Raw genomic sequence first — 54,236 nt, 5'->3', positions numbered from 1 at the left:
GCGAAGAGCGCGGGAAGCCCGGCGCCGAGCACGAGCGCGATGACGGCCACCTGGGCGGCGGCTTCGAGGAAGAGCATGAACATGTCCGACGTCCTTACGCTGCGGTCTTCTGCGACGAGCGGGCGGGGGCGTCCTGCCAGTCGTCGTTCACGTTGTGGGATCCGATGCTGTCGCGGCGCGACCGCAGGTAGATGGCGAGCGCGACACCCACGAGGATCGCGACCATGAGGATTCCGCCGATCGCCCCGCCCGCGAGGTGACCGACCCACCACATCACCGCGCCCATGAGCGCGGCGGCCGGGAGGGTGATGATCCAGGCGACGACCATCCGCAGGGCCACCCGCCAGCGCACCTGCGCACCTGGCCGTCCGACCCCGGAGCCGAGGATCGATCCGGTCGCGACGTGCGTGGTGCTGAGGGCGAAGCCGAGGTGGCTCGAGGCGAGGATGACGGCGGCGGAGGAGCTCTCGGCGGCCATGCCCTGCGGTGTGTTCAACTCCACGATGCCCTTGCCGACGGTGCGGATGATCCGCCACCCGCCGATGTACGTGCCGAGCGAGATCGCGAGGGCACAGGCGAGCTTCACCCAGAGTGGGACCGACTCGGTGTCGTCCCAGCCGCCGGCAGCGATGAGCGCGAGGGTGATGACGCCCATCGTCTTCTGTGCGTCGTTCGTGCCGTGGGCGAGCGAGACGAGCGACGCGCTGCCGATCTGCCCGATCCGGAAGCCGCGGTGGAGCCGCCCCTGGGCGAGGTTGCCGATGACGCGGAAGACGAGCCAGGTGCCGATCGCAGCCACCGCGCCGGCGAGCAACGGCGACATGAGCGCCGGGAGGATGACCTTGCCGACGACGCCGTCGAGCTTCGAGCCGTCACCGGCCCAGTTCACGCCGTTCAGGCCGAGGCCTGCGAGCGTCGAGCCGATGAGCCCGCCGAAGAGCGCGTGCGACGAGCTCGACGGAAGACCGAGCAGCCAGGTGAGCAGGTTCCAGATGATGCCACCGATGAGCCCGGCGAGCACGATCAGCAGGAGCGCCGAGCCGCCGCCCTCCAGCAGCGCCGGATCGGGAGCTCCCGACGAGTCCTGGATCTTCACGACCGCGTTCGTGACGGTGAGCGCGACTTCGATGCTCAGGAACGCGCCCACGAGGTTCAGCGCCGCCGAGAGGGTGACCGCGACCTTCGGCGGCAGCGCACCGGTGGCGATCGAGGTGGCCATCGCATTCGCCGTGTCGTGGAAGCCGTTGGTGAAGTCGAAGGCGAGCGCCGTGATCACGACGAGCGAGAGCAGGATGATGGGGTCCACGGCGACGAGCTTGCTCCTCGATCGCTGGATCGACAACGGGTGAGCGGGCGGATTCACCCGTTGTTCACGTTCCGTGGAAGCCGACTCCCTCCATGGCGAGCGAGTCGGTCATCGGCCTCCTGGCCCGCTAGGACGTCGGATGATCGGCGTCCTCGACGACCGCGACCTCCACGCCGGCGGCACGCAGTCGATCGAGCACCGCAGGAGGGGCCGAAGCGTCGGTGACGAGGACGTCGACGTCTTCGAGCGCACACACGATGGCCATGGAGCGGAGGGAGAACTTCGACCCTTCCGCGATCAGGATGACGCGCGCCGCCGACGCGATGATCGCCTGCTTGATCGCGGCGTCGCCCAGGTCGAACGCCGTCACGCCGGCCGACGGATCAGCTGCACAGCAGGTCAGGATGGCCGTGTCGAAGCGGAGTGAAGCGATGGTCCGCTCCGCGATGGGCCCCACGATCGTCCCCTCCGCGCCGCGCACGGTTCCACCCGAGAGGACCAGACTGACCGTCTGACTGGACGACAACGCGGCGATGCCCTGCACCGACAGTGGCATCGCTGTCACCCTACGGTGGGCGAGTTCGGCGGCTGCGGCGGCCCCCGTGGTTCCACTGTCGACGACCACCGCTTCACCGTCGTCGATGTAGGCCACAGCTGCAGCTGCAAGCCGCGCCTTCAGTCCTTCGTCATCGACCGCTCGAACGGAGAAGGGCAGCCCCTCCCCATGCAGGGCGGTCCCGACAGCACCACCCCTGACCCGCCGCAACGCACCGACCGCGGCAAGATGCTCGAGGTCGCGTCGGACGGTCATCGCCGACGTGCTCAACTGCTTGGCGAGCTCGTCGACCTGGACGCGGCCGGAGCGACGGAGCTCATCGAGGATCTCGCGGTGCCGGACTTCCATCTGCATGGACATATCGTACCCGATGTGTTCGAATGAACATTGTGAATGTTCAAAACTCGCCTCGTCCGATCACCATCAAGGATGTCGCTCGCCTGGCGGGCGTCTCGCACTCCACCGTTTCGCGAGTGCTCAACGGAGTCGACCTCGTCACACCTGCGACGCGAGCGCGGGTGCTGGAAGCCATCGACTCCTCTGGATGGACCCCTGATGAGACCGCAGCCGCGCTTGCACGCCGCAAGACGCCCAGACCCGGGCCGATGTCCTGAAGCCGCACCACCCGGTTCGACAACGCCCGTCCAAGCCCATTCCGTGTCACCGCACCCGACCGCCCTTCCAGATCGGAACAGCCCCATGACCACGTCCTCTCTCCGGAGCACGCCACCGTCCGCGTCCCTGGACGCCCGACACGCTCGAGTCGCCGTCAGTGTCCTGTTCTTCACGAACGGCGCACTGATCGCCAACATCCTCCCGCGGTACCCGCAGATCAAGGCGGATCTCGACCTGACCAACGCCGCCTTCGGCGCCGCGGTGGCCGCCTACCCTTTGGGTGCGCTCATCGCCGGGCTCAGCGCAGGACTCCTCATCCGCCGCTTCCGCTCCTCCCGTGTCGCCATCGCCGCGACGCTCGTCACTGCCGCCGGACTGCTGCTCACCGGAGTCGCGCCCGGCTGGCTCATCCTCGCCCTCGCCCTCTTCCTGGCCGGCGCCATGGACTCCATCACCGATGTCGCGCAGAACTCGCACGGCCTTCGCGTGCAACGTCTCTACGGACGGTCGATCATCAACTCGTTCCACGCCGTCTGGTCCGTGGGCGCCGTGACCGGAGGCGCGATGGGCGCCGTCGCCGCGCAACTCGAGGTACCCCTGCTGATCCACTTGACCATCTCCGGCGGGCTGTTCGGGATGGCAGCCCTGCTGTCCTACCGCTGGCTCCTGACCGGCGCCGAACCGGACCTCGGCGCCGAGACCATGCTGAACTCGAATGGCGACAGCCGGCCGGAATCGGGCGCCACACCGACGGATGCGCCGAAGGCCCTCGGCCTCGTGGCTCGCTACAGCGTCCTGCTCGCCCTCGTCGCCATCGCCTCCGCCGGGGCCATCGTCGAAGACGCGGGGAGCTCCTGGTCCGCGATCTACCTCTCCGACAGCCTCGGAGCATCCGCCTTCGTCGCCGGTCTCGGGTTCATCTCACTGCAGGGGATGCAATTCGTCGGGCGCGTGTTCGGCGACCGCATGACCGACCGGTTCGGCCAGCGGACGATGGCCCGCGGTGGCGGTGTCCTCGTCCTCGTCGGCATGGGTGCTGCGCTCGCCTTCCCGAGCGTCATCGGCACCATCATCGGCTTCGGTATCGCGGGCTTCGGTGTCGCCACCCTCATCCCCTCGGCCATGCAGAACGCCGATGAGATCCCCGGCTTCCGCCCCGGCAGCGGGCTGACCATCATCGGCTGGCTCCTGCGGCTGGGGTTCCTCCTGTCCCCGCCCCTCGTCGGGGCGATCGCCGACGCCACGGCACTCCGATTCGGACTGATAGTGGTCCCCGCCGCTGGTCTGCTCGTGCTGCTCTTCGCCCGGGTCCTCTCGACGCGTCACCGCTGAGCGCCCAGGACGGTCACCCCCGTCCGGACACCGGCGGACAGCGCGAGTCCTCGCGCCGCAGGATGATGGGTCCATGTGGGATACGACGTCGCGAACGTTCGAGCTGCTGGGGATGCTCCAGCGCAACGGGTTCGTGGCCAGCGAGCGCCTCGCGCGCGACCTCGGGGTGACGACCAGGACCGTGCGTCGAGACGTGGCCCGGCTCCGCGATCTCGGCTACCCGATCGACACGCGCCTGGGCATCGACGGCGGGTACTCGATCGAGACCGGTGCGGTGCTCCCACCGATCTTCCTGTCGACCGAGGAGGCACTCGCGTGCGCGCTCGCGCTTCGGCGGTGGAAGGAGGACGCCGACCAGACCCTCGCCACCAGCTCGCTCGAGAAGGTCGCTGCGTCCCTGCCACCCCGGGTGCGCTGGGTGCTCGACGCGGTGGCGGAGGTCACCGTCGATGCCCCGGTGGACGGTCTGGATCCGATCGATCACCCGGCGGTCGACATCGGTCTCCTCGGCGAGTTGGCGAGGTCGTGTCTGCTCCGACGTCGAGTAGAGTTCCGGTACACCGGGCGAGACGGCGACTCGAGACCGCGCCGGGTCGAGCCGCGCGCCCTGGTCAACACCGTGCGGCGCTGGTACGTCGTGGCCTTCGACATCGACGCCGACGACTGGCGCACGTTCCGCGTCGACCGGATCTCCGACCTCGTGGTGTCCGAGCTGCCGGCCAGGACGCGGGTCCTCCCCGACGCGGACCTCGAGGGTTGGGTCACGCGACGGCTCCAGCTCGGATGGCAACAGGTCAGCGCCACCGTCCGCGTGCACGCCCCGAGCGAAGCGGTGCGGCGGTGGGTCGCTCCGGCCTGGGGATCCGTCCAAGCCGAGTCCCCCGAGGTCACGGTGGTGCGCGCGGGAGCAGACAGCTACGACGCGATCGCCAGATGGCTCCTGCTGATGCAGGCCGACGTCGAAGTCGTCGAACCCGACGAGCTGCGCAACGCGTTCGACCGGGTGGCCGAGCAAGCACACCGAGCCGGCCGGCCCAGCTCGGGCGGGCCGAACCAGCAGGCCGACCCGCCCAGTGCTACCGGAGCGGCCTGAAGAACTCGGACAGATCGTCCATGAGGAGCGCCGGCTCTTCGAGGGCGGCGAAGTGGCCGCCGCGGTCGGTGACGTCGGTCCACCGCGTGATGGTGTTCTCGCGCTCGGCGTAACGGCGGATCCCGACGTCGTGCGCGAACATGATCGCGCCCGTCGGAACGCCGGACGGTTCGCTGACCGCTCCCCACGCCGAATGCTGCGCGTATCCGATGTACGCGGCGGTGCTGGCCGTCCCGGTGAACCAGTACAGCGACACGTTGGTCAGGATGCGATCGAGGTCGATGATCGTCTCCGGGAGCGCCTCGCGGGGCATCGTCCACGCCTGGAACTTGTCGATGATCCACGCCAGCTGGCCGGCCGGTGAGTCGGCGAGCCCCGCCGCGATCGTCTGGGGGCGCGTGGACTGGATCGCGATGTAGCCGAACTCGTCCTGCATGAAGGTCTGAACCCGCCCGAGACGGTCGAGCTCCAGCGGGGCGAAGGCGGCGAGGTCCGCTTCACTTGGAGCTCCCAACGGCATGCCCATCGAGCCGTTGACGTGCACACCGACCACGCGCGTCGGTGCCGCTCTCGCGACCTCGGGCGACACGGCAGCCCCGATGTCCCCGCCCTGCACGCCGTACCGTTCGTAGCCGAGCCGTTCCATGAGCGTCGCCCAGGTCCGTCCGATACGAGCCGCATCCCATCCACCCTCGGCGACCGGGCTCGAGAATCCGAATCCGGGCAGGGAGGGGATGACCACATCGAAAACGTCTGCGGCGTCCCGTCCGTGCGCTTCCGGATCGGTGAGCGGGCCGACGAGGTCCAGGAACTCGACGAACGAGCCCGGCCAGCCGTGCGTCAGCACCAGCGGCAGCGCCCCCTCCACCGACGAGCGGACGTGCAGGAAGTGGATGGTCTGCCCGTCGATCACCGTCGTGAACTGCGGGAACTCGTTCAACGCCGCCTGCTGCGCCCTCCAGTCGAAGGTCTCAGCCCAGTAGGCGACCAGTCTGCGGAGGTAGCCGACCGGAACTCCCGTCGCCCAGTCGTCGCCCGGCAGGGCCGGTGGGAACCGTGTCTCCCTGAGCCGGCGTCCGAGCTCGTCCACCGCACTCGCGGGGATGTCGATTCGAAACGGCTGGATATCGGCGTGCATCACAGGTTCCCTCCATCGCGTGCGGGCTCGAGCGAGCCACGTCACAGGAGCGACGATAGGAACGAACGAGGACACGACCTGTCCTCGGCTGAGATGCACGACGCGACGGACAGCGATGAGTGCGATGCTCGATTCATGCCATGGCCTGTGATCGAACCGCTGGTGTCCGAGCGCCTCACGCTGGAGCCGTTGTCGCTCGACCATGCCCCGTCGATGGTCGACGTCCTCTCCGACCCCTCCCTGTACACGTTCACCGGCGGAGAGCCGCCGACGCTCGACGCACTCTCCACTCGATATGCCGCCCAGATCCGCGGGCCGGCCGACGGCTCGCAAGCCTGGTTCAACTGGATCGCGAGGCGGCACGACACCGGCGCGCTCATCGGGTTCGTCCAGGCCACCGTGACGTCCCAGGGCCAGGACACGCTGGCCGAGATCGCGTGGGTCGTCGATCCAGCCCACCAACGCCAAGGCTTCGCCTCCGAAGCGACGGCCGCCCTGATCGGTTGGCTGCACGCTCGAGGGGTCACCCGGCTCACCGCGCACATCCATCCGGAGCACACTGCGTCTCAGCGGGTGGCACACCGCCAAGACCTCCGTCCGACATCGAGCATCGAGGACGGCGAGGTCCGTTGGGAATCGCCGACTCACGACGATCTCTCCTGAAGCCGAGGGTCCGGTTCGGCGCGCCCGATAGCCTGTCTCCACCGAATCCAGCCCGATCGCTCCCGGAGAATCGACCATGACGCACACGCTCGACGCACAGCTCGACAGCATCTTCGCGGCTCGAGACCGGGCTGACATGGGTCCGACCATCGAAGCGCTGCTGCCCATTTACGACGAGCACCCTCACCACCCGAGAGTCCTCTACGAGCTCGGTGGCGCCTACGACACCGCGGGCGAGGAGGCGAGGGCGCTCGACCTCTACGAGCGGGCCATGGAGAGCGGCCTGGCGGGAGACATTCGTCGCCGTTGCTACCTCCAGTACGGAAGCACCCTCCGCAACCTCGACCGGATCGATGAGTCGCTGGAGGTCTTCGCACGGGCGCGTGCAGAGTTCCCGGGGTCAGTCGCGCTCGGAGCATTCGAAGCCCTCACCCTCCACGCCTCCGGGCGGTCGAACGCCGCGCTGTCGAGCCTCCTCGAACTCCTGGCCGAGCACGTCGACGCGGCTGAGCTCACGCGTTACAAGCCGTCCCTGCGAGGCAACGCCGAGTACCTCCGGTCACTGGACGAGGAGCCCCGGTCCACGACGGAGGACTGACGGCGCCGACGCCCCCAGACCATCGGCCTCACGTCTTCACACCGCCTGGACGATGAGGACAACCCCGAATGCGACGATCAGACCGTTGCCGACGATGGCCGTCCACTTCCGGAACGACGCGCCCGTCCTGCGCCGGAGTCCGGCTCCGAGCGCGACCAGCAGCGCCTGCCAGCCGAAGGATGCGAGCCCGACACCCGCGATGAAGGCGACCGCCGTCGACCCTGACTCCGTGAACTCGGCCAGCCCGGTCAGGATCGCCGCGAAGTACACGAGGGTGGCCGGGTTGATCGCCGTCAGGCCGAGGAAGAGCAGGTAGCGCTGACGCGCGGTGCCCGAGCGCTCAGCGGACCGTTCCCCTGCTGACGGCTTCGCACGGAGGCCCTGCAGGAGACCGTGCGCTCCGAGCGCGATGACGGCGACACCACCGAGGAGCTGCGGCCAGGGAGACCAGCCGCTCACGATGGGACCGGCGAGCGCACCGGCAGCGACGGCGGCCGAGCAGTACGCCACGTCCACCGTCGCCACGGCGACGGCAGCAGGCAGTCCACTGCGCAACCCGCGCGTGATGCCCTCCTGCAGGAGCAGGATCCCGATCGCACCGAGCGGAGCAGCCAGCGCGAGGCCGGCGACGGAACCGGCGAAGAGAGCGAGGAGGACATCCATGCCGACGACTCTGGCGCAGCGCGACGGTAGCGACGGTGCGTTCTGGCAGTGAGACGGCATACTGTGTCGCATGGACGATCTCGACAGTGAAATCATCGACGTGCTCCAGGTGAACGCGAGGATTTCGTTCAGTGAGCTCGGTCGCCAGATCGGCTTGAGCACGAATGCGACGGCGGCCCGTGTGCGTCGCCTGGAGCACAGCGGCGTCATCACCGGGTACCGCGCGATCCTCGGCTCCGATGCCCCGGTCGCCGAGGACGGCCTGGAGGCGTTCATCGACGTCCGACTCGACCCCTCGCGCAAGTCGGAGGAGTTCCTGGAGTGGACCCGTCGGATCCCCGAGATCAGAGACGCGGTGCACGTCACCGGCGCCTACGACTACCTCGTCCACATCCGTGTCGCCGGCACCGCCGCCCTCGACCGCCTCCTCCGCAGCATGAAGAACGACGGAGGGGCGACCCACACGCAGACGCGGCTGGCGCTCCGGTAGACCCGAAACCCGAATCCGTCCTGCCGGCGCAGATACCATCGCATTGACCGTCCAGCGAAGAGGAGGAGCCGTCATGTCCACGGATGAGAAGCGACCGTATGTGCCGTTGCGGGACCTGGTCGGCGATCTGACTGCCGCTCCGCTCCCTGAGGGCACACAGGCCGAGGCGATCTTCATGATGGTGAAGCTGGACGACGGTTCATGGTGCGTCAGGTCGATCGGAGACACCTACAACGCCGCGGAGTTCTTCAAGGAGCTGAACGGCTACACGCACGCCGTCACGATGACGACCGCGCGCGAGTGGGTCGATGACGAGGACGACGCCATTTAACTCAGCGATGCCCCATCTCCCCGCGACAGTTCAGCGAGCGCGCTGGGCGCGGGCCTCCCATTCAGCGTGCGACAGGAACGGCTCGCCTACCGGCCGGACGACGATCCCGGTCCGCGGGTCGACCTGGTCGAACTCCTGATACTTGAGCCTGAGCGTCGTGTAGCCCGCGCGGCGTTCCCGCTGATCTGCTCGCTTGAACGCCGCTTCGACGGCGTAGCTCACGACGATCAGGATGACCGTTGCGGCGAAGGGAACATCCCACGCAGCTCCGACCACCAGCATGATGGAACTGGAAACACCCGCGATGACCAGGAGTATGCAGACGGCCAAGAACGTCCTCGCCCAGATCCAGGCGGAGATCGGCACGACCAATGCATACCGCTTCACGAACGCATCCTCCACCTGTCTTGACCGGAGCCCCGATCGAGCACGGACGGTGTGATCACGCTACCGCGGCCTGTCTCTACACCGGCGCGAGGGGTTCGAGGGCTCCGTCCGGCAGTTCCACGGAGATCGGATCACCTGGCTGCACAACGCCACCGACGAGTACGACGCCCATGACTCCCGTCTTGCGGACGGTGCGCCCCTCTGCGTCCGTACCGACGACCTGCTTGAGCAGGCCCGGTTCGAAGCGGTCGATCTGGACACACGGATTCCGAAGCCCCATCACCTCGACGACGGCATCGGTTCCGAGTCGGAGCACTGCACCCGCGGGGAGGTCGAGGAGGTCCAGCCCCTCGGTGGTGATGTTCTCGCCCAGCTCACCCGGGGTGAGGTCGGCGTCCACCTCCGCGAACAGCTCCTGGTGGATGAGGTGGACCTGCCGGAGGTTGGGCTGCGTGGGATCGCGTCTCACCCGGGATCGATGCTGCACCGTCGCACCGAAATGCGCGTCTCCCTCGACACCCAGCCCGGCGACGAGCGTGATCGCGTCCCGTCGCGGCTTGGAGAAACGGTGCTCATCGTCGCTGCTGACCGAGACGACACGGGCGTTTGTCATCACCCCAGTGTGCACGGGGGAACAGGACCGACGGAAGTCCCTGATACTCATGTCCCGGCGCGCGAGCCGGGACACTCAGCGGTGCAGGATCACCTGGTACAGGTTGTGGTCCTGCCAGGTCCCGGCGATCCGCAGGTACGACGGCGCCATGCCGATGTGCTCGAACCCGGCTTTGCGGAGCACCCGTTGCGAACCGTGGTTGTGCAGCAGGGTGCTCGCCTCGACCCGATGCAGGCCGAGGTCGTCGCGCGCCACCCGGACGATCGCCTGCACGGCGGCCGTCGCGAGGCCCTTACCCGCGTAGTCCACATCCACCCAGTAGCCCAACCCGGCGTTCTGGAACGGGCCGCGGACGATCCCTGACAGGTTGAACCTGCCGACGATGGTCGAGCCGTCGAACAGGCCAAGGGAGTATCCGCTCCCGGCGGCGCTCGACGCGAGCTTGCTGGTGAGGTCCGCCGATTGCCCGGCTTCGGTGAAGAACTCGTCGGATCGAGCCGGCTCCCATGGGGCCAGATGGTCGCGGTTCCGCGCGTACGCCGCAGCGAGCTCCTTCGCATCGCCGAGCTCCAAGGGCCGCATGTCGACGCCGTCGGCGAGGTTGATCACGGTGAACACCCGTCAACGGTAGTCGCCGCCGGGCGCACTCGACCACCCCGATGCGACGTCTGTTTCCCGCCAGCTCAGGGCGACGCGAATGATGAGGCTGAGAGGTGACCACCCCGCTTCCCTGACGTCTGGACACCCGTGCCCCACTCCCATGTCGACATCGACCCAGCCATCCTCTACTTCGGGACACCCGTGGTGCTGCTCAGCACGGTGGACGCCGACGGCCGCCCGAACCTCGCCCCGATGTCGTCGGCCTTCTGGCTCGGCCACACGGCCGTCCTGGGCATGGGGATGCGGTCGCAGACGGCGTCGAACCTGCTCGCGACCGGGGAGGTCGTGATGAATCTGCCGTCGGTCGGCCAGGTCGACGCCGTCGACCGCCTCGCGCTCACGACCGGCCGGAATCCGGTGCCCGCGGCCAAGCAGCAGGTCGGCTACCGGCACGCCTCCGACAAGTTCGCCCTCGCCGGCCTCACCGCGGTGCCCTCGACGACCGTCGCTCCCCCGCGGGTCGCCGAGTGCCCGGTGTCGCTGGAAGGCCGCGTGACCGCTGTCCATCCGCTCAACGAGGATGATCCCGCCGAGGCCGGTTCCGCCTCGGTCTTCGAGGTGACCGTCACGCGGGTGCACGTCCACCCCGGAATGCAGGACGCAACCCACCCGAACCGGATCGATCCGCTTCGGTGGCGGCCCCTGATCATGAGCTTCCAGAAGTTCTTCGGTCTCACCGACCAGGTGCACCCCTCGCGCCTCGCCACGGTCGATGAGGAGTGGTACCGCTGACTGAGACTCAGCGGCTGGCGATGGGGTGGGCCGGGTACTCGCGCAGCACCAGGGCCGTGCTGACGGGACCGAACCGGCCGATGGCGTCGATGATCTGCTCGAGGCGTTCCGGCGAGGGGGCGTGCACGTCGAGGACGAAGCAGTCCTCGCCGGTCACGCGGTAGATCCGGTGGATCTCCGGCAGCTCGTCGAACTGGGTCAGTGACGCCTGGATCTGCGCGTGGGTCGTCCGGAGTCGGACGACGGCGTGTGTCGTGAGCCCGAGCTTCTGCGGAGACACCCGAGCTCCGTAGCCGGTGATGTAGCCGGCGAGTTCGAGCTTGCGGACCCGCGCCGACACCGCCGGCTGGGACAGATGCACGAGCCGGGCGAGGTCGGTCATCGTGGTGCGCCCGTCGACCTGGAGCACGTCGAGGATCGTCTGGTCCGTTCGATCGAAGGAAAGCGAAGCATCGTCCGTCATCTGCTTAGTAAACAACGGATGATGACGCTCCAGCTGCTGACACCGATGGTTCAGCTGGCACGCTGAGGGCAGATCACCCAGCCACGACAAAGGAATCCCATGTCGATCATCACCATGCCCGGGATCGGTGGATCCGACGACGCCCACTGGCAATCCCACTGGGAGCGCGAGACGCCTGCGATCCGACGGTTCGCGCCGGCGTCCTGGGACGAGCCGGATCTCGACGACTGGTCCGCTGCGCTCGACCGGGCGGTGGCGGACGAACCGGCGATCCTGGTGGCCCACAGCCTCTCGTGTCTGCTGGCCGTCCGCTGGGCGGCGGCGAACCCTGCACGAGTCGCCGGGCTGTTCCTCGTCGCCGCCCCCGATCCCGACGGGCGGCGGTTCCCGAGGATCGCCGCTGCGTTCGCCGAGGATCTCGACGTCCGGCCATCCGTACCCGCAGTGCTCGTGACCAGCGACGACGACCCGTACTGTTCGGAGGCACGCGCGGCCGGGTTCGCCGCGACGTGGGGCGTGCCTCGGATCAGCATCGGGCGGCAGGGCCACGTGAACTCCGCCAGTGGACTCGGCGCCTGGCCGGAGGGCCGGCGACTGCTGACCGCGTTCAGCGCGGGGGTCGGGAGTCGCGAGCGGTCAGCAGCGACGTGAGGGCCGCGATCGCCGGTTCGAACCGCGCTCGCGACGGCGTGGCGAACCCGACGACGAGGGCCTCCGGGCGGTCGTGGCTCCGGGTGTAGCGCGCGAGGCGATGGACGCCGACGTGATCGGGTTGGGACTCGAGTCGGGACAGCACCGCTGGGGCGGCATCGCCGAGCGGAATGAGGCCGTGCAGCCCGGCGGCAAGACCGGGGACCTCGAGACCGACGCTGCGCAGCGCCTGCTGGAGGTGGGTGCGACGGCGGGCGTACTCGCGGCGCTGACGGCGGATGTGACGCTCGTACTCGCCGGTCCTGATGAGGTCGGCGAGAGCCAGTTGGTTCAGCATCGGCGCGCCGCCCGTGAGCGCTTCGGACGCATCGACGACCGGACGCACGAGGTCGCGCGGCAACGCGAGCCACCCGAGGCGGAGGTCTGGAGCGAGGGTCTTGCTCACGCTGCCGGCGTAGACCACGCGCTCCGGTGCCGACCGTTGCAACGCGGCGACCGGGCGGCGGTCGAAGCGGAACTCGCCGTCGTAGTCGTCTTCGACGATGAGGCCTCCGTTCGCCATCGCCCAGTCGACGACGAGTCGACGTCGCGCCGGGGCCAACGCCCCACCCAGTGGGAACTGGTGCGACGGCGTCAGCACGACGGCGTCCGTGCGGGCATCGAGCCGACCGAGGTCCGCGCCGTCCTCGTCCACGACGAGGTCGGACACGGTGAACCCCGACGTCGACCATGGGCGTTCGATGCCGAACAGCGACGGGTCCTCGATCGCGACGGACGACGCTCCGCCTGCCGCGAGCGCTGCCGCGACGAGCGTGCTGGCCGTCCGGTAGCCGGCGCAGATCACGATGGCGTCAGCGGTCGTCTCCACCCCGCGAGCGCGGGCGAGGTAGGAGGCGAGTTCGGAACGCAGCGCCATGCTGCCGGCACCATCGGAGTCGACGTCGGTAGCTGTGGCGCCGGCACGCCGGATGGCGGTGAGCCAACGCGCGGTCGGAAAGGACCCCGCCTCAGGTCGCCCCGGCCTGAGGTCGAACTCCGGTCCGGCACTCGCTGCCGTCCGGCCTGCGCTGTGGAGTGGCGCGACGCTGCGCGCGACGAACATGCCCGCGCGGGCTCTGGCCTCGAGAACACCTTCGGCGACGAGGTCGTCGGTGACGGCCACGATCGTGTTGCGAGCCACCCCGAGCTCGAGCGCGAGTTCCCTGGACGATGGCAATCGCATACCGGGTAGGGCCCGGCCATCGGCGATCGCGGCCCGGATGGCATGTTCGACGGCACGGGTCTTCGGCAACGTCGGGTCCAGCTGGAGCATCAGGTCCACTGGACCAGGATATGGGACTCGTTCTGGCCCTCATCAACGGTCCACCGCCGGAATAGGGTCGAACCGTATCTTCTGGAAGGACGTGCTCATGCGGGTGTTCATCGCGGGTGGTTCGGGCGTGCTCGGGCGCGCGCTCATCCCACTGCTCAGGACAGCAGGTCACGAGGTGATCGCGACGACCCGATCACTCTCGAAGTTCGCGCGCGTCGCCGACACCGGGGCGACACCGTTCCTGCTGGACGTCCTCGACCGGACCGCGACGGTGCGGGCATTGGTCGACACCCGGCCGGACGCGATCGTGCACCTCATGACCGATCTGACCGCGGGAGACTCAGGGAGCAACGCACGATTGCGCACCGCGGGCACCCGTCACCTCGTCGACGCGGCCCACGAGGCCGGAACGTCGCGGATGGTCGCGGAGAGCATCTCCTGGGTCCACTCCCCCGGTCGTGATCTCGCGACGGAGTCGGATCCGCTCGATCTGGACGCACCGGAGCCCCGACAGACGACGATCTCCGCGGTGCGTGCCCTCGAGGGCGCCGTGCAGGAGCTCCAGGACGGCGGGGTCCTCCGGTTCGGCCAGCTCTACGGGCCCGGAACCTGGTATTCGACCGCCGGACGCTTCGGTGATGCCGCCCGTGCGGGCGAGCTCCCAGCCACGGAGACCGTCACCTCGTTCGTGCACACCTCCGACGCCGCCGCGGCGCTCCTGCTCGCGCTCGGATGGGGTCGCGGGACGTGGAACATCGTCGACGATGAGCCCGCCAGCGGCCACGATTGGGTGCCGCGGTTCGCCGCTGCAGTCGGCGCGCCGCCGCCGACGTCATCGACCTCAGGCGACATCGGCCGTCCGGTGTCGAACGCCGCCGCCAGAGCGGCAGGTCTCACGTTGCGGTACCCGAGCTGGCGCGAGGGGTTCGTCACGTGAAGCGACGCCGATTCCGTTGCGGATCCTGGCGGCAGGCCGTCGTCACCCTCGCCGGGGTCCTACCGATGAGCGTCGCGTTGAACATCGGCCTCGACCCGCTCACCAGCGACTGGCCCCGCCTGGCCACGGTCGTCGCCAATGCGACCGTCCTCGTCGCGTCCCTCACGTGGGTCCTCCTACCGGCGCTCCATTGGGCGACGGGCGGGTGGGCCGCGCCGCGACCGAATCCGTCAGCCGAGCTCGCGGAGCCTGGACGCGACGTCGCAGACGTTCCGTCGCCGTGATCAGCGGACGCTGCAGGGCCCCGAGGCGGACAGCACGATGACCGGCCCCACTTCGGGCGCGTCGGCGAACTCCCCGAGACGCAGGTAGAACCCATCGTCAGATGTGAACGCCACGGCCCGGGTGGCATCTGACGATCCATCCGCGGCGACCTTCTTCTCCACCTTCCATCCCGCGCGTCCGGCGTACATCGCGGCCGCATCGTCCAACCAGGCGGCACGGTCGAAGTCCGCTACGACGCTGACCGTCAGGATCCCGTTGAACTGCGCGGCGCCACCGGTGCACTGGATGTCGACGTCGTCCTCGACCCCCGTCGACGCGCTATCGGCAGGCAGCGTCGCCTCGAACTCGGCACGGAGCGAGAGCGCCTCCGACTTCGTGCTGTCGTAGTCCGGCCTGATCTGCAACGATCCACAGCCTGCGAGCGCGCAGGCGAGGACGATGCCGATGAGGCCGAGCATTGTCCGACGCATGATGCGATCCCTCCCCGAATGGACCAAGGTCTCCAGCGTAGGTGCCGAGGACGCCCGTCGGGCAGACTGGACCGGTGACCCGACCCGACCCGATCCGAGCCGACACCACCCGAGCAGCCCTCCTCCGCGACCGCATCGTCCAGCAGATCGCTGAGCAGGGCTTCGACGCGCACGGCCTGCACGTGCTCGCCGGTGACGACGAGGCTGGGCATCGCTGGACCGAGGACGTCCGTGAGGACATCCACTCCGCGGCGAAGGGCGTCTGTGTGCTCGCCGCCGGCCTCGCCATCGACGACGGTCTCATCACGATGGACACCACGCTTGGCGCGGTGTTCCCGGAAGTCGACTTCGGCGAGGGCACCGCCGACGTCACCCTCCGGCGCCTGTTGAACATGACGAGCGGCGTCGACCTCCCCTGGTCGCCGACCCTGCTGTCCGACTGGCCGGATCTGGCGCTCGAGTTCCTGAGCAGGCCGTCCCGCGGTCGCGTCTTCCAGTACTCGAACGCCAGCACCTACACGGCGATGCGCGCGCTCGAGACCCGGGTCGGTGACGTCGGCGACTACCTCGAGCAGCGACTCCTCGCTCCACTCGGCATCCACGACGCGCCCTGGGAGCGGTGCCCCCGCGGATTCATCGCATCCGGCGGCGGGCTGCAGCTCCGCACCACGGAACTCGCACGCATCGGACGACTCATCCGCGACCGCGGCCGGTGGGCAGGCGAACAGCTCCTGTCACCGGAGTGGATCGACGCCATGCACACCGACTGGGTGCCCTCCGGAACCGGCGCCGGGTACGAGCAGTATGCGCTCGCCGGATGGGATGGTCCTGGCGCGGCCTGGCGACTCCACGGTGCCTACGGGCAGCTCGTCATCTTCGCCGGCGACGCCGTGGTCACGATCACGGCCGAGGACCACGAAGGGGCCGACCGCATCGCGGCCTCCGTGTCCTCGCTCCTCGCCGACACCACGGGCTGAGCCAGGCTGCGGGCGCGGGTCAGCTTCCGGCGCGGAGCACTTCCGCCGCCGCTTCGACGGTCGAGACGAATGTGGCGCCGACGCTCCGGTGCCCCGACCGGATCTCCTGTTGCGGAGCGTCGGAAAGCACGACCACGTCGATGTCGAGGATGCGACAGACACGCGCCTTGTACGCGATGTCGACGCGGTCCCCTATCCGCGGGCACAAGACGACCGCGCTCGGTGGGAAGCGCTCGTTCGTGAGCATCTCGCCCCAGGACGACGCCGCGATCGTCACCTGCAGATCAGGTGCGTGGGAGCCGAGCCACGACACGGCAGCCGCGCGGGCGCGGTCGTCACTGTCCAGTACGCCGACTGTTCGCATCGATACCTCGTCACTCGTCACCGCATCCGGAGTCACACCCCGATGGTGTCGGCGCCATCCGTAAGATACCAGCGCCGGGACGCGCTTGCCTTCACCCAGTCCTGGCGGGCACGATGGACGGGTACCGCGGTGTCGTGGTGATCGTCGAAGCCCAGGCCGACTTGTCTGCCGATCGATCCCCCGCTCCGCCTCGGAGGCATCGTCCATGACGACTGCTCGCTCATTCCCGCCCTCCATCCTCGGCCCCTTCCGCGCAGCCGCCAGCCGGTATCGCGGTGTCCTCGGCCGGCCCGGGGCGCCGCAGTTCTTCCTCGCTGCGGCCCTCGCCCGGCTCGGCGTCGCCATGACCGGACTCGGGCTGCTCTTCTCGATCCAGCACGCGACGGGGTCGTTCGCGGTCGCAGGTGCGGGGACGGGGGCGTTCGCCCTCGCCGAGGCGGTGGTCGGTCCGCAGATCGCACGACTCGTCGACCGGTGGGGCCAGACGGAGACCGTACCGGTGGCCGTGCTCGTGCACGTCAGTGCAGTCGTCGTCGCGATCACCACCGCAGGACATGCGCCGATCGGCATCACCCTGGCGATCGTCGTCGTCGCGGGCGCCGCGATCCCGCAGCCCGGTGCCCTGTCGGCGGCGCGCTGGTCGCGGCTCCTCCCGGAGCCCGATGCGCTCCGGACCGCCTTCGCCCTCGAGGCGAACGTGAACGACGCGGTGTTCCTGTCGGGACCGATCCTCGCCACCCTGGCGAGCACGCTCCTGGCACCGTGGGCCGGGTCCGTGGTGGCGGCGATCCTCGTGGCTGCCGGCTGTGTCGCACTCTCCCTCCAACGCTCCACCGCACCGATACCGCGACGTCGACCGGAGCGTGGGGCGGACATCCACCGCTCCACCCTCCTCGCCCCTCCGTTCCTCGCGTCGCTCGGGGTGAACCTCGGGCTGGGGTGCTTCTTCGGTGCGGTACCACTCCTCGTCACGGCGGCGGCGACGGCGGAGGGACGACAACCCTTCATCGGACTCGTCCTCGCGCTCTCCAGTGCCGCCAGCATCGTCGCCGGCGCGCTGTACGGTGCGCTGCGATCGACTCCGCGGCCCCGGACCGTGCAGCTGATCGCGTCCGCCGTCCTCACGCTCGCCGTCGTCGTCGGTGCCGTCTGGCCCGCCTTGCCCGGGCTGGCGATCATGCTCCTCGTCGGCGGGACCGCGATCGCACCGCTCCTCGCCTCGTCCTCACAGATCGTGCAGGCGACGGTCGTCCCCCAGGAACTGACGCAGGGGTTCACCTGGATCAACTCGGCTTCCGCCGCGGGTATCGCGGCGAGCGCCGCGCTCACCGGTCGGCTCGTCGCACAGGGAGGCGTCGAGGCCGCGATGCCGGCGCTCATGATGCTCGTGATGATCGCGGTCATGGCTGCAGCGTCGGCGTTCCGGACACGCACGCCCGTCGACTGAACGGCACTCCGAGCGGCGGCCGATGTGACATCGGCGAGATCCACCCGCTATGGTATTGATAACCATTATCAATAGGGAGGGTGTGGTCATGAAGGTCAGGAACTCGTTGAAGTCGCTGAAGAAGATGCCAGGAGCGCAAGTGGTCCGCCGACGCGGTCGCGTCTTCGTCATCAACAAGCTCAACCCGCGCTTCAAGGCGCGTCAGGGTTGAGCGAGGTCGTCGTCGCGTCGATCCGGCGTGGCCGCCGGCATGACGCGGCGATGACCGTCAGTCTTGCCATGCTCGCCGTGGCGACGATCCTCATCGCCGTGGCGATCGGCCCCGTCCCCATCGAACCGCCGACGGTGGTGGCTGTCCTCGCCCGGCACCTCTTCGGAAGCGCACCCGGCCCCTGGCCGGACTCGGTCGATCAGATCGTCTGGATCACGAGAGCGCCGCGGGTGGCGATGGGACTCGTCGCCGGCGCCGTGCTCGCCGTCGCGGGAGTCATGCTGCAGGCCCTCGTCCGCAATGCGCTCGCAGACCCCTACCTGCTCGGACTCAACTCGGGCGCTTCGACGGGTGTGGCCCTCGTCGTGCTCGTCATCGGCGGTGGCGGCGCGCTCCTCGTCGCCGGCGCCGCATTGGCCGGGGCCATCGGTGCGGTGCTGCTGGTCGTCCTGCTCGCCGGGATGGCGAATCGACGCGGGCCCCTGCGCTTGGTCCTCGCCGGACTCGCCGTCGGGTACGCGCTGAACGCCACCACGAGCTTCCTCGTCTTCTCCAGCGACGCACCGGAAGCGGCACGCTCCGTGCTGTTCTGGCTCCTGGGGTCGCTGTCGTCGGTGCAACCGGCCGCCCTCCTCGCCGCAGCGATCTCCGCGGTGATCGGCCTGAGCGCCCTCATCGTCCTCGCGCCCTGGACCGACGCCCTGGCATCAGGCGACGATTCGGCCAGATCGGTCGGACTCGATCCCGAGCGAGCGCGGATCGGACTGATGGTGGGCGTCTCGGCGATGGTCGGCGTGACGGTGGCGGCCGTCGGGGGCGTCGGCTTCATCGGGCTCGTGATCCCCCACCTCGCGCGCCGGCTCGTCGGCGGACGCCACCGGGCCGTGCTCCCCGTCGCCGCCCTGCTCGGCGGCATCGTCCTCGTCACCGCCGACACCATCGCAAGGACGGCGTTCGCTCCGCAGGAGATCCCGGTCGGTGTGATCACCGGGATCCTCGGCGCGCCATTCCTCCTCGCGCTCCTCCGCCAGGGCCACGGTGCCCGGTCCGAGACATGAGCCCCTCCCCTCCCCCATCAGAACGGAAGACACCCGATGACCACACCCCGACTCCGGCGAGCGCTCCTCGCCGCGACCGTCCCCGTGCTCGCGCTCGGCATCCTGAGCGCCTGCACGGCCACCACCGCAGCTGAGCCCTCTGGCGCTCCGAGCGACGCCGGCTTCCCGGTCACCATCGACAACTGCGGTTCGACGATCACCCTGGACGCGCCGGCCCGACGCATCGTGCTCGTGAACGACGACGAGCTCCCCAACCTGGAGGCGCTGAGAGCCGTCGACCGGATCGTCGCCATCACCGCGACCCCACAACCGGGCCTGTACGCGGACGCCACGTACGACGCACTCGACGCCCTGTCGCCGCTCACCACCGAGCAGAACGCGACGGGTGGTTCGGTCGTCTCCCAGGAGAGCATCCTCGGTGCGTCGCCGGATCTGGTCATCGCCCCCGAGAACGCCGTCGACCGTGACGCGTTGGCGGCGAGCGGGATCCCCGTCTACTCCCCCACCGCCTACTGTTCGAACCCCGACCCGGCGCTCAGCAGGACGGCGACCTTCGACCGGGTCTGGGACGAGGTCCGGTCCCTGGGCGGCCTGCTCGGAGCGGGCGAACAGGCCGAGCAGGCCATCGCCGCGGCGAAGGCGACCGTGCAGTCACCTGCTCCCGACGCCGGGACCGCCGCTGCCCTCTACGTCTCGTCCGGCGGCGCCGTGCTGTCGCCGTACGGCGGGCCGAGCATGGTCACCCCGGTCTTCGCGGCCGCGGGCCTCACCAACGTGTACGCGGACTCCGATCAGCGGGTCTTCGACGCCAGCGTGGAGGACATCATCTCCCGCGATCCCGGCACGATCGTGCTGCTGTACTCGAGCGGCGACCCGCAGAGTACGATCGACGCCTTCCTGAGCACGCCGGGTGTCTCCGGGCTGAGCGCCGTCCGTGACGACCGGGTCACAGCACTCCGCTTCCCGTACACGGATCCGCCGAGCGTGCTTTCGGTCCGGGGGCCCGGCGAGCTCGCCCGACTCCTGGACGGCCTGGGATGATCGAAGCCGCGGCGGTGACCGTCCGCTCCGGCGGCCGAACGCTGCTCGACGCCGTCTCCTTCACCGCGCCGACCGGCAGCGTGACCGGGATCGTCGGGCCGAACGGCGGCGGGAAGACGACGCTGCTGCGCGCGATCGTGCGAGCCGTTCCGATCGAGCGTGGTCGGATCACCGTCGACGGGCAGGACGTCGGCACGCGGCGCCGACGGTGGATCGCCCGCAGGGTCGCCGAGGTCGGCCAGCGAGTCGACCCGGACCCGGGGCTGCGCGTCGTCGACGAGGTGTCGTTGGGCGGTCTCGCAGAACACGGCGTACTCCGCGTCGGTGGCACCACCCACGACCAGGAGGTCGCCGCCGCGATCGACACGGTCGGGCTGACCCACCGGGCGTTCGACCGCCTGGCCACCCTGTCCGGAGGAGAGCTCCAGCGGGTCGCCCTCGCCCGAGCCCTCGCGCAGCGTGCACCACACGTCCTGCTCGACGAACCCACGAACCATCTCGACCTCAGACATCGGCTCGAGGTCGTCGCGCTCCTGCGCACGATCGCACCCACCGTCGTGGTCGTGTTGCACGATCTCGACCTCGCGGCTCAGGCCTGCGACCACCTCGTCCTCCTCCACCACGGCCGCGTCGCCGGCGCAGGCCCACCCCGGGACGTCCTGCATCCCGGCCTGATCGACCGGGTCTACGACGTGAGCACCCACCGGCACGAGGACGCGGCCGGCCGGGTGCGCTTCGAATTCTCACTGCCACCGGAACGACACCTCCACCCCGACACCAAGGAGTCCTCATGACCGAATCCATCTCCACCGACGACGCGACGACGCTCGCGACCGCTCGGAGCCTCGCATCGCGCTGGGATGCGCAGCAGACCGGCTACATCAGGCATCGAGCAGAGCGGTTCGACACCATCGCGCGGGTCGTCGCGGCGATCTGCGCGGACTCGCCCGCGCCCCGCATCCTCGATCTCGCGGGCGGGACGGGCTCCCTCGCCGAGCACGTCCTCGCGACCGTCCCGAACGGTCAGGCGGTCGTCGCGGACAAGGACCCCGCGCTCCTCGCCATCGCCGCCGACCTCGCGACCGCTGACCCGCGGCTCTCGATCGCCGAGGTCGACCTGTCCCTGAGCGACTGGATCACGCATCCGCAGATCGGCGACGGACCATTCGACGCCGTGGTCTCGTCGACCGCGCTGCACTGGTTGCAGCCCGCCGAGCTCGTTGAGGTCTACCGGGCGCTGCCCGCACTCATCCGGCCGGGCGGCATCGTCCTGAACGGCGATCACCTCTTGTACGGCGGACACCACGAACCGACCCTGGCCGGGATCGCCCGCGCCGACGACGAAGCGATGCAGCAGGAGACCTTCTCGGGCGACACCGACACGTGGGACGACTGGTGGGACGCGGTTGCGGCCACGCCGCGCTACGCCGACGCGCTCCGCCGACGCGACGAGGTCTGGGGCGAGTCGATCCACCAGGCTCCGCCGAAGGTCACCCTCGGCTTCCACCTCGAGACGCTCCGCAGCGCGGGATTCGCCGAGACCGGGACCGTCTGGCAATACCTCGACGACTACGTGCTCTACGGCATCATGCCGCACTGATCGCCACGCCGGGGCGGGCCGACGTCGCGAAGATGTCTCGCCCAAGCCTCACCGGTGAGGCCCGAGGACTGTCTGCTCAGGATGCGACGTCGACCGGATCCCACGGTAGACGAGGCCACCGACAGCGTTCGACGGATCGCAGTTGCAGAGCCAGGCACGGTCGTCAAGAGTCAACTGCACGTCGGTCCCCGGAGGTAGCGTCGCCGACATGGGTTCTTCTCGCTCGTCCGCCGCTTCCCTCGCCCGCATCGCCCGCGAGGAATTCGGGTGGGACACGTTCCTGCCGGGACAGCGCGAGGCGATCCAGTCGGCCGTCGCAGGCCGGGACACGCTCCTGGTCCTCGCCACCGGCGGCGGGAAGTCGGCCGTCTACCAGGTCGCCGGCGCCCAGCGCGGCGGCGTTACCCTGGTGATCTCGCCGCTGGTCGCCCTGCAGGCCGACCAGATCGCCTCGATCGAGGCGGCACCGGCGGCCCCTCCGGCCGTTGCGCTCAACGCCTCGCTCGGACCGCATGCGATCGCGAAGGCCTGGGACCGCATCGACGAGGACGGGCCCGTCTACGTGCTACTGGCACCGGAGCAGCTCGCGAACGAGGAGACCGTCGCCCGCCTCAGCGCGGCCGGTGTCTCACTCATGGTCGTCGACGAGGCGCACTGCGTCTCCTCCTGGGGAACCGACTTCCGACCCGATTACCTGCGCCTCGCCGACGTCCGTCACGAACTCGGCGACCCGCCGGTCCTCGCCATGACGGCGACCGCCTCCGGCCCCGTCCGCGCTGAGATCATCGAACGCCTGCGCATGCACGATCCGGACGTCCAGGTGCACGGCGTCGACCGCCCGGAGATCCGGCTCGTCGTGCACCGACACGAGAGCGAAGCCGAGAAACGAGCCGCGGTCGTCGGCGAAGCCCGCGCTTGGACCGCGCCCGGACTGGTCTATGTGGCGACGCGACGTGACACGGAGCGCTACGCCGAGGAGATCGCGGCCGAGGGACGCCGGGTGGCCGCATACCACGCCGGTCTGAAGACCTCAGAACGTCGTGCCGTCCACGATCGCTGGCGCGCCGGCGAACTCGACGTCGTCGTCGCGACCTCGGCGTTCGGGATGGGGATCGACCGCGCCGACGTGCGCTTCGTCCTCCACGCCACGACGACCGAGTCGCTCGACGCCTACTACCAGGAGGTGGGCCGCGCGGGGCGTGACGGCGAACCCGCGACCACCGCGCTGCACTACCGGGCGGAGGATCTCGGGCTCCGCCGCTTCTTCACCAAGCGGTCGGTGTCGGAGTCGGCGTTGCGCGCCGTGTGGCGGGCCGTCCGCGCGACCCCGGGCGCGACCGTCGGCGATCTGGCCGAGCAGCTCGATCGGCCGCGGCGCACGGTCGCCCGCCTGGTCAACGACCTCGCGGACGCCGGGCTCGTCGACACCGCCGACGGCGTCCGCGCCATCGACGAGGTCGGTCCGAAGCGCGCGATCGGCGCCGTTCGGGAGACGCTCGAATCACGCGAGCGGATCGCGGAGTCGCGGCTGGCCATGATGCGCGCCTACGCCGAGACCTCCCACTGCCGCCGGCGCGTCCTGCTCGAGTACTTCGGCGTCGAGGCCCCGGAGTGGTGCGGGAACTGCGACGGCTGCGAACGGCACGAAGCGCATCAGGAGCAGGAGCGGGCACAGCAGCACGCCGGGACGGACAGCGCCAGCGACGCCTCGCCGTTGCACGTCGACCAGGCGGTGCACCACGAGGAGTTCGGTCCAGGCACCGTGATGGGCGTCGAGCCCGACCGCGTCACCATCTTCTTCGACGCCGAGGGCTACAAGGTCGTGGCGCTCTCAGCGCTCGAGACCGGCGTCCTCACCGCCCGAGAGCTCGCCTCGGCCTGAGCGCTCGGGCGCCTGCGCACCGCGAACCGGTACTCCCGCGGCGTGCAGGCGACCCCGAAGGTCGTCGACCGTCGTGAACCGGTGCGTGGACATCGACAGGCGTGCTGCTCCGGCGAGCTTCGCTGCCGAGTCATCGGTGAAGAACACGTCCTCGCCCCGCACCTGCAGCGCATCGAGCACGTGCTGGAACGCTCGGACGTCGGGTTTCGCGAAGCCGATGTCCGCCGAGTTGAAGATCGCGTCGAAGTGGTCGGCGATGCCGGACGTCGCCAGCTCCGCAGCGATGGTGTCCGTGCCGTTCGTGAGCACCGCCGTCCTCAGCCCGGCGGCGCGGATCTCATCGGACAGGTCCAGTAGCGCGTCGTCGACCGACCACGTCTGAGCACCCCATTCCTCAGCTGCCGCCTGGTCACCGACGAGGTGTCCGATCCGGCTGACCCATTCGACTCTCGTGATCCGGCCGGTGGTGACCTCGTCGATGAGCGGCGCCGCGAAGGCGATCCCGGCGAGCGCACCGGGCTGCAGCCCGTACCTGACCTCGATGTCGGAAACCGGTGCCGGATCGAAGTGTCGGATCACGCCGTCGAGGTCGAACAGGACGACGCTGATCACGACCCGACCCGTTCCTCGCTACCCGCCGACTCATGTCCAGGGGCGTCGCCGATGACGCGATCGATCCAGTCGCGTCGCGACAGCGTCGGGATCTCGTAACGCGCGAACCAGCCGAGTTCGAGGAGCTCCTCGGGGTCCGCGGTCGCCTCGCTGAGGAGCTCGCAGTCGTAGGCGGTGGTCACGTACCCGACGTGGTCGCCGTTCGGGTAGCGCACCATCATCGGTTCGCCGCCGTACACCCCGACGATCCCGCGGATGCGGACCCGGGCGCCGGTCTCCTCGAGGACCTCGCGGAGCAACGCGTCGGCGGGCTCCTCACCCGGCTCGACACCGCCGCCGATCAGACTCCAGAGGCCGGAGTGGCGATGGCGACCGAGGAGGAACCGGTCCCCGTCCCTGATCACCGCCGTGACCCCGGGGAGCATGAGGAACCCGGTCCCGATGTGGGCGCGGATCGAGGCGACGTAGTCGGACATCGGCATGCGGGGAGTCTACGGAACCGGTCTGACCGGAACGTGTCAGTCGGCGTGCTCCGGCGGCCACACCACGGCGAAGTGCTCGAAGACGATGTCCTCGGACTCCGACCACGCCGCACCCCGGGCCGCGCTGGTCCGCTCCCAGTAGCGTCGGTGTTCGCGCTGCCAGCTCTCGAGCGTGCGGTCGTCCTCACCTTCGGCGAACGCGAACGCGGCGTCTGCACTCGCGAACGGTCCGATGCGCAGCGCGGTGCTGCGGATGATGATCCGCGGGGCCCCGGTACTGTCGCACGCGATCCAGTGCGACCCGATCCGCGGGAGCGGGTCCCCGCGGTGCGCGAACTCCGAGACGAGTTCGGCGGTGGCCCGCTTCCGCCCGGTCAGGACGATGTCGAGCAGTTCGTCGGCCAGCCCGGCCGTGTCGCCGAAGTGCTCGACCGTGTAGTCGGCGTCGTCCAGTCCCGCGCCGCCGCGATGCTCGGCATACGCCTGCCACATCGTCCTCGCGGCATCGACGTCGGGGGCGGCGACCGGGCTGGCGGCGTGTGCGGAGTCCATACATCCGATCGTGCCAGACCATCCGACAGACCCGTCGACCATGGCTCAGCGCAGACGGCCTCCAGTGAACGCGTTCGTCGCGGCGAGGACGGTGTCGACGGGTGTGTCGATCGCCACTTCGCCGACCTGGAAACCGAGCTTGCCGAGCGCGGCGAAGGACCTCGGCGGGAGGGTCGTCGAGACGCCCGGAGACTGCGCGGTCAGACCGGGGACGAGGTGGAAGGTCAGGATCCGCCACTTGCCGCGTGAGCGTACCGAGATGCGCTCGATCGCTCCCCACGGGAGGAAGACCTCTCCTTGCGGGATGCTCCCACGAAGGCCGTCGGCGTCGAGCGTCAGTACCGTGCGAGCCACTGACTGCGCTCCACGGACCGTCGCGAACTGCACCACCGCGAACAGCATGAGCCAGGAGATGACGCTGAAGGACAGTCCGGACAGCATGCCGAGGGCGAATCCGCCGGACGTCGTGGTCAGCACGGCGAGGAGCATCCCGAGCACCGGGATCAGTGCCGCTCCGATCAGGGTGAAGACGAACGCCGGGCGGGTCACCCGCTCCGTACGCACCGGGTCGGAGCCGACGACGAGTGGCGGGAAGGACTGCGGTGCACCGTTCATGAGGACAGTATGCCGCTCACCGCGCGGTGAGGCCCGAGCCGTCCGCATCGGCGACGAACGAGGTGGAACCGTAGTCGTCCCCGACACTGAAGGTGATCTGCGGCGGTCCGGCCGAACGGGCGAACGTGGGGCTGTCGACGTCGGTGTCGGTCGACCGGACGACGTATGCGAGCGCGTCACCCACGGGCAGGCCGACCTGCTCTGCGCCGTCCTGCATCAACGCCCAGACGCGGTCGAGCGCGACGTCCGACCAGGAGAACTGCTCGGCCGCCGATTCGGGTTGGATGCTCGCCGCGCCGTCGTTGGTGACCTGGCCATACCGGTACTCCCACCGGTCGGTCTTCGTGTCCCCCACGGTGAGCGGCGCCTGGACGATGACGAAATCGGCGGCGACCGTGATCGACACCACACGGTCATGACCGATCGCTTCCTGGAGCGCGCGCTGCGCCTCCGCGAGCGCCCCCGGGCGACGGAGGTCGGGTCGGAGGCGTCCGTCCTCGAGGGCAGCGATCGCCTGCGCGACGGACTGGTGGTACGGCACGACCACGATGGCCGCTGCCGCGATGGCGACGATCGCGAACAGGGCGAAGCGGCCGGGACGACCGGCCCGGCCGACGCCGAGCAACGGTCCGCGTCGCCGTCCGTCGACGATGCGCCGGTGCGGCTCGACGGGGAGGAACGGGACGGACGCGCGAGCCGGCACGCGCAACCGTGAACGCTCCGCCGGAGCGAGCTCGCCGGCGTCGATGAAGGCGACCTCGGGGCCGCCGTCGAGCAGGATCGCGACATCGCGCTCGGTGCCCGGCTGGAACATCGGGATGGCGGTCAGCGGGACGACGGTGCGCATCGTGCTCGCGAACGCCGCTCCGTGAAGCGGCTGGACGGTCAGGTCGAGTTCGCACAGCGGCTGGTCGTTGATCTGGGTGCCGGTCTGACGGAGCGCATCGACGCGGGCGACCCCGAGCCGACGAGCGTCCTTGGCCTGCTGGACGGCCTGAGGCGAAGCACCGACGGCGTTACCCACCGACCGGGCCACGAGCGTGAGCACCGAGGTCATGATGAAGACGGGGAGTGCGACACCGGCGACTGCGTAACCGACGTCGGGCGGACCGACGGTGATCACGATGACGCCGCCGAGCAGAGCACCGAGAGCCGCGAAGGCGATCAGACGAAGCATGCTTTCGACCTTATCGAAGCGCTCGATCCCACCACCGCCGGCGGTTCAGCCGGGTCCATCGCTCGCCGCGGCGAGCAACGGCACGATGACGTCGCTGATCGGCGTGGGGATGCCGTGCACGCTCCCCCGCCGCTGGATCACCGCGTTGCGGACGTCCCATTCGAGCGGTTGCCCCTGTTCGCGGTCGGCGAGGATCGACGTCCCACGGTCGACCGGAGCGGCTCGGAACTGGTCGAGGAGCCGTCGAGGTTCGTCGTCAGTCAACCGCGCACCCTCCGCGCGTGCGACAGCCGCGCACTCCTCGAGGTAGCCCAGCATCAAGCGGCCGATGTCGTCGCGCCGGTACATGCCGGATCGGCGTCCGGTCAACGCCATGAGTCCGGCGGCGGCGTTCTGCAGCAGCTTCCGCCAGGCGAGGGTCGTGAAGTCGGTCGAGACCTCGACGGTGCAGCGGGAGCCGCGCAGCACGTCCGCCACCACGGCGGCACCGGGTGCCTCCGGCAGGGACAGGCGCGGCGGGCTCAGCAGGGTGACCGGGCCGCCGGGCTCACGGGTGGCCGGGAACCACACGACCGCGGGGACGACCGTTCCCGCTCGGACGAGTGGCTCCACCATCTCGCGTTGCTCGACGCCGTTCTGCAGGACGCACACGACCGTCTCCGGGCCGCACAACGCGGCGAGCCAGTCCGCAGCGGCAGCCGTCTGGGTCGCCTTGACCGCCAGGAAGACGAGGTCCGCGGTGCCCGGAGACCCCGCCGGATCGGTGTGGACCGGCCCGGGGACCGTCACCGTCTCGTCATCGACCTGGAGCTGGAGTTCCGGCCGCTTCGACCGCCCCGCGATGAACGGCGTCCGTCCCTGCTCGTGGAGCGCGGCGGCGACCACGGTTCCGATCGCGCCAGGCCCGATCACCGCGATGCGGTCGGGCCCACCGGGCGTCACGCCTCGCTCGATCCGGACAGGGCGTCGCGGGTCGCGGCGATGACCGCCTCCGGAAACCGGCGGAGCTGGTCGATGTCCACCCATTCCTCCACAGCGTGCAGTCCGCCACCGGCGGGCCCGCACACGACGGTCGGGATCCCCGCCGCTTGCCACAGCGCCGACTCCATCCAGTAGGGAGCGCCGACCGCCGCCGGCACGGTCTCGCCTTCCGCGTCCCGGGAGAGCTCGGCGGCGAGGACGTCGGCGAACCGCGCAGCCGCCCCGTGCTCGTCGGCCTCCCAGGCCTCGCGCTGATGGGTCAGTTGGGCGCCCGTGCGGAGACCAGGCGTCCTCGCGGCGACCGCGTCGAGCATCGCCTGGACCTCGACGAGGGCAGCCTCAGCGCGTTCACCCGGCAGGGTGCGTCGCTCGATGACGAGGGTCGCGTCGGCGGCGATCGTGAACGGGGCGCTCCCCGCCCGGACCACGGTCGCGGTGAACGAGCCGTACTCGAGCAGCGGGTGCGCGGGTCGTCTGCGGAGCTCGTCGTCGGCCCGCTCCACCTCCTGCAGCAGCGCGCCGAGGGCGCGGATCGCATCGACGGCCAGACCGGGCTGGGACGAGTGCGCGGCCGTCCCCTGCAGCGTGACCTCGACGACCGCGTACCCCCGGTGCGCCGCTATGCGATCCAGCCAGGTGGGCTCGGCAATGAGGCACACGTCCGCCGTCACACCACGATCGGCGAGGTGTCGGAGGACGGCTGCGGCGCCCACGCTCGCGTCCTCTTCATCCGCGACGCCCGTGAAGACGACGGTGCCGGGGTGGTCGGCCGCGGCGAGTCGCTCCGCGGCGACGATCAACCCCGCCAGGCCGGACTTCATGTCGCTGGCGCCGCGTCCGAAGAGCTTGCCGTCCGCGATCCGCGGGTTGAAGGGGTCGGCCATGCCCTCGACCCCGACGGTGTCGAGATGGCCGTTGAACACGACCGTCGGCCCCGGCCGCGATCCCACGTGCACGGCCACGACGCTGACGCGCTCCGCATCCTCCGGCGCGGGAACGAGGTCGACCACGAAGCCGGCGCCCGTGAGTCGTTGCGCGATCACCGCCGCGATCCGGCCCTCCCCGGGAGCCCCTGGGACGAGGCTCGGACTGACGGAGTCGATCGAGATGAGCAGGCGGGCGAGCTCGAGTGCGTCGTCGCCGGGGCTGAGGTCGGACATGCCTCGACGATAGCGGGACGGTTCGTCCCGGAGACGCCTGAAGACCAGAACAGGCGCCCGTCTCCGTGAGGGGACAGACGCCTGAGCGCATCACCGACCGCGACGGGCCGCTGATCAGGACTAGCGGTTCTTGACCCGCGTGACTGCGTCGGTGTTCTCCGAACGCGCATTGCCGGCCTTCTTGTCGGCCTTGGCGGTGCGTTTCTCCTTCAGCGTCTTCGCCGGTGCGGTCTTGCCGCCTTCTTTCCGTGCTGACTTCTCGCCCATGATGGTGCTCCTTTGCGAGTCACGGTGACCCGGTACCGCTGAGGGTACAGCCACATCCTGTCCGCCGGTCCAGCCGCCGCATCCTTGTTAGCATTCGGGGATGACGAACCCGACACAGATCACCGACGTCCCGATCGGCGGCGAGGGCATCCGACTCGGGCAGTTCCTGAAGTTCGCCGGTCTGCTCGACTCCGGCGGAGACGTGAAAGCGGCGATCGCCGACGGCGCGGTGCGGGTCAACGGCGAGATCGATCGCCGACGCGGCCGGCAGTTGCAGCTCGACGACGTCGTCTCCCTCGAGGGGCGCAGCGTCCGCGTCCGCCCCTAGCCCTGTGAGAGGAACCTTGTGAGCCCGAGCATACCCCGACCCATCGCCGTCACCGGATCGACCGGCGTCCTCGGCGGCCTGGTGGCGCACGACCTCGCCGCCCGCGGGATCCCACAACGCCTGCTGGTGCGCACGCCCGCGAACGCACCGCAGCACCCACTCAGCACCGTGCACCGGTTCAGCTACACCGACCAGGCGGCGGCCCGCGCGGCACTCGAGGGCGTCGACACCCTGTTCATGGTGTCGGGGGCCGAGAGCGCCGACCGGGTCGACCAGCACCGGTCGTTCATCGATGCGGCCGCCGCCGCAGGCGTGCAGCACCTGGTGTACACCTCGTTCGCTGCGGCGGCACCGGATGCCGTGTTCACGCTGGCGCACGACCACCATGCGACCGAAGAGCACATCCGATCGTCCGGCATGCGGTGGACGTTCCTGCGCGACGGCTTCTACCTCGACTTCATGGAGGCCCTCGTGGGTGAGGACGGTGTCATCCGCGGGCCGGCCGGGGACGGTCGCGCCTCCTTCGTCGCTCGCGCCGACATCGCAGGGACCGCCGCGGCGATCCTCGTCGACCCGGCGTCCCACGCCGGTCGCACCTACGACCTCACCGGACCGGAGGCGCTCTCGATGGCCGAGGTCGCCGCCACGATCGGTCGCGTCCGCCATCGCGAGGTCACCTTCCACGACGAGACCATCGAGGAGGCCTACGCGTCGCGAGCCTCCTACGGCGCACCCGACTGGGAGGTCGACGCCTGGGTGAGTACGTACACGGCCATCGGCAGTGGTGTGATGGCCGAGGTGAGCTCGTCGATCGAGGACGTCACCGGTGTCCCACCGATGGACCTCGAGACCTACCTGCGGGCGAACGCGGGCTGAGGACTCCTCCTACCGAGGATCATCCGCTCGCGAGGCGGTCACCGCCGCGGTGGAGTTCGCGGGGAAGGTCAGCGTCGCCACCCACCATGCGTCGGCGTCGGGCAGGTGCAGGACGACGATCCCGTCGACCGCCCCCTGGCTCACGCGGTAGCCGAGGATCCGCGGCGGGAAGCCGGGCACCGCCGGGGTGTGCTGCTCCGGTGCCGTGAGCTGGGCGCGCTGGCCGACCCGTTCGCCGTCAGCGCTGGACTCGATCAGGCCGGACAGTTCCAGGAGCTGCCGCTTGCCGTTCCGGCCGGAGGCACTCGCCGAGACGCCACTGAGCGCGAACACGAAGTCGGGCCGCCGGGTGTCGGGACGGAATGCGAGCAGACGCACGCTGTTGCGCACGGCGACGAGCAGCCACCAGGCGAGCAGCAGGGTCAGGAGCGACATCGTGACCGCCCAGAACCACTGCCAGAAGTCGGGTCCGGCCGGCGCCTCCAGCGCCACCTCACCGGTCTGGTCGCGCACCCACACGTCGAGCGTCTCGCCGACCTGGATCGTGTCGCTGCGGATCTCGTCGGACCCGACCGTGCCCGGGACGTCGTACGTCACCGTGACGGTGCGGTACTCCTCCCAGTGCTTGCTGCGGCGGGACCCTTCGAGCACCCGCTCCGTCCCCTCGTCGACCACCTGCCCGGTGGTCGTCGTGTAGCTCGCCGTGAGGTCGGCGGCGAGGTCTTTGACGTTCCCGAACCCGATGAACCCTGCGACGGCCGTGAGGAACACGAGGATGATCACCAGGACGGTGCGCCCTCGCACCGCGCGGTTGAGGTAGGTGCGGTCGATCATGGTCGTGCTCACTGCGGCCTTCCGGTCCTGGCCCGCTCCGGGCCGACACCGACCCTATGAGCGCCCGCACCAGGAGAGCGATGGGGAGTGCTCCCCATCGCCGCCGCCACGGATCACAGGCCGGCGATCACAGGCCGTAGAACCCCAACTCCCAGTCGAGCGCTTCCGTGGGGCTGAGGTCGACGTGCGTCAACTCGGACACGTCGTTTGTCGTGAAGTAGATCGACGTCCCAGGACTCACGAAGACGCTCGCGAAGTCCTCGCCGACGACGTCGAGGTCGACGAAACCGCCCCCGGACAGCGCGGTGCGCTCCATCGTGTCCTTCAGGGTGGTGATGATCGTGCTCGGGTCGAGGTCGTAGACGAGCCCGCCGAGCGTGAGTGTGCTGCTTTCCATCGTGATGTCCTCAATGAGGTCATGGTGCGCGAACGGCAACCGTACGCCATCGAGCGGTGCGAACCCGTCTTACGGCTCCACAGCGACGCGCGTCCGACGGAACTAGGGCAGATGCCCGAGGTAGGCATCGGGCCTCAGCGAGGAACGTGAGTGGTCGAGCACGGACACCAGCACCGTGCGCAGCGGAGGAACCATGTTGATCACGAGTGCGAGCTACAGCCCGTTCGCGTCCGTCGAGACGAGACGCTTCATCGAGCAGGAACTCCAGCGGGACCTCGAGCGGGAGCGTCGCCACCGGGAGCGACGACTCGAGGAGGCCGCGGCCGATGGTGACGAGGGTGGGACCATGGAGTGGTGAGCCTGCCCACCACCAGCCCGACGATGATCGGGCGCGCCTCCGACCTCAGAGCGCTGCAGGCCGTGTTCGACGCCGTCGCCGCCGGCGAGTCACGCAGTGTGGTCCTGAGCGGCGAGGCCGGTATCGGCAAGACGCGCCTGCTCACCGAGTTCACGCGGTCGGTCCGGTCGTCGGCGCTCGTCATCACGGGCCAGTGCGTGGACCTCGGTGACGTCGCCGCACCCTACGCACCGGTCCTCGGCCTCATGAAGGACCTCGTCGGGCAGCGCGGGCGCGACGCGGTGCTGGAGGCCGCGGGCCCGGGCAAGGCCTCCCTCGCGACGCTGCTGCCGACACTCGGTCCCGATGCGGAGGACCAACGGGAGGGCGGCGTCGGGCGGCTCCACGAGACCGTCGCCGTGCTGTTCGAGGCGCTCTCCCGCGACCGGCCGGTCGTGGTCGTCGTCGAAGACGTCCACTGGGCAGACGGCGCGACGCTCAGCCTGCTCGCGTTCCTCGTCCGTGCCCTCACCTGCGATCGCGTGATGATCGTGCTCACCTTCCGGAGCGAGGACGTCTCCCGCGGACACCCGTTGCGCGGGTTCCTCGCCGAGCTCGACCGCACGAGGCGCGTCGAGCGGCACAGCCTCGAACGGTTGAGCCGCAGCGACGTACTCCGCCAGGCGATCGCCATCCGTGGCACGTCGCTCGACACGGTCTCGATCGACAGCGTGTACGCGCGGAGCGAGGGCGTCCCGTTCTTCGTCGAGGAGTTGCTCGGTCTCGACCAGGACCGCGACGGCGAGGGCGACGAGCTCCCGGACACGCTCCGCGAACTGCTGCTCGCGCGCTACGAGCGCCTCGCGCCCGCGACCCAACAGCTGCTGCGCGTGATCTCGGCCGGTGGCGTCTGCGTCGAGCACGCCCTCCTGGAGCGGGTGTTCACGGGCGGCCCCGACGCTCTCGACATCGGCGTGCGGGAGGCGATCGGATCGAACGTCCTCGTCGCGGACGCGACCACGTACGAGTTCCGACACGCACTGGTCCGGGAGGCGATCCACGACGATCTGCTGCCCGGCGAACGGAGCCGGTTCCACGCGGGGTTCGCCGAGGCGCTGGAGGCAGGCGTCGGTGGTGAGCCGGTCGCTGCGGCGGTGTCGCACCACTGGATGCTCGCCCGCGACTTCGGACGGGCCTTCCCCGCGACCGTGCGCGCCATGGAGCAGGCTCACGCTGCATACGCGTACAGCACGGAGTCGCAGCTCGGCGAGCGTCTCCTGGAGATCTGGGACCAGGTCCCCGATGCCGCGGCACTCGTCGGCCGCTCGCGTTCGGAACTCATGCGACGGACGGCGAGCGCCTTGCGGAACGCCGGCTGGATGGACCGGGCGATCGCCATGGTCGACGAGGTGCTCGCGACGCCCGAGGACCGCGACGACCTCGACCAGGCCAAGCTCCTCCGCGACAAGGCGTTCTACCTCGCCAACCTCGGGCGACCGGGCTCGGTGGACCTCCTCGAACAGGCGCTCGACCGGGTCCCGCCGGGCACCCCCGGCGACCTGCGCGGGGTGCTGCTGACGAGTCTCGGCGCGCGGCACATGATCATCGGGCGGCTGGAGCGGGCGATCGAGTACGCCGACGAGGCCGCCCGGGAGGCCGTCCGCACCGGTTCGGCACGGAACGCCTCGGTCGCCGCGAACATCGGTGGGATCGCGCGCATCCACCACGGTGACCTGGAGAGCGGCAGCAGGATGCTCGCGACCGCTGAGACGCTGGCGGACGGCGACGGCAGCGCCCTGCTCCGGTACCGGGTGAACGCGTCCGACATGGCGAACCTGCTCGGCTCGTACGAGGAGGCGCTTGCGTCGGCATTGGAAGGCGTCGCACGGGCGAAGGAGCTGGGTGTCGAGCGCAGCTCGGGTCTCATCCTGTCGTCGAACGCGGTCGACCCGCTGGTGGCGCTCGGGCGCTGGGACGACGCGGAGGAGCGTGTGCATCGGGCACTGGCACTGCAGCCGCCCCTCGCGTTCTCGGTGTACCTCCGCCAGTCGCTGATCCTGCTCACCCTCTGGCGAGGCGACACCGAGAGTGCGGCGACCATGTACCGCCGGTGGCGGAAGGGGATGCTCTCCCTGTCCGGCCTGGAGGTGCAGACGCGGTTCGGTGTCGCCCGCGTCGTGATGCAGGTCGGGCTGGCGGCCGGCGACCTCGGCGGGGCATGGTCGCCGGCGGGGGTCGGCGTGTTCGATGCACCGGACCACCGCCCGATGCCGGCGTACGACCTCCCGGCGCTGGCGGACGCGGCCCGCGTCCTGGCTCGGGTCCGTGTCGCGCTGGCCACCGGCACGCTCGACGTGGCGTCCGGGCCCTTCGCGGGTGTCGACGACGATCAGCTCCGGCAACTGGAGGAACGCTGGCGCGCACTGCTCGCCGAGGAGCGGTTCTGGCCGACCGCACCGCTGTGGAGCGCGCTGGTCGACGCCGAACTCGGCGGGCCGGACGGCACCGGTGACGACGTCGGTGCGTGGGAGGCGGCTCGCGCGATGGCCGAGCGTCCGTTCGCACCGGCCGCGCTCGCGCCCTACACGGCGCTCCGGCTGGCTGAGGCGCGCGTGGCCGCCGGTGATCGCCCCGGCGCACAGGACACGCTCGTCGTCGCGGTCGCCGAGGCGACGACGCTCGGTGCCGGCCTCGTGCTCGACGGTGCGCGGGCGTTGGCGGAGCGAGCGTCGCTGAACCTCGACGGCCGCCCCCGAGCGCGCGGCACGAGCGGCTCCGTCGAGTTGACCGCCCGGGAGCGCCAGGTGCTGCAGCTCATCGCGGAGGGCCTGAGCAACCCACAGATCGGCGAGCGCCTGTTCATCAGCGCGAAGACCGCGAGCGTCCACGTCTCGGCCATCCTGCGGAAGCTCGGAGTGGCGACCCGGACCGAGGCCGCCATGGTCGCCGGAGCGAGCGGGTTGCTCGCGGCGAGCGCCGGACACGCCAACTGACCCTGACGTCCGCCTGGCGGTGAAGTGGGTCCCGGCCGGAATCGAGGGGAAGCCGGCCGGGAACCCCGACAGGGCGAAAGGGTCCTGTCGGGCATCAGCGTAATCACGGAGCCGGGCGTCGCGTGGCCCGTTGCGCTCTGTGGATAGCCGGGCGCTCCAAGCATCTGTACTGATGACCGCATCGTCATCCGGAGCACGCGCGACATCGGTCCGCATCACCGACGAGCCGCACTGGCCGCTATGGTTCTCGGGTGGCGAGAGACGGATCGAGGTCGGCCGGCGGCAGAGCCCGCCGCCGTGGGCAACTCGCCGCAGCGCGTCCCGTCCAGGTCATCTCGATCGCGTTCGGGGCTGCGACCCTCGTCGGCACCCTGCTCCTGATGCTTCCCATCTCGAAGACCGGCCCGGGCGGCGCGAACCTCATCGAGGCGCTGTTCACCGCGACGAGCGCCATCTGCGTCACCGGCCACATCATCGTCGACACCCCGGTGTTCTGGACGCCGTTCGGGCATGCCGTCATCCTCGCGCTCATCCAGATCGGCGGCATCGGGGTGATGTCGTTCGCGACACTTCTCGGTCTACTCGTCGCCCGGCGGCTCGGTCTGCGGACACGGCTCACCGCGGTCAGTGAGACCCACACGTTGGCGATCGGCGACGTGCGCCGGGTCCTGCGCGGCGTCATCCTCATCGCGCTCGGCGTCGAGGCCCTCTGCGCGATCATCCTCGCCCTGCGCTGGATGATCGGTTACAACTGGGCACCGGGCGATGCGATCTGGTACGGGGTGTTCCACGCGGTGTCGGCCTTCAACAACGCCGGCTTCGCCCTGTTCAGCGACAGCATCATGGGGTACGCGACCGACCCGTGGATCTCGCTGACCATCTGCGGGGCGGTCATCCTGGGCGGGCTCGGATTCGGCGTGATCCTGGAACTCCGACGGCGGTTCCGAACGCCCTCGCGGTGGACGCTGAACACGATGACCGTCGTCGTCGGCACCGTGATCCTGCTCGTCCTCGGTTGCGGGTTCATCACCGCGTTGGAGTGGTCGAACCCGGCGACGCTCGGTGCGCTCGCTCCGGCCGACCGGCTGCTGGCGGGGTTCACCGCCGGCGTCCTCCCCCGCACCGCCGGGTTCAACAACCTCGACGTCAGTCAGATGCACCCGGTCACGTGGCTCGTCACCGACATCCTCATGTTCATCGGCGGTGGCCCGGCGAGCACCGCCGGCGGACTCAAGATCACCACCTTCGCGGTGCTGTTCTTCATCATCGTGACCGAGCTGCGCGGCGGTGCGGCGGTGAACATGTTCGGCAAGCGTCTCCCGCGGTCGACGCACCGGGAGGCCATCACCGTCGCGCTCCTGTCCGTCGGCCTCGTCGTCGGCGCAACGGCCGCGATCATGCTGATGACCGACTACAGCCTCGACCGCGTCCTGTTCGAGGTCATCTCCGCCTACGCGACGGTCGGACTCTCCACCGGCATCACCGCCTCTCTCCCGGTCGCCGCGCAGCTGATCCTGGTGGTCCTCATGTTCGTCGGCCGCATCGGCCCCATCGCCCTCGGTTCCGCGCTCGCGCTTCGGACCGAGACCCGTCTGTATGAACTCCCGAAGGAGCGTCCGATCATTGGCTAGACCGTTCAGCAACAAGCGTCAGCGCGGCGTCGAGTCCGTCGTCGTCATCGGCCTCGGACGGTTCGGGCGCGCCCTCGCCACCGAGCTCGTCGAATCGGGCACCGAGGTCCTCGGGATCGACACCGACGAGGACATCGTCCAGTCGCTGAACGGCGTCCTCACCCACGTGGTGCGTGCCGACACCACCCGTGAGGGCGTGTTGGACCAGCTCGGCATCGACGAGTTCGACCGGGTCGTGATCGCCATCGGCACCGACCTGCAGGCGAGCATCCTGACCGCGTCGCTCCTGAAGCGCCGCGGCACCACGAGCATCTGGGCGAAGGCCGTCAGCGAGCAGCACGGGCTCATCCTCGAGCAGATCGGGGTCGAGCACGTCGTCTACCCCGAGTCCGACATGGGGCGTCGCGTGGCGCACCTCGTCCGCGGCGGCGGGATGCTCGACTTCCTCGCGGTGGAGAAGGACTTCGTCATGGCCAAGACGACCGCTCCGGCAGAGGTCGTCGGGCAGACGCTGACCGCCGCGCGCATCCGCGACCGGTTCAGCGTGACCGTCGTCGCCGTCCGGCACGACGACCGGTGGACCTATGCGACCGGCGACACGATCCTCACCGCCGGCCAGCGCCTCCTGGTCCTCGGCCCGACGGACAAGACGGAGCGGTTCGCAGCGCTACCGCGGTAGACCCCGTAGCCGTCGGCGACGAAGGCTCGCACGTGCGGCGTCACCTTCGTCAGATCGATGAGCGCCGGTTCCTCAGCGCGAAGAGGGCGAGCGTCCACGTCTCGGCCATCCTGCTCAAGCTCGCCGTGGCGACCTTGCGATACTGGGCGGATGTCACAGCTGAGCCTGCAACCCATCGAGCGCCCTCGGGACGACGACGCGTTCGTCGAGTTCTTGAGCACTCACGAGTTCCCCTTCCACGTGCGGCCGCGACCGACAGCTGAGGATGCGCGTGCACGCCTGGTGGACGGCGTCGTCGACGGGCCCGGCGCCTTCGGATGTTGGGTCCTCGCAGACGGTGAGGTGGTGGGAGTCGTCACCCTCGAGGACCTGGAGGAGGACACGGCGTTGATCGACCTGCGGCTCGCCGAAGACGCCCGAGGGCGCGGGATCGGAACAGCGGTGCTGCCGGTCATCGTCAACGAGGTGTTCGGGCGGTTCCCGTCGGTCCGCAAGCTCGAAGGGCAGACCCGCGAGGACAACGTCGCCATGCGTCGTGCCTTCCGTCGGGCCGACTGGGTGAAGGAGGCCCACTACCGCGAGGGCTGGCCCGTCGACGGCGGACTGCCACTCGCATCGGTCGCCTACGCGATCCTCCGGAGCGACGTGCAGTCGGGCACGACGACGCCGGTCCCCTGGGACGACGAGCCGTGAGGCGGGCCGGCGCGCGTGTCTCGGCGCGGACCGGGAACCGCCCTTGTGAGGACCGTCCGATCACTCTCGTGCGGTCCGGTCACCCCTGCTCGGGAGGAGACCACCAGGACGAGCCGTCTTCGACGGGCGCGGGCCCAGCCACGGCGGCCAGCGCACGCAAGTACTGATCACCCGTGCGGACGAGGGTGATGGTCCGGAGTCGATAGCCCAACGGGCCGGCGTGCCACGTCGCATCAGATCGAACCTCGAGCAGATACAACCAGCGACGTCTCAGTTCGGCGGGCACACCGACCCACAGGAGGTCGGGTTTGTTCCGGCGTTCGAGCGCGCAGAGGACTCCCTCCGCGAGGAACGACCGCAACATGCCGCGGGTCGAGTCCAGATCGGGCGTCGGCCGACCGGGCGGAGGGTTCACGGGCCACTCGGGTCGAGTTTCGGAGAAGCGGCGTTGGAACGATCGATCGAACCGGACTCTGGCGATCTCGCGGACGCGGATGACCGTGTAGCCGTCGAAGAACCCTCCTGTGGCTATCGGTGCGACGAGCACCCACTTGTGACCGATGGCGACGACGAACCCATCGAGGGTCTCGTCCGGGGCGGACACCCGGTTCAGCTTCACGATCGTGGAGCTCTGCTGGGCGAGACCGAGCCGCTTGAGGATCTTTGAGCGCGTCTGCATGGCTCATTCTCCCGCGAGAAGCCGGGCATCGCCCGTCACGGCAGCAACAGCAGACGCAATTCCCTCCGGGCCGCCTCGTCGACGCCGACTGTTTCGAAGACCCCGTCCGCATCGGCGACGAACGCCCGCACGTGCGGGGTCACCTCGTCGAGGAAGGCGTCGACCTGCTCCGACGTCCACGACGCTTGGCGGTCGTGGGTCGGGCCGCTGTGGGGTGCCGTCCCCGCCACTGTGGAGCCGTCTCCAAAGAGGCGATGGCGAACCGGCAGCTGCTCACCCGCGCCGCAGTTCGGCCTTCACCGGCCGAGATTGACGATGGCCCGCTGATAGGCGTCGAGGTTCGCACGCCGCCCGACGGCGACAGCCTCGACGGCGACGGCGTGGATCTCATCCGGCGTGTAGCGGTAGACGAGTCGGTACCTCGGCTTTCCGGATCCGTCCGGGTCGAAGTAGAGCTTGCGACAATCACCCAGGTCCCCGGTGCCAACTCGCGAGTCGAGCTTCACGCCCGCGATCTTCCCGTCCCGGACGAGGACGAGCATGTCCAGCGCCATCTTCTTCGTGGCGAGGTCCGGGAGCGCGTCGATGTCTTGCTGAAAGCCCGGGAGAAGAGCAGTCAGCTTGAGGGATGCCGCCATCAGCGGTAGTCGTCAGGATCGAGGCCGAGACCGAGAGCGACATCAGCCAGGGACCCCGACCCACCAACGGCAGCGCGCTCGCGCACCAAGTGTGCGATCTCGATGTCTTCGATCACAGGCAGCAACTCCGTGTAGAGCTCGAACGGGATGACGACGCCCTCGGCACGACGGTGACCGCCGAACACCATGGGCTGCGCCATCACACCCTCGGAGCGGAACCTGCGCAACGCGTTCGGCAACTCGGTACGCGCTTCAGACGTGGGCAGCACCGGCTGGATGGGCATCGCGGAAGAGATCGACATGGCGCAAGTGTACCAACTTCTCGTCCCGAAACTCGTACGACTTTGAGGACACCTGTGGGCTAGCGATTGCTCGCAGCACGCTGGACGGCTCCGAACGTGCCGGCCGCGTACAGTCAGGGCAGCAGGAGCTGACGCAGCCTCTGTCGGGATGCTTCGTCAACTCCCAGGGTGTCGAAGACACCGTCCGCATCGGCGACGAAGGCTCGCACGTGGGGCGCCACCTCGTCGAGGAAGACGTCGACCTGCTCCGACGTCCACGACGCCTGGCGGTCGTGGGTCGGGCCGCCGTGGGGCGCCGTCCCGGCCATGGCACGGACCGATGCCGCGTAGTCGTCGACGATGGCGTCATCGGGGACGCCGGCGTTTGCGAGGAGCAGCGCGCTGATCATGCCGGTGCGGTCCCGGCCGGCTGCGCAGTGCACCAGCACCCCGGGGTCGGATGAGGCGACCGCTTCCAGCGCACCGCGGACGAGCTCCGGCAGGATGCGCACGTTGTGCTGCCAGTACTCCGGGGAGTCGAGGATCGGAAGACACACCTCGCGGAACTCCGGATGGGTCTGATCCTCGGTCGGCGCGAGCGTCATCACCAGCTCGGCTGGTGGCCGGACACCAGGGTCGGTTTCGCGCGCTCCGGTCTCATCGGCGCTGCGGAGGTCGACCACGGACCGCAGCCCCCATCGCATCGCGGCGTCCCACCCTGCAGCGGTGAGGAGCTCACGGCGGGGACCCCGCGCGACGCGCCCGCGCACGGTCAGGCCGGTGGACGACAGCGGTGTCGGCAGGCCGCCGAGATCCCTGAGGTTGCGCAGGCCGTCCCAGTCCAGATTCCGCATCTGGCAGAGCGTACCCGAACCGACCGGGCGGCTTCCGACTGCGAGTTAGCGCTTGCTGGCAGCGCGTCGGATGGCGCCGAAGACGATCGTGCCGATGATGAGGACGATGCCGATGATCCCGAGCCACAGCAGGCCCTTCAGCGCGAAGCCGACGATGGAGAGGATCGCCCAGATGACGAGGAGCACGATGATGATCTGCATGGCTTGGGTTCCTGATTCCGTGGGGTGACGGTGGTCGGTGATGGTGGCTCAGTGTATGCGGAGCTCGGCGACGAGCGGGCATGCGAACGGATCGCGAGCTCCGAGGCCGACGCGGTTGAGGTAGCGGATGACGATGCCGTACGAGCGCAGCAGCGTGGTCTCGGTGTACGGGACGTCGAGCGCGGCGCAGTGGTCGCGGACGAGTCGTCGCGCCTCTTTGAGCGCGGGGCGCGGCATCGAGGGGAACAGATGGTGCTCGACCTGGTAATTCAGGCCGCCCATGAGGAACGACACCCACCATCCGCCGACGACGTTCCGCGACGTCAGGACCTGCCGGGAGAAGAAGTCGACGTTCGCGTCATGGGCGATCGTCGGCATCCCCTTGTGGTTCGGGGCGAACGAGGCACCCATCATGACGCCGAACACCGCGAGCTGCACACCGAGGAACGCGCACGCCATGCCGAACGGCAGGAACCAGAACACGATCGTGAGGATGATCCCGAAGCGTGCGACGAGCATCACGCCCTCGATCACCCGGTCGCGCACGCCGGCCCGCGTCCCGACACCGCTGACGACGGAGCGGATCGCGAGCCAGTGCAGGTTGAGGCCTTCGAGGGTGAGGAGGGGGAAGAACAACCAACCCTGGTGACGGTAGAAGATCCTCGCCGCCCGGTTCCGCACGGTGTCGACGTCCTCCGGCAGGAAGCGGATCGTGTCGGGCTGGATGTCGGGGTCCTTGCCCACCGTGTTCGGGTTGCCATGGTGACGGGTGTGCTTGTTCATCCACCACGAGTAGCTCAGTCCGACCAGGAAGGTGCCGAGGAAACGGCCCGCCCAGTCGTTCCACGCACGGGACTCGAACACCTGCCGATGCGCGGCCTCGTGGGACAGGAAGGCGAACTGCGTGAACAGCACGCCCAGCGCCGCCGCGACCAACAGCTGCAGCCAGGAGTCACCGAGGAACGCGAAGGCGACCCAGCAACCGGCGGTGGCCAGCACCAGGACGGCGAACAGCGTCCAGTAGAAGCCGTAGCGTCGTCGAAGCAGACCGGCCGACTTCACCTCGGCGAGGATCTCGGAGTAGCTCGAGGTCCCGCCTGTCCGGGGTCTCCCACTGGGGCCGGTCTTCCGGAACCCGCTGCTGCGTTCGACCGTCATCGGACGCCCTCCGCCGGTGCGACAGGCGGTCTCGTCGACCACGATGGTCGCCGACGGCGCGCGAGAAGAAGGCCGACGGGGTGCGTGCTCATGAGGCTCCTGGGCATCATCAGAAAGGACGAACAATCCGGCAACCGGGGTCTGGGGCAGCGCTCGTTCAGCGTAGAACGGTCTCGCGACCCGGTGCAAATCCGCACGAGCGGATCTCGATCACCGGCGGTCATGGACGACCTCCGGCCTCGGTTACGGTTGATCCGCTGATCAACAGATGAGGACGAACACGCCCATGGACGACACGCGCGAAGCACGGCTCATCGAGACGTTCGTGACCCTCACCGACAGCCTCGTCGCCGACTACGACGTCGTCGACGTGCTGCAGACGCTGGTCGACCGGGCGGTCGAATTGTTCGACGCCGCCGCCGGGGCCATCCACCTGGCAGACCGCGACGACGTCCTGCAGGTCGTCGCGTCCACGAGCGAGCGGAGCGAGTTCATCGGTCTCCTCCAACTCAACGCCGGCGAGGGGCCGTGCATCGCAGCGGTGACGACCGGCCGACTGGTCACCGCGGAGAGCGCCGAGGAGCTCCAGGAACACTGGCCGAGGTTCGCGGAGGCCTCGAAGGAACGCGGATACGCGGGCGTCCACGCGATCCCCATGCGGCTCCGCGACACGACCGTCGGGTCACTGAACCTGTTCCGCGAGACCGAGGGCGCCCTCAACGGCGCCGACGCCCGCGCCGCCCAGGCGCTGGCCGATGTCGCGACGATCAGCCTCCTCCAGCAACGCACGATCGAGAACGCGACGCTCGCCACCGAGCAACTCCAACGCGCACTCGAGAGCCGGGTCGCCATCGAGCAGGCGAAGGGGTATCTGGCCCGTGCGGCGGGGGTCGACATGGACACGGCCTTCGGGATGATCCGGCAGTACGCACGCACCCGCCAGCGGCGGCTCGGTGACGTCGCCGCTGCGGTCGCCCGCGAGGAGGTGCCGCTCCACGAGGTCACGGCGGCCGGCTCCCCTGGAGCGGACGGCGCCTGACCACCGTTGCGGCCGTGGGGCGGCTGGTCGATCCTCCACAACCCACTCCAAACTCAGCCGGAACAGGGCAGGATGGAGGTTCGAACATCACCGAGCACTCTCGAAGGAACACACCCATGGCAGGCCTCAGCCTCTCCAAAGGCAACAACCTCTCGCTCACGAAGACCAGTCCAGGGCTGACCATCGCCACGGTCGGTCTCGGGTGGGACCCGCGCACGACCGTCGGCGTCGCGTTCGACCTCGACGCCTCCGCCATCCTCGTCGCCGAGAACGGCAAGATCCGAACCCCCGCGGACTTCATCTTCTACAACCAGATGTCGACGCCCGACGGCTCGGTCGTGCACCAGGGCGACAACCGCACCGGCGAGGGTGACGGCGACGACGAGCAGATCACGATCGACCTCCGCGCCGTGGAGCCCGACGTCTCACGCATCGTCATCGCGGTCTCGATCCACGACGCCGACAACCGCCGCCAGAACTTCGGCCAGGTCCGCGACGCCTTCTGCCGGGTCATGGACCAGGACCAGCAGGAGATCGTCCGCTACGACCTCACCGAGGACGCCTCCCAGGAGACGGCGATGCTGTTCGCCGAGATCTATCGGTACAACTCGGAGTGGAAGTTCCGTGCCGTCGGCCAGGGCTACACCACCGGCCTGGCAGGCATCGCGGGCGACTTCGGCGTCCCGCTCGACTGAGTCGGCACGATCACCCACGCAGCCCTCGGTCGGATTCGGCCGAGGGCTGCGTGGTTTACAACATCCCGATCACGCCTTCCGACGACGTCCTGCCGAGCGTGGCGGCGCTGCCCGGAGGTGCTCGCTGACCCGCCCGAGGATGCGGGCGAGCTCGCTGACGTCGTCGTCGTCGAGTGGCGCGAAGAGCAGGTCCCTGACGGCCTGGATGTGGCCAGGGAACACTGCGGCGAGCACGTCCCGGCCAGCTGTCGTGATCGCCACGACCGTGCTGCGCTCGTCGTCCGGTGACGGCGAGCGGGTGATGAGTCCCCGCTGTTCGAGCAACTGCGCCTGGTAGGTGAGCCCGCTGCGGCTGTAGACCACGCCGTCCGCGAGATCCGTCATGCGCTGGTGACCGTCCGGCGCATCACCGAGGCGCGCCAGCAACTGGAACTGGACGTAGCTCAACTCCCCCGCCTCACGGAGCTGCTGCTCGACCGCCGGACGCAGGAGGCTACTCACCTCGGTGAACGCGAAGTACGCGCCGAGCTCGGTCGGGGTGAGGGATGCAGGGGTTTCGGCCATGGATCCATTCTAGGTGTTGCTTCGAGTTCGAAGCAGTGTTATCGTCATGCCAGTTGCTTCAAATTCGAAGCACTTGACGAAGGAGAGCATCATGCAGGCAGTCCAGTTCCACGAGGTCGGCGGACCCGAGGTCCTCCACTACAGCGACATCGAGCAGCCGATTCCAGCCGCGGGGCAGGTGCGCATTCGCGTCGCCGCGTCGGCGTTCAACGCGGCCGACAACGGCATGCGGGCCGGCTTCCTGCCGATCCCGGTCCAGCTCCCCCACGTCCCCGGCTACGACGTGTCGGGCACGGTCGACGCGCTCGGCGAGGGCGTCGAGGGACTCGCCGTCGGCGACGCCGTGATCGGTTTCCTCCCGATGGAGCTCGACGGCGGCGCGGCGGAGTACGTCGTCGCACCGGCGGAGGCCGTCGTCGCAGCACCGACGACCATCCCGCTCGCGGACGCCGCCGCCCTCCCCTCGGTCGCCCTGACCGCCTGGCAGGCGCTGTTCGACGACGGCGGTCTCGAGTCGGGTCAGCGCGTCCTGATCGTCGGCGCCGGCGGGGTCGTCGGCAAGTACGCGATCCAACTCGCCAAGCGCGCCGGGGTGCACGTCATCGCGACGGCCAGCCCGCGGAGTGAGGCGGCGGTCCGGGCCGCCGGAGCGGACGAGGTCGTGGACCACACGGCGTCCGACCTCCTCGGTGCAGTGTCGGCACCCATCGATGTCCTCCTCAACCTCGCGCCGATCGACCCGGAGCAGTTCGAGGCGCTCGTCGGGCTCGTCCGCGACGGCGGTGCAGTGGTGAGCACCACCGCGTGGATGCCGACGCCTGGGGACGAGGCGCGGCAGGTCCGCGCGGCGACGGTCTTCGTCCTGCGGAACCGCGACCGACTGTCCACCCTCGTGTCCCTCGTCGACGAAGGGTCGCTGACGGTCGAGGTGACGCGCCGGATCCCGCTCACGGAGCTGCCCGCGCTCCACGCCGAAGCCGCTGCCGGCCGGATCGCCGGCAAGGTGATCGTCCTGCCGGCATGATCAGCCCGGTTCGTCGCGACCGGACAGACGGCGATCCCGTCCAAGGTGACGATGGTCACCCCGGACGGGATCGGTGCTGTGTCGGCGCGGGCTACGACGCGACGCGTCGGCGACGGACGACCAGCCACGCGCCGGCTGCGAGGAGCAGCCCGGCCAGGCCGACGAATCCGACGACCGAGACACCGGTGGTCGACAGCGCCCCAGGACCGGAGCCCGCAGCGCCGGGAGCCGCGGCATCCGCGGCCAGGACGGTCAGCGCCGCCTCGGCCGTGATGCCGGAGTCCGCGCCCAGCGCCTGCAGGGTGTGTGCACCCGGCACCACCGAAGCGGGCACCGTGAGCGTCGCCACGAACGCACCCGAAGCGTCCGCGACGACGGTCCCGAGGTCGGTCGGGGTGGAGAACAGCGTGAACCGCACCTGCTCCCCCGCGGCGAAGCCGGACCCGGACACCGAGATCGACTCACCCACCCGCACCGACGGCTGGTCGATCGTCAGCGTGCCCTCGGCACCGGGCACCGCGATCCGCTGTGGGCCGACGCTCTCGAGGGTCGGGACGACCGGGTTCATGAGGCCCGTCTCCGGGTCGAACGTCAGCCGGTCGATCGTCGTCTCGCGGTGCTGGCCGTCACCACCCGGGATGGCGAACCGGTGGTAGACGATGTACCAGTCGTCGGTTCCCGGCACGTTGAGGATCGAGCTGTGACCCGTGGCGAGGATGCCGAGTTCGGGTTTCTTCTGCAGGATCACACCGTGGTACGTCCACGGGCCGTCGACGCTCGTAGCCGTCGCGTAGCCGACCCGGTAGTTCTCCGAGCCGGTGTCGTCGATCGAGTACGTCAGGTGGTAGATCCCGTCCCGGTAGTTGACGAAGGCGCCCTCACGGAAGTCGGTCAGGCCGTCGATGCGCTTGAGCGTGTCGGCCTTGATCGACAGCATGTCGTCCGACAGCTCGGCGTACACCGGCGAGCCGTTGCCCCAGAACAGGTAGCTCTTCCCCGTCACCGGGTCGGTGAACGTGGCCGGGTCGATCGCCTGTCCCGAGGTCACCGCTTCGTCGTTGAGGATCATCGCATTCGGCTGAGCCGTGAACGGACCGGTCGGACTGTCCGCGACGGCGACGCCGATGGTCTTCCGGTCGACCGAGGGGTTGTGTCCGCTGAAGTAGAAGAAGAACTTCCCGTCCTTCTCGCCGATCGTCGGTGCCCAGGCGTTGCCGGTCGCCCACGGCACGTTCCCGTTCGCGCCGTCGAGCGTGAGGATCGGCTCCGCCGAACGCTCCCAGTCGACGAGGTCCTTGGACGACCAGACGAAGAACTCCTTGCCACCCCAGCCGGCGAAGCCGTCGGAGGTCGCATAGATGTAGTAGGTGTCGCCCCAGACGAAGACGTTCGGGTCGGCGTAGAGACCGGGGATGACCGGGCTCTTCATCTCGACCGCCCGCATCGTCCACGTCACGGCCTCACCCGAGGTCGGCGTCAACGTCACGGTCACGGGGCTGCTGAGGTCGACGGCGGTCCCCGAGGCGGGGCTCGCCGTGACACCGGCCGCGGTCGTGAACGTCGGGCTCAAGACGGTGCGGTCCGTTCCGGGGCGCACCGGGAAGACGACCTCGTGACGGTCGTTGTCGACGATCGGGGCGGTCTTGAGCACGTCCTCCTCGAGGCCGATGTCGGTGAGTGCCGCGGTGTTCCCGGAGCCGGCGAGCACCTCGTCCGCCGAGAGCGCGCGGTTGTAGATCGCGAACTCGCGGAACGCACCCTTCAGCCGGTTGTCGGCGTCGTAGTTCGAACGGCCCAGGTAGTTGGCGCTCGTCCACCCGCCGCCGATGTCGCCCGGATCTGAGGTGACGGTCCCGGTCCCGACGGCGATGCCGTCGAGGTAGATCGTGGCCGTCGTGCCCTGCAACGTGTACGTCAGCTTCGCCCAGCGACCACGCGTCAGGTCCTTGCCCTGCGACACCGTCTGCTCCGTGCTCCAGTTGCCGGTCGCGAGGCTCGTCCGATACGCGTTGCCGGTGCTGAACAGGTAGCCGTCGCCGGCGCCACCGGTGGTGTTGCCGAGCCCGTAGATGAAGTACGGGTTGGCCTGCGTCGGGTCGATCCAGACCTCCGCCTCCACCGTGACGTCCTTCACGCCGGCGAGCAGGTTGTCCGGCAGCTTGACGTAGTCGTCGCCGCCGTCGAGCTGCAGCGCGCCGTCGGAGAAGGTCGCACCGCCCTCGACCGCTGCGTCGAGGCCGTTGCCGGACACGTCGGTGAGCGTCGAGCCGTCGGACTCGGCGAAGTCGTAACGGACGATCTCGCCGTCCTCGTTCGCGGGCACCGGCTCGGGTGCTCCGCCGAGGCTGTCCTCGAGCAGTTGCAGCTCTGCGGCCGTGACCGGGAGCACCGTGCCGTGACGCGGGCTCGCGGGCAGGTCGTAGTCCTTCGCGACCTGCCAGTCCGGGTTCGCGATGTCCTCGGTCTCGAGCGGGATGTAGCCGCGTCCGCCGTACTCGTCGACGAAGAGGTAGAACTTGTCACCGTTGACGTCGCCAGGGTTGGCGGCGAACGCCGTCGGCCCCTCGACCGCACTGGTGCCGGCATCGCGACCGATGCAGGTGTCGAGCACCGTCCAGGATTCGAGCGTGGCCCGCAGGTCCGTCGAGGACTCCTGGATGATGTCGGCGCACCCGGTGCCACCGGCGCCCTCGTCCTTGGTGAAGCGGTAGTAGGTGTCGCTCGACTTGATCACCGTCGAGTCGATCCGCGAGACACCCTGGTCCTGCCAGACCTGCGGCTCGCTGAACGTCGTGAAGTCGCGGGTGGTCGCGTACATCATGCGGTGGTAGCTGTTCCCGGTGTGGTCCGGGTCGTCGGCGCCGTAGAGCGACGAAGCCCAGAAGACCACGTACGCGCCGATGGTGTCGTCGTAGTACGCCTCGGGTGCCCAGGTGTTGCCCGCGTTCTCCGGTGCGACCTCGATGTGCCGCTGGTCGGACCAGGTCACGAGGTCGTGGGACTCCCACACCTCGAGGTAGTGGCTGCCCTTCCGGACCGAGTCACCCCAGGACGTGCCGCTGCCGATCGAGAGGTCGGTGGCGATGAGGTAGAAGGTGTCGCCCTCGGGAGAGCGGATGAGGAACGGGTCGCGCAGCCCCTTCGTACCCTCGTCCGAGGTGAGGACCGGGCGTCCGGCGTTGAGTTCGTTCCAGTCGAGCGCGTTGTTGCCCTCACTGGCGGCGAAGTAGATGTTCTCGCCGGCGAGCGAGTTGCCGGTGAAGTAGGCGAAGGCGTACCCCTCGTAGTCGGGGGTCGCGATGGCCGCGCGGACCGTCGCGCTGAACTCGCGGGTCGCGGTCGCCTCTCCCTGGCTCAGCGTGGCGGTCAGGGTGACGGTGGTGTCCGTGGCGGGCCGCGTCACGACACCGTCGGTGGTGATCACGGTGGTGTCCGACGACGCCCAGGCGATGTCGATCCCCTCGGGGGCTCCCGGCAGGGTCAGATTGCCGCGCACGTCGTCGACGTTCGCGATCGAGAGCGCCGCCGCGGCGGCGTCCAGATCCTCCTGCGCCGTGGGGGCGGCTCGGAAGCTGGACTGGGATGTCACTGCCGGGACGGTCCCCGGCGACACCGCTGCGGCAGCGCCGGAGGCACCGACGAGCGGCAGGATCAGGGCCGCGATGGAGGTCGCGACGACCGTTTTGAGGCGCAGTTGTCTCATGGGGGTTGGTTCTCCTGGTTCGGCGTCGTTGTCGAGCGGGATGGAACGGGTGGTGCGGTGGGGTGTGCGGGCGTCAGGTCTTGCGTTTGCGCGAGACCACGAGTCGCTGGAGGAGGACGAAGACGAGCAGGATGCCGCCGGTGATGATGGTGGTCGCCTCCGGCGGGATGCTGCCGTCGCGGGTGATGAGCACGTTCATGAGGCCGAGGACGAGCGCGCCGACGACGGAGCCGAGGACGAAGCCGGCGCCTCCGGTCAGCAGCGTGCCACCGATGATGACCGCGGCGATGGCGTCGAGCTCCCAGCCGACGCCCGTGATGTTCTGGGCGATGCCGAGCTTCGAAGTGTAGACGACGGCCGCGAGGCCAGCCAGCGTGCCGCTGATCACGTAGACCATGAGCTTCGTGCGGACGACGGGCAGCCCCATGAGCAGCGCCGACTGCTCCGAGCCGCCGATCGCGTAGACGGTCCGGCCGAGGCGGGTCTTGTGGAGCACCACGAACGCCGCGGCGACGACGAGCAGGGCGATCAGGACGTTCGGGGTGGTGATGAGGTCGTTGATCTTCGGGCCGTCGATCACCTTCCACTCGGTGGAGAGCGAACGGATCGGCGAGTCGTCGGCGAGACGCTCCGGGGTGGTGCTGAGCATCGAGGCGAGACCGCGCCCGAGGAACATCATCGCGAGGGTGGCGATGAACGGTTGCACGTTGAAGTACTGCACGAGCACGCCCGAGAACACGCCGAACGCGGAGCCGATCAGGATCATGATCACCATGACCGCGATCGGGTTCCAGCCCGAGTTCGCGAGCATCACCCCGATCAGACTGCTGATGGCGATGATCGCGCCGACGGAGAGGTCCACGCCGCCCGTGAGGATCACGAAGGTGAGCCCGACGGCGAGGATGATCAGGTAGGCGTTGTTGATGAGCAGGTTCGAGATCGTGCTGGCCTGGACGATCCGTCCGTAGGCGATCTCGCCGTAGACGACCATGCCGATGAAGATGACGACGGCAGCCAGGGTGGGCAGGGTCTCGAGGTTGGGCGTCAGCCGGGACAGCAGCGAGCGCCGCGGGAGCACCGGAGCGTCAGGTGCGGGTCGGTCGGTGAGGGTGCTCATGCGGACACCGTTTCCTTTCGCGTGGGGACCGACGCCGTGGGCGTCGTCCGGGACTTCCGCCGGGCGAACAGGGCTCTCACGCGCTGTGACTGGAGGAGGCAGATGATCACGATCACGACGGCCTTGAATGCCGGCGTCGCCGAGGAGGGGATGGAGAGGAACACGATCGTCTTGTCGAGCGTCGCGATGAGGAGCGCGCCGATCACGCTGCCGGTGAGGGAGAACTTGCCACCGGCGAGCGAGGTGCCGCCGATGACGACCGCGAGGATGGCGTCCATCTCCGCGTTCAACCCGGTCTTCGCGACCTCGACCGTCATGACGCTGGCGGTGCTGAAGATCCCGGCGACACCCGCGAGGACGGCGCTCACGATATAGACGGCGATGAGGATGCCGATCGGGCGGATACCCGCCATCCGGGCGGCGCGCGGGTTGATGCCGATCGACTCGATCATCAGGCCGAGCGCGGTGCGCCGGACGAGGAACGCGACGATCGCGACGATGACACCGGCGATGATGAAGACCACGGGGAAGCCGAACACCGTGCCGTTGGCGAGCCAGCGGAAGGGCTCGTTCGTGGCGGAGGTGTTCTGCCCCGAGGTGATGACCTTCGCGAGGCCGCGGCCGGCGAGCATCGTGATCAGGGTGGTGATGAACGGCTGCAGGCCGACGATCGAGACGAGCACTCCGTTGACGGTGCCGAGGAAGGCACTCACGGCGAGCGCGAGCAGCGCTGCGACGATGGCCGAACCCGCGTCGCCGCCGCTCTGGTTGCTCATGAACTCCATCGACACGGCGCCGGAGACCGCCATGACGGAACCGACCGAGAGGTCGATGCCGCGGGTGGCGATCACGAGCGTCATCCCGACCGCGATCATCATGATCGGGGCGCTCGCACGCAGGATGTCGATGGGGTTGCCCGACAGGTTGCCGGTCGTGCCGTTGACGGAGACCCCGAGGTAGCCGGGGTCCTTGACGAGGTTGATGACGAGCAGGAGCAGCAACGTCACGATCGCCCAGATGTAGGGCTGGTGGACGATGGTGCTGACGACGCCGCGGGCCGAGCCCTGGCCTCCGCGTGCGGAGCCGTGCCCGCCGCGTGCGGAGGAACCGGAACGGGCCGGCCCCTGACTGGTGGCGCTCACGTGGCGCTCCCTTCGGTGGCGATCAGGTCGACGATGGTGTCTGCGGTGACTTCGGGTCCGTTGACGATCTCGCCGATCTTACGGTGGTCCTTCAGCACGACGATCCGCTCGCTCAAACGCACGACCTCCTCGAGCTCGGAGGAGATGAACACGACGGACATCCCGTCCTCGGCGAGCGCGGCGATCGCCTCCTGGATCTCGGCCTTGGCGCCGACGTCGATGCCGCGGGTCGGCTCGTCGAGCACGATGAGCTGCGGCTTCGTCGCCAACCATCGGCCGAGGAGCACCTTCTGCTGGTTACCACCGGAGAGGTTCTTGATGGGTCGTTCCGGGTCGGAGGGGCGGACGTTGAGTTCGAGCAGGTACTTGTCGCAGAGCTCGTTCTGCTCGCGGCGGGAGAGCGGGCGCGCCCAGCCCCTGCGGGCCTGGACGGCGAGGATGAGGTTCTCGCGCACGGTCAGGTCGCCGATGATGCCTTCGTCGCGTCGGTTCTCCGTGGAGAAGGCGATCTGCTTCGACAGGCCGGCCATGGGCGTGTGGACCTCGGCGGTCGTGCCGTCGATCGTGACCGTGCCGGAGTCGGGACGGTCGGCACCGTAGATGAGCCGACCCAGCTCGGTGCGGCCCGACCCGAGGAGCCCCGCGAGACCGACGACCTCGCCGGCGTGGACCTCGATGTCGACGGGGTCAATCGAGCCCTTCCGCCCGAGGTCCTTGGCGCTGTAGAACGCCGGGGTGTCGGCTGTGGCGGTCCGGCCGCGGTTGGAGCCCAGGGCGGCGAGCGCGCCGTAGTCCTTGCCGATCATCTTGGAGATGAGCTCGGTGCGGTTGAGGTCGGCGGTGCGGTACTCCCCGACGAACTCACCGTTGCGGAGCACCGTGAGTCGGTCGCTGATCGCGTAGACCTGGTCGAGGAAGTGGGAGACGAAGAGGATCGCGACGCCCTGGTCGCGCAGTCGGCGCATGACCTGGAAGAGGCCCTCCACCTCGTTGGCGTCGAGGCTGGAGGTCGGCTCGTCGAGGATGAGCACCTTCGACTTGGTGACCATGGCCCGGCTGATCGCGACGAGCTGTTGCAGCGCGAGCGAGATGCTCGAGAGCGGCTGCTTGGGGTCGATGTGCCCGAGGCCGAGCCCGACGAGCGCTTCGTGTGCAGCTTCGTGGGTGCGGCGCCAGTTGATGCCGAAGGGACCGCGGACCTCGTGGCCGAGCATCACGTTCTCGCCGACGGTGAGGTTGTCGCAGAGGTTCACTTCTTGATAGACGGTCGAGATGCCGGCGCTCTGCGCGTCCGCCGTTCCGGAGAAGGAACGGGGGCCTCCGGCGACCAGGATCGTACCGGAGTCGATCTTGTACACACCGGTGAGCGCCTTGATGAGCGTCGACTTGCCGGCGCCGTTCTCGCCCATGAGCGTGTGGACCTCGCCGGGGAAGAGACGGAAGTCCACGTCTTGCAGGGCTTTGACGCCCGGGAACTCGATGGAGATGTGCTGCATCTCGACGATCGGCTCGGTGATTGCCATGTCTGCCTGGTCGTTCTGCCGGTCGATCCGGCGTCGTCGCCGGGGAGTCTGGTCCCCGGGAAGCGGGTGGGCGGTCGCCCGGCAGCGAGGGAGTGGCTGCCGGGCGACCGGGTCGGATCAGTAGGCGCGTTCGGGCAGTGCTGCCGTCGCGGCGTCCGGGGAGTCGAACGTGACGCTCGGCACCACGATGTCCGATTCGACCTTGTCGCCGGCGAGTGCCTTCTTGACGATGTCGATCGCGGTCTCACCGAACAGCGGGTTGTACTCGGCGACGAAGCTCAGGCGTCCGGCGGCGAGTGCTTCGAGCGCCGCCTTGGTGCCGTCGATCGTGATGATCTTGACGTCGGTTCCGGGCTTCAGGCCGGCCTCCTCGACGGCGAGTGCAGCGCCGAGGCCCATCTCGTCGTTCTGTGCGAAGACGAGCTGGACGTCGTTGTTGTTCGCCTTGAGGATGGTCTCGAAGACGCTCTTCGCCTCTTCGGTGGACCAGTTGGCCGACTGCGACTCGAGCTTGGTGAAGTTCGGGTCGATGGTGTCGTCCCAGCCCTTGTTGCGGTCGTTGACGACGGAGAGGCCGGGAGGGCCCTCGAGGACGACGTACTTGGCGCCGTCGGGGAACTGACCGTTCGCCCACTCGGCGGCCGAGGCGCTGATGCCGACGTTGTCGGGGGCGATGCGGCTCGTGTAGAGCTCGGTGTCGTTCGGCTCGATGCCGCGGTCCAGCAGGACCACGGGGATCTCGGCCTCCTTCGCGCGCTCCAGGACGCTCTCCCAGCCGGTCGCCTCGGTGGCGGACAGCAGGATGGCGTCGACGCCCTCGTCGATGAACGAGGTGAAGGCGGTGATCTGCGAGTTCTGGTCGCCGTTCGTCGCCGGTGCGTACTTGAGGTCGAAGCCGTTCTCCTTCGAGAAAGAGTCCTGGATGTTCTTCTCGTTCGCGGTGCGCCATCCGCCTTCGGGACCGACGGCCACGAAGCCGATGGTGGTGAGTTCGCCGTCGGAACCGGCGTCGCCGTCGGAGCTTCCGGAACCGCTCGAGCAGGCGGTCGCGCTGAACGCGAGAGCGCCGACCAGGGCGAGGCCCGCGAGTGCGCGGACACGTGTTGTCTTGAACATTGTTCTCCTCTTT

Annotated in this window: 64 protein-coding genes (1 of these 64 running past the window's edge); 29 read left to right on the top strand and 35 right to left on the bottom strand. The window is 69.3% G+C overall.

Going from position 1 to position 54,236, the window contains the following annotated elements:
• The 3 genes from IFU11_RS14815 to IFU11_RS14805 all read right to left on the bottom strand — a co-directional run.
• Positions 1-83, bottom strand: the 5' portion of a protein-coding gene (locus IFU11_RS14815) for a hypothetical protein (RefSeq protein WP_192004308.1). Its footprint begins 226 nt before the window's first position; 83 of the gene's 309 nt are visible here — the first part of the coding sequence; it begins with the start codon at positions 81-83; its stop codon lies off the left edge, out of view.
• Between the two features lie 11 nt (positions 84-94).
• On the bottom strand, positions 95-1,306 hold the full coding sequence (locus tag IFU11_RS14810; RefSeq protein ID WP_192019436.1) for an inorganic phosphate transporter: 1,212 nt from the start codon (positions 1,304-1,306) through the stop codon (positions 95-97).
• A gap of 127 nt (positions 1,307-1,433) precedes the next feature.
• The gene (locus IFU11_RS14805) at positions 1,434-2,216 is read right to left on the bottom strand and encodes a DeoR/GlpR family DNA-binding transcription regulator (protein WP_192019435.1); all 783 of its coding nucleotides are present in this window, start codon (positions 2,214-2,216) and stop codon (positions 1,434-1,436) included.
• Positions 2,217-2,242: 26 nt separating this feature from the next.
• On the opposite strand from IFU11_RS14805, the gene IFU11_RS14800 reads away from it, so the two are divergent.
• The 3 genes from IFU11_RS14800 to IFU11_RS14790 all read left to right on the top strand — a co-directional run bounded on the left by IFU11_RS14800 (position 2,243) and on the right by IFU11_RS14790 (position 4,902).
• Positions 2,243-2,476, top strand: coding sequence for a LacI family DNA-binding transcriptional regulator (locus tag IFU11_RS14800; RefSeq protein WP_192019434.1), 234 nt, complete (start codon positions 2,243-2,245; stop codon positions 2,474-2,476).
• An 85-nt stretch (positions 2,477-2,561) separates the two neighbouring features.
• Positions 2,562-3,809, top strand: a complete 1,248-nt coding sequence (locus IFU11_RS14795; protein ID WP_192019433.1) for an MFS transporter — start codon at positions 2,562-2,564, stop codon at positions 3,807-3,809.
• Positions 3,810-3,882: 73 nt separating this feature from the next.
• On the top strand, positions 3,883-4,902 hold the full coding sequence (locus tag IFU11_RS14790) for a helix-turn-helix transcriptional regulator (RefSeq protein WP_192019432.1): 1,020 nt from the start codon (positions 3,883-3,885) through the stop codon (positions 4,900-4,902).
• On the opposite strand, the gene IFU11_RS14785 is transcribed toward IFU11_RS14790, so the two are convergent.
• Positions 4,886-6,040 carry an epoxide hydrolase family protein gene (locus IFU11_RS14785; RefSeq protein ID WP_192019431.1) on the bottom strand — a complete coding sequence of 385 codons (1,155 nt, stop codon included), beginning with the start codon at positions 6,038-6,040 and terminating at the stop codon, positions 4,886-4,888. The genes IFU11_RS14790 and IFU11_RS14785 overlap by 17 nt on opposite strands.
• 135 nt (positions 6,041-6,175) lie before the next feature.
• On the opposite strand from IFU11_RS14785, the gene IFU11_RS14780 reads away from it, so the two are divergent.
• On the top strand, positions 6,176-6,703 hold the full coding sequence (locus IFU11_RS14780) for a GNAT family N-acetyltransferase (protein ID WP_192019430.1): 528 nt from the start codon (positions 6,176-6,178) through the stop codon (positions 6,701-6,703).
• Positions 6,704-6,779: 76 nt separating this feature from the next.
• Positions 6,780-7,301 carry a tetratricopeptide repeat protein gene (locus IFU11_RS14775; protein ID WP_192019429.1) on the top strand — a complete coding sequence of 174 codons (522 nt, stop codon included), beginning with the start codon at positions 6,780-6,782 and terminating at the stop codon, positions 7,299-7,301.
• Between the two features lie 36 nt (positions 7,302-7,337).
• Here IFU11_RS14775 and IFU11_RS14770 read toward each other — a convergent pair whose 3' ends face one another.
• Complete coding sequence (locus tag IFU11_RS14770; protein ID WP_192019428.1) at positions 7,338-7,964, bottom strand: LysE family transporter; 627 nt, start codon at positions 7,962-7,964, stop codon at positions 7,338-7,340.
• Between the two features lie 70 nt (positions 7,965-8,034).
• Between IFU11_RS14770 and IFU11_RS14765 the strand changes: the two genes are divergently transcribed.
• Both IFU11_RS14765 and IFU11_RS14760 read left to right on the top strand, forming a co-directional pair.
• Positions 8,035-8,454: an Lrp/AsnC family transcriptional regulator gene (locus IFU11_RS14765; protein ID WP_192019427.1), complete on the top strand. Its 420-nt coding sequence runs from the start codon at positions 8,035-8,037 to the stop codon at positions 8,452-8,454.
• 73 nt (positions 8,455-8,527) lie between these two features.
• Positions 8,528-8,785, top strand: a complete 258-nt coding sequence (locus IFU11_RS14760; RefSeq protein WP_192019426.1) for a hypothetical protein — start codon at positions 8,528-8,530, stop codon at positions 8,783-8,785.
• Positions 8,786-8,815: 30 nt separating this feature from the next.
• Here IFU11_RS14760 and IFU11_RS14755 read toward each other — a convergent pair whose 3' ends face one another.
• From IFU11_RS14755 to IFU11_RS14745, 3 genes are all read right to left on the bottom strand, one after another.
• The gene (locus IFU11_RS14755; RefSeq protein WP_207185356.1) at positions 8,816-9,157 is read right to left on the bottom strand and encodes a hypothetical protein; all 342 of its coding nucleotides are present in this window, start codon (positions 9,155-9,157) and stop codon (positions 8,816-8,818) included.
• Positions 9,158-9,248: 91 nt separating this feature from the next.
• The gene (locus IFU11_RS14750) at positions 9,249-9,785 is read right to left on the bottom strand and encodes an MOSC domain-containing protein (RefSeq protein ID WP_192019424.1); all 537 of its coding nucleotides are present in this window, start codon (positions 9,783-9,785) and stop codon (positions 9,249-9,251) included.
• Positions 9,786-9,860: 75 nt separating this feature from the next.
• Entirely contained in the window at positions 9,861-10,367 is a 507-nt protein-coding gene (locus IFU11_RS14745; protein ID WP_192019460.1) for a GNAT family N-acetyltransferase, read from the bottom strand.
• A 165-nt stretch (positions 10,368-10,532) separates the two neighbouring features.
• Between IFU11_RS14745 and IFU11_RS14740 the strand changes: the two genes are divergently transcribed.
• Positions 10,533-11,177 carry a flavin reductase family protein gene (locus IFU11_RS14740; RefSeq protein WP_192019423.1) on the top strand — a complete coding sequence of 215 codons (645 nt, stop codon included), beginning with the start codon at positions 10,533-10,535 and terminating at the stop codon, positions 11,175-11,177.
• 7 nt (positions 11,178-11,184) lie between these two features.
• On the opposite strand, the gene IFU11_RS14735 is transcribed toward IFU11_RS14740, so the two are convergent.
• Positions 11,185-11,640, bottom strand: a complete 456-nt coding sequence (locus tag IFU11_RS14735; protein ID WP_192019422.1) for an Lrp/AsnC family transcriptional regulator — start codon at positions 11,638-11,640, stop codon at positions 11,185-11,187.
• 99 nt (positions 11,641-11,739) lie between these two features.
• Here IFU11_RS14735 and IFU11_RS14730 point away from each other — a divergent pair, with 99 nt between their 5' ends.
• Entirely contained in the window at positions 11,740-12,291 is a 552-nt protein-coding gene (locus IFU11_RS14730) for an RBBP9/YdeN family alpha/beta hydrolase (protein WP_192019421.1), read from the top strand.
• Here the strand turns inward: IFU11_RS14730 and pdxR are convergent.
• Positions 12,248-13,603 carry a MocR-like pyridoxine biosynthesis transcription factor PdxR gene (gene pdxR / locus IFU11_RS14725; protein ID WP_244631828.1) on the bottom strand — a complete coding sequence of 452 codons (1,356 nt, stop codon included), beginning with the start codon at positions 13,601-13,603 and terminating at the stop codon, positions 12,248-12,250. The two genes, IFU11_RS14730 and pdxR, sit on opposite strands and share 44 nt — an antisense overlap.
• 97 nt (positions 13,604-13,700) lie before the next feature.
• Between pdxR and IFU11_RS14720 the strand changes: the two genes are divergently transcribed.
• On the top strand, positions 13,701-14,540 hold the full coding sequence (locus tag IFU11_RS14720) for an NAD-dependent epimerase/dehydratase family protein (RefSeq protein ID WP_192019419.1): 840 nt from the start codon (positions 13,701-13,703) through the stop codon (positions 14,538-14,540).
• Positions 14,537-14,824, top strand: coding sequence for a hypothetical protein (locus IFU11_RS14715; protein WP_192019418.1), 288 nt, complete (start codon positions 14,537-14,539; stop codon positions 14,822-14,824). Before IFU11_RS14720 ends, IFU11_RS14715 begins: the two co-directional genes overlap by 4 nt.
• Here the strand turns inward: IFU11_RS14715 and IFU11_RS14710 are convergent, their stop codons facing one another.
• On the bottom strand, positions 14,825-15,295 hold the full coding sequence (locus tag IFU11_RS14710) for a hypothetical protein (protein ID WP_192019417.1): 471 nt from the start codon (positions 15,293-15,295) through the stop codon (positions 14,825-14,827).
• A 74-nt stretch (positions 15,296-15,369) separates the two neighbouring features.
• On the opposite strand from IFU11_RS14710, the gene IFU11_RS14705 reads away from it, so the two are divergent.
• Positions 15,370-16,272 carry a serine hydrolase domain-containing protein gene (locus IFU11_RS14705; RefSeq protein ID WP_371742793.1) on the top strand — a complete coding sequence of 301 codons (903 nt, stop codon included), beginning with the start codon at positions 15,370-15,372 and terminating at the stop codon, positions 16,270-16,272.
• A gap of 19 nt (positions 16,273-16,291) precedes the next feature.
• Here the strand turns inward: IFU11_RS14705 and IFU11_RS14700 are convergent, their stop codons facing one another.
• Entirely contained in the window at positions 16,292-16,636 is a 345-nt protein-coding gene (locus IFU11_RS14700) for a hypothetical protein (protein WP_192019416.1), read from the bottom strand.
• Between the two features lie 205 nt (positions 16,637-16,841).
• Here IFU11_RS14700 and IFU11_RS14695 point away from each other — a divergent pair, with 205 nt between their 5' ends.
• The 7 genes from IFU11_RS14695 (at position 16,842) to IFU11_RS14665 (ending at position 23,875) form a co-directional block, all read left to right on the top strand.
• Positions 16,842-18,083, top strand: a complete 1,242-nt coding sequence (locus IFU11_RS14695) for an MFS transporter (RefSeq protein ID WP_192019415.1) — start codon at positions 16,842-16,844, stop codon at positions 18,081-18,083.
• Between the two features lie 88 nt (positions 18,084-18,171).
• Complete coding sequence (ykgO, locus tag IFU11_RS14690) at positions 18,172-18,294, top strand: type B 50S ribosomal protein L36 (protein ID WP_064295097.1); 123 nt, start codon at positions 18,172-18,174, stop codon at positions 18,292-18,294.
• Positions 18,295-18,344: 50 nt separating this feature from the next.
• Complete coding sequence (locus IFU11_RS14685) at positions 18,345-19,352, top strand: FecCD family ABC transporter permease (protein ID WP_192019414.1); 1,008 nt, start codon at positions 18,345-18,347, stop codon at positions 19,350-19,352.
• A gap of 36 nt (positions 19,353-19,388) precedes the next feature.
• The gene (locus tag IFU11_RS14680) at positions 19,389-20,393 is read left to right on the top strand and encodes an ABC transporter substrate-binding protein (RefSeq protein ID WP_192019413.1); all 1,005 of its coding nucleotides are present in this window, start codon (positions 19,389-19,391) and stop codon (positions 20,391-20,393) included.
• Positions 20,390-21,187: an ABC transporter ATP-binding protein gene (locus IFU11_RS14675; protein ID WP_192019412.1), complete on the top strand. Its 798-nt coding sequence runs from the start codon at positions 20,390-20,392 to the stop codon at positions 21,185-21,187. The genes IFU11_RS14680 and IFU11_RS14675 overlap by 4 nt, the downstream gene beginning before the upstream one ends.
• Complete coding sequence (locus IFU11_RS14670) at positions 21,184-21,993, top strand: class I SAM-dependent methyltransferase (protein ID WP_192019411.1); 810 nt, start codon at positions 21,184-21,186, stop codon at positions 21,991-21,993. The genes IFU11_RS14675 and IFU11_RS14670 overlap by 4 nt, the downstream gene beginning before the upstream one ends.
• 208 nt (positions 21,994-22,201) lie before the next feature.
• The gene (locus tag IFU11_RS14665) at positions 22,202-23,875 is read left to right on the top strand and encodes a RecQ family ATP-dependent DNA helicase (RefSeq protein ID WP_192019410.1); all 1,674 of its coding nucleotides are present in this window, start codon (positions 22,202-22,204) and stop codon (positions 23,873-23,875) included.
• Here the strand turns inward: IFU11_RS14665 and IFU11_RS14660 are convergent.
• The 8 genes from IFU11_RS14660 to IFU11_RS14625 form a co-directional block, all read right to left on the bottom strand.
• A complete protein-coding gene (locus IFU11_RS14660) occupies positions 23,825-24,487 on the bottom strand; it encodes an HAD-IA family hydrolase (protein WP_192019409.1) in 663 nt (220 codons plus the stop codon). The two genes, IFU11_RS14665 and IFU11_RS14660, sit on opposite strands and share 51 nt — an antisense overlap.
• Positions 24,484-24,969 (bottom strand): NUDIX domain-containing protein, encoded by a 486-nt coding sequence (locus IFU11_RS14655; protein ID WP_199862319.1) that lies wholly within the window; start codon positions 24,967-24,969, stop codon positions 24,484-24,486. The genes IFU11_RS14660 and IFU11_RS14655 overlap by 4 nt, the downstream gene beginning before the upstream one ends.
• A 36-nt stretch (positions 24,970-25,005) precedes the next feature.
• Positions 25,006-25,521: an ASCH domain-containing protein gene (locus IFU11_RS14650; protein WP_192019408.1), complete on the bottom strand. Its 516-nt coding sequence runs from the start codon at positions 25,519-25,521 to the stop codon at positions 25,006-25,008.
• Positions 25,522-25,566: 45 nt separating this feature from the next.
• Positions 25,567-26,136: a hypothetical protein gene (locus IFU11_RS14645; RefSeq protein ID WP_137242572.1), complete on the bottom strand. Its 570-nt coding sequence runs from the start codon at positions 26,134-26,136 to the stop codon at positions 25,567-25,569.
• A gap of 16 nt (positions 26,137-26,152) precedes the next feature.
• On the bottom strand, positions 26,153-27,313 hold the full coding sequence (locus IFU11_RS14640) for a hypothetical protein (protein ID WP_124768385.1): 1,161 nt from the start codon (positions 27,311-27,313) through the stop codon (positions 26,153-26,155).
• 45 nt (positions 27,314-27,358) lie between these two features.
• Positions 27,359-28,255 (bottom strand): oxidoreductase, encoded by an 897-nt coding sequence (locus tag IFU11_RS14635; protein ID WP_371742792.1) that lies wholly within the window; start codon positions 28,253-28,255, stop codon positions 27,359-27,361.
• The gene (locus IFU11_RS14630) at positions 28,252-29,454 is read right to left on the bottom strand and encodes a M20/M25/M40 family metallo-hydrolase (protein WP_192019406.1); all 1,203 of its coding nucleotides are present in this window, start codon (positions 29,452-29,454) and stop codon (positions 28,252-28,254) included. Before IFU11_RS14630 ends, IFU11_RS14635 begins: the two co-directional genes overlap by 4 nt.
• A gap of 120 nt (positions 29,455-29,574) precedes the next feature.
• A complete protein-coding gene (locus tag IFU11_RS14625; protein ID WP_157579891.1) occupies positions 29,575-29,721 on the bottom strand; it encodes a hypothetical protein in 147 nt (48 codons plus the stop codon).
• 100 nt (positions 29,722-29,821) lie between these two features.
• Here IFU11_RS14625 and IFU11_RS14620 point away from each other — a divergent pair, with 100 nt between their 5' ends.
• Positions 29,822-30,049, top strand: a complete 228-nt coding sequence (locus IFU11_RS14620) for an RNA-binding S4 domain-containing protein (RefSeq protein ID WP_064295072.1) — start codon at positions 29,822-29,824, stop codon at positions 30,047-30,049.
• A gap of 18 nt (positions 30,050-30,067) precedes the next feature.
• On the top strand, positions 30,068-30,925 hold the full coding sequence (locus tag IFU11_RS14615) for an SDR family oxidoreductase (protein ID WP_192019405.1): 858 nt from the start codon (positions 30,068-30,070) through the stop codon (positions 30,923-30,925).
• Between the two features lie 9 nt (positions 30,926-30,934).
• Here IFU11_RS14615 and IFU11_RS14610 read toward each other — a convergent pair whose 3' ends face one another.
• Positions 30,935-31,771, bottom strand: coding sequence for a hypothetical protein (locus tag IFU11_RS14610; RefSeq protein ID WP_192019404.1), 837 nt, complete (start codon positions 31,769-31,771; stop codon positions 30,935-30,937).
• A 115-nt stretch (positions 31,772-31,886) separates the two neighbouring features.
• Positions 31,887-32,156 (bottom strand): hypothetical protein, encoded by a 270-nt coding sequence (locus IFU11_RS14605; RefSeq protein WP_192019403.1) that lies wholly within the window; start codon positions 32,154-32,156, stop codon positions 31,887-31,889.
• A gap of 193 nt (positions 32,157-32,349) precedes the next feature.
• Here IFU11_RS14605 and IFU11_RS14600 point away from each other — a divergent pair, with 193 nt between their 5' ends.
• The 5 genes from IFU11_RS14600 (at position 32,350) to IFU11_RS14580 (ending at position 38,489) form a co-directional block, all read left to right on the top strand.
• Entirely contained in the window at positions 32,350-32,514 is a 165-nt protein-coding gene (locus tag IFU11_RS14600; protein ID WP_192019402.1) for a hypothetical protein, read from the top strand.
• On the top strand, positions 32,511-35,486 hold the full coding sequence (locus IFU11_RS20655) for a helix-turn-helix transcriptional regulator (protein ID WP_192019401.1): 2,976 nt from the start codon (positions 32,511-32,513) through the stop codon (positions 35,484-35,486). The genes IFU11_RS14600 and IFU11_RS20655 overlap by 4 nt, the downstream gene beginning before the upstream one ends.
• Before the next feature lie 251 nt (positions 35,487-35,737).
• The gene (locus IFU11_RS14590; protein WP_191940235.1) at positions 35,738-37,117 is read left to right on the top strand and encodes a TrkH family potassium uptake protein; all 1,380 of its coding nucleotides are present in this window, start codon (positions 35,738-35,740) and stop codon (positions 37,115-37,117) included.
• Complete coding sequence (locus tag IFU11_RS14585; RefSeq protein ID WP_228501455.1) at positions 37,110-37,796, top strand: potassium channel family protein; 687 nt, start codon at positions 37,110-37,112, stop codon at positions 37,794-37,796. The genes IFU11_RS14590 and IFU11_RS14585 overlap by 8 nt, the downstream gene beginning before the upstream one ends.
• Before the next feature lie 150 nt (positions 37,797-37,946).
• A complete protein-coding gene (locus tag IFU11_RS14580; protein WP_192019399.1) occupies positions 37,947-38,489 on the top strand; it encodes a GNAT family N-acetyltransferase in 543 nt (180 codons plus the stop codon).
• A gap of 79 nt (positions 38,490-38,568) precedes the next feature.
• Here the strand turns inward: IFU11_RS14580 and IFU11_RS14575 are convergent, their stop codons facing one another.
• The 7 genes from IFU11_RS14575 to IFU11_RS14545 form a co-directional block, all read right to left on the bottom strand.
• Entirely contained in the window at positions 38,569-39,168 is a 600-nt protein-coding gene (locus IFU11_RS14575; protein WP_191940232.1) for a hypothetical protein, read from the bottom strand.
• A gap of 35 nt (positions 39,169-39,203) precedes the next feature.
• On the bottom strand, positions 39,204-39,398 hold the full coding sequence (locus IFU11_RS14570; RefSeq protein ID WP_191940231.1) for a hypothetical protein: 195 nt from the start codon (positions 39,396-39,398) through the stop codon (positions 39,204-39,206).
• A 66-nt stretch (positions 39,399-39,464) separates the two neighbouring features.
• The gene (locus IFU11_RS14565) at positions 39,465-39,806 is read right to left on the bottom strand and encodes a hypothetical protein (protein WP_228501453.1); all 342 of its coding nucleotides are present in this window, start codon (positions 39,804-39,806) and stop codon (positions 39,465-39,467) included.
• Positions 39,806-40,108 (bottom strand): hypothetical protein, encoded by a 303-nt coding sequence (locus IFU11_RS14560; protein ID WP_192019398.1) that lies wholly within the window; start codon positions 40,106-40,108, stop codon positions 39,806-39,808. Before IFU11_RS14560 ends, IFU11_RS14565 begins: the two co-directional genes overlap by 1 nt.
• Before the next feature lie 113 nt (positions 40,109-40,221).
• Entirely contained in the window at positions 40,222-40,941 is a 720-nt protein-coding gene (locus tag IFU11_RS14555) for a tyrosine-protein phosphatase (protein ID WP_192019397.1), read from the bottom strand.
• Between the two features lie 45 nt (positions 40,942-40,986).
• Positions 40,987-41,142, bottom strand: a complete 156-nt coding sequence (locus IFU11_RS14550) for a hypothetical protein (protein WP_162852293.1) — start codon at positions 41,140-41,142, stop codon at positions 40,987-40,989.
• 48 nt (positions 41,143-41,190) lie between these two features.
• Positions 41,191-42,300, bottom strand: coding sequence for a fatty acid desaturase family protein (locus IFU11_RS14545; RefSeq protein ID WP_192019396.1), 1,110 nt, complete (start codon positions 42,298-42,300; stop codon positions 41,191-41,193).
• A 286-nt stretch (positions 42,301-42,586) separates the two neighbouring features.
• On the opposite strand from IFU11_RS14545, the gene IFU11_RS14540 reads away from it, so the two are divergent.
• Positions 42,587-43,339: a GAF and ANTAR domain-containing protein gene (locus IFU11_RS14540; protein ID WP_192019395.1), complete on the top strand. Its 753-nt coding sequence runs from the start codon at positions 42,587-42,589 to the stop codon at positions 43,337-43,339.
• A gap of 116 nt (positions 43,340-43,455) precedes the next feature.
• Positions 43,456-44,034, top strand: coding sequence for a TerD family protein (locus IFU11_RS14535; protein ID WP_064295082.1), 579 nt, complete (start codon positions 43,456-43,458; stop codon positions 44,032-44,034).
• 69 nt (positions 44,035-44,103) lie between these two features.
• Here IFU11_RS14535 and IFU11_RS14530 read toward each other — a convergent pair whose 3' ends face one another.
• The gene (locus IFU11_RS14530; RefSeq protein ID WP_192019394.1) at positions 44,104-44,598 is read right to left on the bottom strand and encodes a MarR family winged helix-turn-helix transcriptional regulator; all 495 of its coding nucleotides are present in this window, start codon (positions 44,596-44,598) and stop codon (positions 44,104-44,106) included.
• 91 nt (positions 44,599-44,689) lie between these two features.
• Here IFU11_RS14530 and IFU11_RS14525 point away from each other — a divergent pair, with 91 nt between their 5' ends.
• Positions 44,690-45,622 carry an NADP-dependent oxidoreductase gene (locus tag IFU11_RS14525; RefSeq protein WP_192019393.1) on the top strand — a complete coding sequence of 311 codons (933 nt, stop codon included), beginning with the start codon at positions 44,690-44,692 and terminating at the stop codon, positions 45,620-45,622.
• A gap of 91 nt (positions 45,623-45,713) precedes the next feature.
• On the opposite strand, the gene IFU11_RS14520 is transcribed toward IFU11_RS14525, so the two are convergent.
• The 5 genes from IFU11_RS14520 to IFU11_RS14500 all read right to left on the bottom strand — a co-directional run bounded on the left by IFU11_RS14520 (position 45,714) and on the right by IFU11_RS14500 (position 54,223).
• Complete coding sequence (locus IFU11_RS14520; protein ID WP_192019392.1) at positions 45,714-49,325, bottom strand: family 43 glycosylhydrolase; 3,612 nt, start codon at positions 49,323-49,325, stop codon at positions 45,714-45,716.
• A gap of 73 nt (positions 49,326-49,398) precedes the next feature.
• Positions 49,399-50,442 carry an ABC transporter permease gene (locus IFU11_RS14515; RefSeq protein WP_079704715.1) on the bottom strand — a complete coding sequence of 348 codons (1,044 nt, stop codon included), beginning with the start codon at positions 50,440-50,442 and terminating at the stop codon, positions 49,399-49,401.
• Positions 50,439-51,584 (bottom strand): ABC transporter permease, encoded by a 1,146-nt coding sequence (locus IFU11_RS14510; RefSeq protein ID WP_341864847.1) that lies wholly within the window; start codon positions 51,582-51,584, stop codon positions 50,439-50,441. The genes IFU11_RS14515 and IFU11_RS14510 overlap by 4 nt, the downstream gene beginning before the upstream one ends.
• Positions 51,581-53,107, bottom strand: a complete 1,527-nt coding sequence (locus tag IFU11_RS14505; protein ID WP_079704714.1) for a sugar ABC transporter ATP-binding protein — start codon at positions 53,105-53,107, stop codon at positions 51,581-51,583. The genes IFU11_RS14510 and IFU11_RS14505 overlap by 4 nt, the downstream gene beginning before the upstream one ends.
• Before the next feature lie 117 nt (positions 53,108-53,224).
• Complete coding sequence (locus IFU11_RS14500) at positions 53,225-54,223, bottom strand: ABC transporter substrate-binding protein (RefSeq protein WP_086472835.1); 999 nt, start codon at positions 54,221-54,223, stop codon at positions 53,225-53,227.
• Between the last annotated feature and the right edge of the window lie 13 nt (positions 54,224-54,236).

It is taken from the genome of Plantibacter sp. CFBP 8804 (assembly GCF_014841225.1).
Taxonomy (GTDB): domain Bacteria; phylum Actinomycetota; class Actinomycetes; order Actinomycetales; family Microbacteriaceae; genus Plantibacter; species Plantibacter auratus.
The sequence above is the reverse complement of the archived record's forward strand: the minus strand, read 5'-3'. Positions and strand labels throughout refer to the sequence as shown.

Bases quoted from the DNA above. Each gene is read 5' to 3' on its own strand.
- IFU11_RS14735 (WP_192019422.1), bottom strand. From the start codon at position 11,640: ATGACGGACGATGCTTCGCTTTCCTTCGATCGAACGGACCAGACGATC.
- IFU11_RS14760 (WP_192019426.1), top strand. From the start codon at position 8,528: ATGTCCACGGATGAGAAGCGACCGTATGTGCCGTTGCGGGACCTGGTC.
- IFU11_RS14600 (WP_192019402.1), top strand. From the start codon at position 32,350: ATGTTGATCACGAGTGCGAGCTACAGCCCGTTCGCGTCCGTCGAGACG.
- ykgO (WP_064295097.1), top strand. From the start codon at position 18,172: ATGAAGGTCAGGAACTCGTTGAAGTCGCTGAAGAAGATGCCAGGAGCG.
- IFU11_RS14500 (WP_086472835.1), bottom strand. From the start codon at position 54,223: ATGTTCAAGACAACACGTGTCCGCGCACTCGCGGGCCTCGCCCTGGTC.
- IFU11_RS14685 (WP_192019414.1), top strand. From the start codon at position 18,345: ATGACCGTCAGTCTTGCCATGCTCGCCGTGGCGACGATCCTCATCGCC.
- IFU11_RS14670 (WP_192019411.1), top strand. From the start codon at position 21,184: ATGACCGAATCCATCTCCACCGACGACGCGACGACGCTCGCGACCGCT.
- IFU11_RS14665 (WP_192019410.1), top strand. From the start codon at position 22,202: ATGGGTTCTTCTCGCTCGTCCGCCGCTTCCCTCGCCCGCATCGCCCGC.
- IFU11_RS14800 (WP_192019434.1), top strand. From the start codon at position 2,243: ATGAACATTGTGAATGTTCAAAACTCGCCTCGTCCGATCACCATCAAG.
- IFU11_RS14645 (WP_137242572.1), bottom strand. From the start codon at position 26,136: ATGAACGGTGCACCGCAGTCCTTCCCGCCACTCGTCGTCGGCTCCGAC.
- IFU11_RS14560 (WP_192019398.1), bottom strand. From the start codon at position 40,108: ATGTCGATCTCTTCCGCGATGCCCATCCAGCCGGTGCTGCCCACGTCT.
- IFU11_RS14625 (WP_157579891.1), bottom strand. From the start codon at position 29,721: ATGGGCGAGAAGTCAGCACGGAAAGAAGGCGGCAAGACCGCACCGGCG.
- IFU11_RS14555 (WP_192019397.1), bottom strand. From the start codon at position 40,941: ATGCGGAATCTGGACTGGGACGGCCTGCGCAACCTCAGGGATCTCGGC.
- IFU11_RS14640 (WP_124768385.1), bottom strand. From the start codon at position 27,313: ATGCTTCGTCTGATCGCCTTCGCGGCTCTCGGTGCTCTGCTCGGCGGC.
- IFU11_RS14580 (WP_192019399.1), top strand. From the start codon at position 37,947: ATGTCACAGCTGAGCCTGCAACCCATCGAGCGCCCTCGGGACGACGAC.
- IFU11_RS14805 (WP_192019435.1), bottom strand. From the start codon at position 2,216: ATGCAGATGGAAGTCCGGCACCGCGAGATCCTCGATGAGCTCCGTCGC.
- IFU11_RS14575 (WP_191940232.1), bottom strand. From the start codon at position 39,168: ATGCAGACGCGCTCAAAGATCCTCAAGCGGCTCGGTCTCGCCCAGCAG.
- IFU11_RS14550 (WP_162852293.1), bottom strand. From the start codon at position 41,142: ATGCAGATCATCATCGTGCTCCTCGTCATCTGGGCGATCCTCTCCATC.
- IFU11_RS14545 (WP_192019396.1), bottom strand. From the start codon at position 42,300: ATGACGGTCGAACGCAGCAGCGGGTTCCGGAAGACCGGCCCCAGTGGG.
- IFU11_RS14520 (WP_192019392.1), bottom strand. From the start codon at position 49,325: ATGAGACAACTGCGCCTCAAAACGGTCGTCGCGACCTCCATCGCGGCC.
- IFU11_RS14785 (WP_192019431.1), bottom strand. From the start codon at position 6,040: ATGCACGCCGATATCCAGCCGTTTCGAATCGACATCCCCGCGAGTGCG.
- IFU11_RS14530 (WP_192019394.1), bottom strand. From the start codon at position 44,598: ATGGCCGAAACCCCTGCATCCCTCACCCCGACCGAGCTCGGCGCGTAC.
- IFU11_RS14700 (WP_192019416.1), bottom strand. From the start codon at position 16,636: ATGCGAACAGTCGGCGTACTGGACAGTGACGACCGCGCCCGCGCGGCT.
- IFU11_RS14730 (WP_192019421.1), top strand. From the start codon at position 11,740: ATGTCGATCATCACCATGCCCGGGATCGGTGGATCCGACGACGCCCAC.
- IFU11_RS14565 (WP_228501453.1), bottom strand. From the start codon at position 39,806: ATGGCGGCATCCCTCAAGCTGACTGCTCTTCTCCCGGGCTTTCAGCAA.
- IFU11_RS14535 (WP_064295082.1), top strand. From the start codon at position 43,456: ATGGCAGGCCTCAGCCTCTCCAAAGGCAACAACCTCTCGCTCACGAAG.
- IFU11_RS14790 (WP_192019432.1), top strand. From the start codon at position 3,883: ATGTGGGATACGACGTCGCGAACGTTCGAGCTGCTGGGGATGCTCCAG.
- IFU11_RS14780 (WP_192019430.1), top strand. From the start codon at position 6,176: ATGCCATGGCCTGTGATCGAACCGCTGGTGTCCGAGCGCCTCACGCTG.
- IFU11_RS14720 (WP_192019419.1), top strand. From the start codon at position 13,701: ATGCGGGTGTTCATCGCGGGTGGTTCGGGCGTGCTCGGGCGCGCGCTC.
- IFU11_RS14750 (WP_192019424.1), bottom strand. From the start codon at position 9,785: ATGACAAACGCCCGTGTCGTCTCGGTCAGCAGCGACGATGAGCACCGT.
- IFU11_RS14695 (WP_192019415.1), top strand. From the start codon at position 16,842: ATGACGACTGCTCGCTCATTCCCGCCCTCCATCCTCGGCCCCTTCCGC.
- IFU11_RS14605 (WP_192019403.1), bottom strand. From the start codon at position 32,156: ATGGAAAGCAGCACACTCACGCTCGGCGGGCTCGTCTACGACCTCGAC.
- IFU11_RS14655 (WP_199862319.1), bottom strand. From the start codon at position 24,969: ATGCCGATGTCCGACTACGTCGCCTCGATCCGCGCCCACATCGGGACC.
- IFU11_RS14525 (WP_192019393.1), top strand. From the start codon at position 44,690: ATGCAGGCAGTCCAGTTCCACGAGGTCGGCGGACCCGAGGTCCTCCAC.
- IFU11_RS14795 (WP_192019433.1), top strand. From the start codon at position 2,562: ATGACCACGTCCTCTCTCCGGAGCACGCCACCGTCCGCGTCCCTGGAC.
- IFU11_RS14505 (WP_079704714.1), bottom strand. From the start codon at position 53,107: ATGGCAATCACCGAGCCGATCGTCGAGATGCAGCACATCTCCATCGAG.
- IFU11_RS14680 (WP_192019413.1), top strand. From the start codon at position 19,389: ATGACCACACCCCGACTCCGGCGAGCGCTCCTCGCCGCGACCGTCCCC.
- pdxR (WP_244631828.1), bottom strand. From the start codon at position 13,603: ATGCTCCAGCTGGACCCGACGTTGCCGAAGACCCGTGCCGTCGAACAT.
- IFU11_RS14770 (WP_192019428.1), bottom strand. From the start codon at position 7,964: ATGGATGTCCTCCTCGCTCTCTTCGCCGGTTCCGTCGCCGGCCTCGCG.
- IFU11_RS14630 (WP_192019406.1), bottom strand. From the start codon at position 29,454: ATGTCCGACCTCAGCCCCGGCGACGACGCACTCGAGCTCGCCCGCCTG.
- IFU11_RS14710 (WP_192019417.1), bottom strand. From the start codon at position 15,295: ATGCGTCGGACAATGCTCGGCCTCATCGGCATCGTCCTCGCCTGCGCG.
- IFU11_RS14675 (WP_192019412.1), top strand. From the start codon at position 20,390: ATGATCGAAGCCGCGGCGGTGACCGTCCGCTCCGGCGGCCGAACGCTG.
- IFU11_RS14775 (WP_192019429.1), top strand. From the start codon at position 6,780: ATGACGCACACGCTCGACGCACAGCTCGACAGCATCTTCGCGGCTCGA.
- IFU11_RS14540 (WP_192019395.1), top strand. From the start codon at position 42,587: ATGGACGACACGCGCGAAGCACGGCTCATCGAGACGTTCGTGACCCTC.
- IFU11_RS14515 (WP_079704715.1), bottom strand. From the start codon at position 50,442: ATGAGCACCCTCACCGACCGACCCGCACCTGACGCTCCGGTGCTCCCG.
- IFU11_RS14650 (WP_192019408.1), bottom strand. From the start codon at position 25,521: ATGGACTCCGCACACGCCGCCAGCCCGGTCGCCGCCCCCGACGTCGAT.
- IFU11_RS14745 (WP_192019460.1), bottom strand. From the start codon at position 10,367: ATGCGGCCCTTGGAGCTCGGCGATGCGAAGGAGCTCGCTGCGGCGTAC.
- IFU11_RS14765 (WP_192019427.1), top strand. From the start codon at position 8,035: ATGGACGATCTCGACAGTGAAATCATCGACGTGCTCCAGGTGAACGCG.
- IFU11_RS14620 (WP_064295072.1), top strand. From the start codon at position 29,822: ATGACGAACCCGACACAGATCACCGACGTCCCGATCGGCGGCGAGGGC.